The organism is Caballeronia sp. J97, from assembly GCF_905220305.1.
GTDB lineage: Bacteria > Pseudomonadota > Gammaproteobacteria > Burkholderiales > Burkholderiaceae > Caballeronia.
In genome coordinates this window covers 57672-112251 of record NZ_CAJMZL010000024.1, presented here as the reverse complement: position 1 = coordinate 112251, position 54580 = coordinate 57672, and the positions used below count along the sequence as shown (strand labels likewise).

Below are 54580 nucleotides of genomic sequence, written 5' to 3'. Positions count from 1 at the left end.
AGAACCGTCGTCTCCTTGATGCGTTCCAGCGAGAAGCTCGAACGCACATCGATCACCGACGGATGATGCAGCAACTCATCCTGCACGAAGCGCGAAAAGTCATCCATGTCGCGCACCTGCACACGCAGCAGAAAGTCCATCTCTCCGGTCATCGCATCACACGCGACGACCTCCGGCCACGAGCGCACCGCTTCGCGGAACAGGTCGCCGTGCGTCGGCGCTTTAGGCGTGCCTGCCGCGGCCTGCGTGCCGCCACGTTTTTCCAGGCGCACATTGATGTACGCGAGCAGGCCGAGCCCGAGCTTTTTGGCGTCGAGCAAGGCGACATAGCCGCGAATCACGCCCGTTTCCTCCAGCCGACGAATACGCCTCAAGCACGGACTCGGCGACAAATTCACGCGATCCGCGATCTCCTGATTCGACAGCCGCCCGTTCTCCTGAAGAATCGCGAGAATACGCAGGTCGATCGCATCGAGTTCTGGCTCGGCCATTTTCTAGCTCCAACATAGGTCGCTTTGGCAGCATCGTGCGCAATCTTATGAATTCGCGATTTGTTTCGCAAGTTTTTGCCAGTCTGACCTGACTACACTGTCTCCACGTCGCGCACACGCGCCGCACCTAATTCAGGAGACATGCATGACCGCAACGACTTGGGAAAACCCCGTCGGCACCGACGGCTTCGAGTTCATCGAGTACACCGCGCCGGATCCCGTCGCGCTCGGCAAACTGTTCGAGCAGATGGGCTTCACCGCGATCGCGAAGCACCGTCACAAGGACGTGACGCTTTATAGGCAGGGCGAGATCAACTTCATCGTCAACGCCGAGCCGGACTCCTTCGCTCAGCGCTTCGCGCGGCTGCACGGACCGTCGATCTGTGCAATCGCGTTCCGCGTCGCCGATGCCGCCAAGGCTTATCAGCGCGCGCTCGAACTCGGCGCCTGGGGCTTCGACAACAAGACCGGCCCGATGGAGCTGAACATTCCGGCGATCAAGGGCATCGGCGATTCGCTGATCTACTTCGTCGACCGCTGGCGTGGCAAAAACGGCGCGCAGCCGGGCAGCATCGGCGATATCAGCATCTACGACGTCGACTTCGAACCGATTCCGGGCGCGGAGCAGAATCCGGTCGGCCACGGCCTCACCTATATCGACCACCTGACGCACAACGTGCACCGCGGCCGCATGGTGGAGTGGGCGGAGTTCTACGAGCGGCTCTTCAACTTCCGCGAAGTCCGTTACTTCGATATCGAAGGTAAGGTGACGGCGGTGAAGTCGAAGGCGATGACCTCGCCGTGCGGCAAGATCCGCATCCCCATCAACGAAGAAGGTTCGGAGAACGCAGGCCAGATTCAGGAATACCTCGACGCCTATCACGGCGAGGGCATTCAGCACATCGCGCTCGGCGCGAGCGACATCTACGGCACGGTGGACGGCCTGCGCGGTGCGAATATCGCGCTGCTCGACACCATCGACACGTACTACGAGCTCGTCGACCGTCGCGTGCCGGGCCATTGTGAGTCGGTTGCGGAACTGAAGAAGCGCAAGATCCTGATCGACGGGACCAAGGACGAGATCCTGTTGCAGATTTTCACGGAGAACCAGATCGGGCCGATCTTCTTCGAGATCATCCAGCGCAAGGGCAATCAGGGCTTCGGCGAGGGCAACTTCAAGGCGCTGTTCGAATCGATCGAACTGGATCAAATGCGCCGCGGCGTGCTGAAGGACACCACCGCGGGCTGAGTCGCGAAAAACACGCGGACGTAAAAAAAGGACATGGACCGCGAGGGTTCATGTCCTTTTGTTCATTCAGCGGCCCGGTATGTCGTTCCGGACCGCGACGAGCGGGTCAGCCCGCCTTCTCGTCGTCGCTGCTCTCCGATTCACGGCGCTTCTCGACGCCCGCCTGAACCGATTGAACGCGCACTTGCGCGACCCGTGCAACCGACGACGCCCCGAACGGCGAGGCATTATTCGCCCGTGCGCCGCCCATCGGCGCGCTGATGGCGAAAAAGGCCGCCGAAACCATCAAGAAATTCTGGATGTGGCGTTGTTTCATCGTTATCTCCTTCTAACTTCGTGCATACAACCTGCTCTCGGAATTAAAAACGTGCACAAAAAAACAGCACGGGAATTCCGGAAGCGCCATTTTAGACAGAGATGAGCGGGAGGGTTCCGTGAGTCGGTCGAATTTACACGCTGTAACAAAACCCTCCTGACGACGGTCAAATCGTCAAGGATTTGACGCAATGGGCAGGTAAGTGAGGAATTTTTAACGGGTTTGCCCCACTGTCTGGAAAACCCTGAGAGCGGCAAACTGGAATCCCGGCCCGAGCGTTCACAAGACGCGAAGGCCCGAAACATGCTTTGGTGATCCCAAACCTCGGGTGGAGGAAGACACATAATGAACGCCCCGCTAGACGCAGAACAAAGAGCTTCCCTAGAAGCCGCGTTGAAATCCGTCACGCTAGACGACAAATACACGCTCGAACGCGGCCGCGCCTATATGAGCGGCATCCAGGCGCTGGTGCGCCTGCCGATGCTTCAGCAAGAGCGCGACAAGGCCGCCGGTCTGAATACCGCCGGATTCATCTCCGGTTATCGCGGTTCTCCCCTCGGTGGTCTCGACCAGTCGCTCTGGAAGGCGAAGAAGCATCTCGCCGCGCACCAGGTCGTGTTTCAGCCGGGCGTGAACGAAGATCTCGCCGCCACCGCCGTGTGGGGCTCGCAGCAAGTCAACCTGTACCCGAGCGCCAAATACGACGGCGTGTTTTCGATGTGGTACGGCAAGGGTCCGGGCGTCGACCGTTCGGGCGATGTCTTCAAGCACGGCAACTCCGCCGGGTCCGCCGCGCACGGCGGCGTTCTGGTGCTCGCCGGCGACGACCACGCCGCGAAGTCATCGACGCTCGCGCACCAGTCCGAGCACGTTTTCAAGGCATGCGGCTTGCCGGTGCTGTTCCCGTCGAACGTGCAGGAATATCTCGATTTCGGCCTGCACGGCTGGGCGATGTCCCGCTACTCCGGCCTGTGGGTCGCGATGAAATGCGTGACGGATGTCGTCGAGTCGTCGGCTTCGGTGGATATCGATCCGCATCGCACGAAAATTGTGCTCCCGACCGATTTTGCGATGCCCGACGGCGGCCTCAATATCCGCTGGCCGGACCCGCCGCTCGTGCAGGAAGCGCGTCTGCTCGACTACAAGTGGTACGCCGCCCTCGCCTATGTGCGCGCGAACAAACTCGATCGTGTGGAAATCGAATCGCCGCACGCCCGCTTCGGCATCATGACCGGCGGCAAGGCGTACCTCGACGTCCGCCAGGCGCTGACCGATCTCGGCCTCGACGATGCGACGTGTTCGCAGATCGGCATCCGTCTCTACAAGGTCGGCTGCGTGTGGCCGCTCGAAGCGCAAGGCGCGCAGGAGTTCGCGCGCGGGCTGGAAGAGATTCTCGTCGTCGAGGAAAAGCGCCAGATTCTCGAATACGCGATCAAGGAAGAACTGTACAACTGGCCGGATGCGCAACGTCCGCGCGTCTACGGCAAATTCGATGAGAAAGACGGCGCGGGCGGCGAATGGTCCGTGCCGATGGGCAACTGGCTTTTGCCCGCGCACTACGAACTCTCGCCCGCGATCATCGCGAAGGCGATCGCGACGCGTCTCGAAAAGTTCGACTTGCCCGCCGATGTGCGCGCACGCATCGCGACGCGCATCGCCGTGATCGAGGCGAAGGAAAAGTCGCTCGCGCGCCCGCGCGTCGAGGCCGAGCGCAAGCCGTGGTTCTGCTCGGGCTGTCCGCACAATACGTCGACGAACGTGCCTGAAGGCTCGCGCGCGATGGCGGGCATCGGCTGCCATTACATGACGGTCTGGATGGACCGCAACACGAGCACCTTCAGCCAGATGGGCGGCGAAGGCGTGGCGTGGGTCGGCCAGTCGCCGTTCTCGAACGACAAGCACGTCTTCGCGAATCTCGGCGACGGCACCTACTTCCACTCGGGCCTGCTCGCGATCCGCGCGGCGATCGCGGCGAAAGTGAACATCACGTACAAGATTCTCTACAACGACGCGGTCGCGATGACCGGCGGCCAGCCCGTCGACGGCGTGCTGACCGTGCCGCAGATCACGCATCAACTGGCGGCGGAAGGCGCGGCAAAGATCGTCATCGTCACGGATCAGCCGGAGAAATACACCGCGAGCGTCGGACTTGCGCCGGGCATCGACGTGCATCATCGCGACAAACTGGACGACATTCAACGCGAGTTGCGCGAAGTTCCGGGCACGTCGATTCTGATCTACGACCAGACCTGCGCCACCGAGAAGCGTCGCCGTCGCAAGCGCGGTGCGTTCCCCGACCCGGCGAAGCGCGTCGTCATCAACGAGGCCGTGTGCGAGGGTTGCGGCGATTGCTCGGTGAAGTCGAATTGCCTGTCGGTAGAGCCGCTGGAGACTGAATACGGCACGAAGCGGCAGATTAACCAGTCGACGTGCAACAAGGACTACTCGTGTCTGAACGGCTTCTGTCCGAGCTTCGTGACGGTGGAAGGCGGCCAGTTGAAGAAGCCGAAGGCGACGAGCGTTGCCGGCGATGCCATGCCTTCGGTGCCGACACCGGAGCTGCCGGAAATCGGCCGGCCGTACGGCGTGCTGGTGACGGGCGTCGGCGGAACGGGCGTCGTGACGATCGGCGCGCTGCTCGGCATGGCGGCGCATCTGGAGCAGAAAGGCGTTACCGTGCTCGACGTCACCGGTCTCGCGCAGAAAGGCGGCGCCGTGATGAGCCACGTGCAGATCGCGAACCGCCCGACCGATATCCACGCGACGCGCATCGCGATGGGCGAGGCGGATCTGGTCATCGGTTGCGATGCGATCGTGACCGCGAGCAACGAATGCGGCTCGCGGATGCAGCCGGATCACACGCGCGTCGTCGTGAACAGCGCGCAGACGCCGACGGCCGAGTTCATCAAGAACCCGAACTGGAGCTTTCCGGGCGCGAGCGCGGAGGCGGATATCCGCGCGGCGGCGGGCGAGCATGTCGCGCTCGTCGATGCGAACCGTTTCGCCGTCGCGCTGATGGGCGATGCGATCTATACGAATCCGTTCGTGCTCGGATTCGCGTGGCAGAAGGGTTGGGTGCCGCTGCGGCATGAATCGCTCGTGCGCGCGATCGAGCTGAATGCCGTGCAGGTCGAGAAGAATCTCGCGGCATTCGAGTGGGGCCGTCGCGCGGCGCACGATCTCCCAGCCGTTACGCGTCTCGCGCATGGCGCTCCGGACGCGGCGCCGGGCAAGATCATCTCGCTGCATACGCCGAAGGCGCTCGATGCGCTCATCGACAAGCGCCTCGACTATCTCGCGCGATATCAGAACACGGCTTACGCGGCGCGGTACGGGCGGCTGGTGGCGTCGGTTCGTGCGGCGGAGGCCGAGCTCGGCAGCGGCGATTATTCGTTGACCGAAGCCGTCGCGAGGAATCTGCACAAGCTGATGGCGTACAAGGACGAGTACGAAGTCGCGCGCCTTTATGCCGATCCGGCGTTCCTCGACAAGGTGAAAAACAGCTTCGAAGGCGACTGGAAGATCAAGGTCCATCTCGCGCCGCCGTCGCTTTCGCGCAAGGACGCGCATGGTCATCTGGTGAAGAAGCAATACGGCCCGTGGATGATGTCCGCGATGCGGATTCTGGCTCGATTCAAGTTCCTGCGCGGCACCGCGCTCGATCCGTTCGGGCGCACGGAAGAACGCAAGATGGAACGCGCGTTGATTTCCGAGTACGAGGCGCTGGTGCGTGAGCTGATCGGCGGATTGACCGCGCAGAAGCTGCCGCTCGCGATCGAACTGGCGAGTCTGCCGGATTCGATGCGCGGGTACGGGCACATCAAGGAAAACAACGTGAAGGCGGCGAAGGTGAAGTGGGAGAAGCTGCTGGCGCGGTGGCGCAATCCGCAGGGCAGCGAAGCAAGACAAGTGGCCTGACGCGCTGACTCAAAAAAACGGCGATCCGGTTTCCCGGATCGCCGTTTCTCATTGAAGCGTCGAATATTACTTCGCTACGCGCGCGTTCGCGCTCGCCACCGCCGTCATATTGATGATCCGGCGCACGGTCGCGGCCGGCGTCAGAATATGCACCGGCTTCGCCGCGCCCAGCAGGAACGGCCCGACGGTCACGCCCTCGCCGCTCACCATCTTGAGCAGGTTGTACGTGATGTTCGCCGCTTCGACATTCGGCATGATGAGCAGATTCGCCTCGCCATGCAGCGTCGTGCCGGGGAACGAAGCCTTGCGCACGGCTTCCGACAACGCCGCGTCACCGTGCATTTCACCGTCGATTTCGAGATCCGGCGCGCGCTCCGCGATCAGCTTGCGGGCTTCGGCCATCCGGCTCGCCGATGCGCTCGGCACACTGCCGAAATTCGAATTCGACAGCAGCGCGACCTTCGGCTGAACGCCGAATCGCTCGATCTCGCGCGCGGCGAGAATCGTCATGTCGGCGAGCTGCTCGGCCGTAGGCGTCTCGTTGACGTACGTATCGCTGATGAAGAGATTGCGCCCTTGCAGCATCAGCAGGTTCATCGCCGCGAAGTTGTTCGCGCCTTTTGCCTTGCCGAGCACCTGATCGATGAACTTCAGATGGTCCTGATACGTATCGATGAGACCGCAGATCATCCCGTCCGCGTCGCCGGTGTGAACCAGGATCGCGCCGATCAGCGTGTTGAACTTGCGCAGCGCGGCCTTCGCGCTTTCGGGCGTCACGCCCTGACGCGCGGCAATCTCGTGATATGCCTGCCAGCTTTTCTGATAGCGCGGATCGTCTTCCGGATTCACGACCTCGAAGTCGACGCCCGGCTTGAGCTTCGAGCCCATCTTCTTCAGACGCATTTCGACGACAGCCGGACGGCCGATGATGATCGGCTTCGCGATCTTTTCCAGCAGCACGAACTGCGCAGCGCGCAGCACGCGCTCGTCCTCGCCTTCCGCGAACGCGATGCGCGCGGGCGCCGCCTTGGCCGCCGCGAACACCGGGCGCATCACCATGCCCGTGCGATACACCGTCGCGCCGAGCGTCTCGCGATACGCGTCCATGTCCTTGATCGGACGCGTCGCGACGCCCGAATCCATCGCGGCTTGCGCGACGGCCGGCGCGATCTTGATGATCAGACGCGGATCGAACGGCTTCGGAATCAGATACTCCGGACCGAATTCCAGCGAATGCCCTTCGTACGCCTTTGCGACTTCATCGCCCTGATCGGTTTCTTCGGCCAGTTCCGCGATCGCGCGCACGCACGCGAGCTTCATCTCTTCGGTGATCGTCGTCGCGCCGACATCCAGCGCGCCGCGGAAGATGAACGGGAAGCACAGCACATTGTTGACCTGGTTCGGATAGTCCGAACGGCCCGTCGCGACGATACAGTCCGGACGCACGCGCTTCGCTTCTTCCGGGCGGATTTCCGGCTCCGGATTCGCCAGCGCGAGAATCAGCGGCTTGTCGGCCATCGTCTGGACCATTTCCGCCTTCAGCACGCCCGCGCTCGAGCAGCCGAGGAACACGTCGCAACCGTGCATCGCATCTGCAAGCGTGCGCGCGTCTGTCGACGCCTGATAGCGCTCCTTCGACGCGTCCAGATTGCCGCGGCCTTCGTAGATCACGCCCTTCGAATCGATCACGAGCGTGTTCGACTTCTTCAGGCCCAGGTGGACGAGCAAGTCCAGACAGGCGATCGCCGCCGCGCCCGCGCCGGAGCAGACGAGCTTCACTTCGTCGAGCTTCTTGCCGACCACCTTCAGGCCGTTGAGAATCGCCGCCGAAGCGATGATCGCCGTGCCGTGCTGATCGTCATGGAAAACGGGAATCTTCATGCGCTCGCGCAGCTTCTTTTCGATGTAGAAGCATTCCGGCGCCTTGATGTCTTCGAGGTTGATGCCGCCGAGCGTCGGTTCGAGCATCGCGATCGCATCGACGAGCTTGTCCGGATCGGTTTCTGCCAACTCGATGTCGAACACGTCGATGCCCGCGAACTTCTTGAAGAGACACCCTTTGCCCTCCATCACCGGCTTGGCCGCGAGCGGACCGATGTTGCCGAGGCCCAGCACGGCCGTGCCGTTCGTCACGACGCCGACGAGATTCGCACGCGACGTGTACTTTTGCGCGTCGAGCGGCTCATCGTAGATCGCCATGCACGCGGCCGCGACGCCCGGCGAATAGGCGAGCGAGAGGTCGAGCTGGTTGGAAAGCGGCTTCGTCGGGGTTACCGAAATCTTGCCGGGGCGGGGATTCTGGTGATACGCGAGGGCACTTTGCTTCAGTTGTTCGTCCATGATTTGACCTGAGACGTTTGGGAATTATTTGAACAGGGTTCACACTGCCGTCGACCGTGCTGCAATGAATGCGGGAATGTGAATCGATGGACCAAGCTTCATGTGCTCGGCGCGTCGGATAGACGCGGCGTGCCGCTCGCGAGGATGGCGCGAGCGGACGGAGCTTTTGGTTTTTTTTGGGACGTCCAGTGTACACCGCGCGCCTGAAATGACGCGATGCAACGTTTCAGCGCAATTTCGTCCGATGACTCCGCGCTCAGTCGAGCTCGACGCCGCGTTTTTCGGGAATGAGAAAGAGCGTCGCGACGATATCGAGCAGATAGATCGATGCGAGAAACGCGAGCGCGATCGCGAACGAGTAACGCGCCGCCAGCGCGCCGACCGCGACCGGCCCCAGACCGCCCACCGCGCGCCCGATATTGAACAGCACGTTCTGCGCGGTCGCCCGCGCTTCGGTCGGATAGATTTCGGAGATCAGCGCGCCGTAACCGCCGAGCATCCCGTTCACGAACACGCCCATTACCGCGCCGCCGATCAGGAGCGCCGACGGACTGGTCAGATTCGAATAGACGAAGACCATCGCGACCGCGCCGATCTGATAGACGAGAAACGCCGGTTTGCGCCCGAAGCGGTCCGCCGCGAGTCCGAACAGCCAGATGCCCGACGCCATGCCGACGACGGTCGCCGCGGTCCAGAGGCCCGATTTCGTCAGCGAGTAGCCGAACGTCTTCGAGAGATAGCTCGGCAGCCAGATCATCAGCCCGTAATAGCCGAAGTTCTGCACCGAGCACAATATGACGACGCCCAGGCTCGCGCGCGCGGTGCGGGCGTCGTCGACGAGACGGCTGAGCGGCAGCTTGCGGGCGGCGTCGGCTTTCACGGCCGCGCGGCGTTCGGTGAAGAGCGCGGGCTCTTCTACATGCCGCCGGACGAAAAACGACACGGCCGCCGGCAGCAGTCCGACCGCGAACATGCCGCGCCAGCCGATCACGGGCAGGAGCAGCGGCGTGATGAGCGCGGCGGCCAGCACGCCCAGTTGCCAGCCGATCCCGACGTACGACGACACCCGCGCCCGCAACCGCGCGGGCCACGCCTCGGCGACGAGCGCCATGCCGATGCCGAACTCGCCGCCCAGCCCGATCCCGGCGATCGTCCGATAGATCAGCAAGTCGCCGTAGCCCTGCGCGAGCGCGCACAGGCCGGTAAAGACGGCGAACACGAGGATCGTCCAGGTCAGCACGCGCACGCGGCCGAAGTAATCGGAGAGCACGCCGAATACGACGCCGCCCGCGACCGCCCCGGCGAGCGTCCAGGTCACGAGCGCGCCGGACTGCGCGGGCGTGAGATGCAGATCGGCGGCGATCGTGGGCAGCATGAAGCCGAGGATCAGCAGATCGAAGCCGTCCATCGCGTAGCCGAGAACGGACGCGATCAGCGCCTGCCGCGCGTGGCGAGTGGGCGCGGCGGCGGAGTCGTTTGTGGAGGAAACAGAGGTCATCGGACGAAGTGAAGTTACACGGCGGCGCCGCGAGTTTACGTGCAAAGCGCCGCGCCTTCACATCCCGCAAACAATTCGCCCCGATACGCGGCCTCGGGTAAAATGGCGGGCTAGCTGTGCATGGGACGGTCCTAAGGCGCTTCAAGCGCCAAGTCCCGTCGACACGCGCGCAGGGTACGCGAAAAAGCCATCCGAAAGGCATGCTCGTTTCGCGCCCAACCCATGCGCCAGGGCCCTTCGCGGCCACCTCCCCGCTTTTGCAAGCGCCACACAAGTCCAAGGATTCGCCCATGACAGGCTTCGATCGCCAGACGATCTCCGACACCACCGCCAAGATGCTGCTCGAAGTGCAGGCGGTGCACTTCAACGCGGAAAAACCGTACATCTTCACGTCCGGATGGGCGAGCCCGGTTTATATCGACTGCCGCAAGCTGATCTCCTACCCGCGCGTGCGACGCGGCCTGATGGAGATGGCCGAAGCAACGATTCTGCGCGATGTCGGCTACGAACAGATCGACGCGGTCGCCGGTGGCGAGACCGCGGGCATTCCGTTCGCGGCGTGGATCGCCGATCGCCTGATGGTGCCGATGCAATACGTTCGCAAGAAGCCGAAGGGTTTTGGCCGCAATGCGCAGATCGAAGGCTTGCTGACCGAAGGCCAGCGCGTGCTGCTGGTCGAAGACCTGACCACCGACAGCCGCAGCAAGATCAACTTCATCAACGCGCTGCGCACCGCGGGCGCGACGGTCAATCACTGCTTCGTGCTCTTTCACTACAACATCTTCAAGGAAAGCGTGTCGGTGTTGAAGGACATCGACGTCGATCTGCACGCGCTCGCCACGTGGTGGGACGTGCTGCGCGTCGCGAAGGAGCAAGGCTATTTCGAGACGAAGACGCTCGATGAAGTCGAGAAATTCCTGCACGCACCGGCCGAATGGTCGGCGGCGCACGGTGGCGCAACTGCTGCTCCGCAATAAGCAACCGTAGTCACGAAGCAAAATAAATAAAGAGCCGCTGACTCAAATCAGCGGCTCTTCTTATTTTGTCCGGGAAATTGCTTAGAGCGAATTCGAATTGGGAAGCGATGAATCGTCGAGCGAGCCGTCGCCGGAATACGCCGACAGATTCATTAACCCGTTGCTTTGTGCATATTGAAACAATTCGGAATCTCGCTCGATACCGAGTTTTCGCATCGCGGTGTTCTTTTGCGTGCTGATGGTCTTGATACTGCGCCGCAATTGCCCCGCGATTTCCGTGATCGTCATGCCTGACACAAAAAGACGCACAACTTCGAGTTCGCGCTTGGACAGGATGACGCTGCGCTGCTGCCCGTTCGCGCCGAGTCCCATGCTGTCGAGCGCCGTCTTCACGGACGGGCCGAGATACTCCTGCCCGCGCATGACATGCTGGATCGCCCAGCCGATATGGTTCATGTCGTCGGCCTTGTTGATGATCGACATCACGCCCACTTCACGCAACCGTTTGAGCAAGGCAGGATTTTCGAGCATCGTCAGCACGACGAGCTTCACCCGCGGAAATTGCCGGCCGATGTAACCGAGCAGAGGCATGCCGTCGCCGTACGAGCCGCCGGGCATGGCAAGATCCGTCACGAGGACATCGCACGGCGACTTTTGAAGCAACTGGATGAGTTCGGTCGACTGGCGCGCCTGACCGACGACATCGACCTCCGGAAATTTGTTCAGCGCCTGGGTCGCGCCAAACAGGATCACCGGGTGATCGTCTGCGATGATGACATTTATTCGCTGGCTCATTTACAACTCCTGTTTATCAGTCGATTTGCTGCCGCGCGAATCTGCGTCGAATTACTCATTTCTACGTTTAATAGAGTCAGAAGTCATCGCCGTCAAGGCGCTGCGCACTTACTACGTCCAACCGGCGTGCGCACGATGCGCCATCGGTTTAGTCCCAAGGAATCCAAGCTTTAATGCTTTGTTGCAATGTTAAACTGCAAGCTGGTACGAAGCGCATCACTGAGACAAAAAACATCGTTGCAGCCAGCGAAACACTGCTATAACGCGCGACGATACTGAACAGGAGTTCAGCCCATGCGCCTCACCGGCCGACGCGTGAGTTCGACTGGCCTTGTCGCATCAGTACTGTTCATCGCCCTGGCGGCGGCGGTTTGCTCGAATTCCCGCGAGGCCGCGGCCGATCCCGCTTTCACCGTCTTCAGCACGGACCTCCCGCCCGCGAGGACCATCGGGCGCGATCTGCTCTTCGATCAGTCCGAGTGCAAGGGAGGCAACCGCTCCCCGCAGATTTCCTGGCGCGGCGCGCCCGCAAAGACGCGCAGCTTCGCCGTGACGATCTTCGATCCCGACGCGCCCGGGCGAGGCTGGTGGCATTGGGCGGTCGCGGGCATTCCAGTCGGTACGGATCGACTGCCGAACAACGCGAGCGCGTCGGGCGCGCTACGCAAGATGGGCGCGATTGAGGCGCGCAACGACTGGGACACGGACGGCTACGGCGGCCCGTGCCCGCCGCCCGGCAAGCCGCATCGTTACGTCGTGACCGTCTACGCGCTCGACAGCACCGATCTGCGGCTGCGCCAGGGCACGCCCGCGCTGATGTTCGAGCACGAAATTCGCACGATGACCATCGCCAGCGCGCAGCTCACTTTCACATACAGCCGCTAACCTGGCGACGCGGACCGTGCGGTCGCGCGGTCGGTGAAAAATTGTCTTTGCTAGACTGACCCGGTCCGTCCGGAAGGTGCGCGAAGGCGTGCGCCGCGGCGCACGGAATGACTCGGGACAACCATGCCGAACATCATCATCGTTTATCACAGCGGCTACGGCCACACCAGAAAGGTCGCCGAAGCGGTGCTCGGCGGCGCAACCGACGCCGGCGCAACCGTGAAACTGATCGCCGTCAGCGAGCTCGACGACGCCGGCTGGGCCGAACTCGACGCCGCCGACGCCATTGTTTTCGGCGCGCCGACCTACATGGGCGGCCCGTCTGCCGACTTCAAGAAATTCGCCGACGCGAGTTCGAAGCCGTGGTTCGCCCAGAAATGGAAGGACAAGATCGCGGCCGGCTTCACCAATTCGGCGCACATGAACGGCGACAAATTCCTGACCATCTCGTATTTCGTCACGCTGGCGATGCAGCACGGCATGATCTGGGTCGGCACGGGCATGATGCCGTCGAACACGAAAGCGGCCACGCGCAACGACCTGAACTTCGTCGGCGGCTTCACGGGACTGCTCACGCAATCGCCCGCGGATGCGTCGCCGGAGGAAGCGCCGCCGCCCGGCGATCTGGAAACGGCGAAGCTTTTCGGCGCACGCATCGCCGAGGTGACGGCGCGCTGGATCGCCAATCGGGCCCGAGCTGGAAGCGGCGGACATCAACCTGCCCCGGAATCGCACTAAAATATCGGTTTTGCGGCGAGCGCCCGCACGAACCAGCGAGATCGAGATGACCACGAAAGTATTTGTCGACGGACAGGAAGGCACCACCGGCCTGAAGATTTTCGAATATCTGTCGCAGCGCCGTGACATCGAAGTGTTGCGAATCGAAGAAGCCAGGCGCAAGGACGTCGAGGAGCGCCGCCGGCTCATCAATGCGTCGGACGTGACCTTCCTGTGTCTGCCCGACGTCGCGTCGCGCGAATCGGTGTCGCTCGTCGACAAGGACAACGCGCGCACCGTGATGATCGACGCCAGCACGGCGTTCCGCACGCAGGACGACTGGGCGTACGGGCTGCCGGAGCTGTCGCGCGCGCAGCGTGAACGTCTGCGCACGTCGAAGCGCATTGCGGTGCCGGGCTGCCACGCATCGGCGTTCGTGCTGTCGGTGCAACCGCTCGTGGCCGGCGGCCTCGTGCCCGCCGATTTCGATGCCCACGCCTATTCGATCACGGGCTACAGCGGCGGCGGCAAGAAGATGATCGCGGAATACGAAGCGGGCGGCGACGAGAAACTCATGAGCCCGCGCCCCTACGCGCTCGGGCTGACTCACAAGCATCTGCCGGAAATGTCGGTGCGCACGGGCCTGAAGCGCGCGCCGATTTTTACGCCGATCGTCGGCTCGTTCCTGAAAGGCCTCGCCGTGACGACCTTTTTCTCGCCCGACCAGCTCGCGCGCCCCGCGAAGCCGCAGGACGTGCGCGACATGCTGGCCGAGTACTACAACAACGAGCCGTTCGTGCGCGTGATGCCGTTCGACGCCGAGAGCAACCTCGACGCCGGCTTTTTCGATGTTCAGGCGTGCAATGAAACGAATCGCGTCGATATTTTCGTCTTCGGTAACGACGAGCGCTTCGTGACCGTCGCGCGTCTCGACAATCTGGGCAAGGGCGCGTCGGGCGCGGCGATCCAGTGCATGAATCTCGCCATCGGCGCAGACGAGGAGACAGGTCTCGCCCGCTGAGCGCGCTCGAACTGCAATGAAAAAAGGCCGGTTCGCGTCGTCGCGAACCGGCCTTTTTCATCATTGCAAGTGCAGCGCAACATCGGAGTGTACAGACGAAAAAAAGCCCGCCAAGGCTGGCGGGCTGAATCCATATCAGTGGAGACATGGAGGAGACAGGAGTAAATATACCAAGAATATTGGTGCATCGCAACATCGCCGGTTTCGGTGACCTGACGCACGGTCGGCCGCACAAATCAGGGCTGCATCATCGAGAGGATGAACTGGAGCTGATCCGCTGAAATCGGTTTGACGAGATGCACGTCGAAACCGGCGTCGAGCGTCATTTCGCGATGCTGCGGCTGACCCCAGCCCGTCAGCGCGACGAGCATCGTCGTGTGGCCGTTCGGCAGACGGCGCAGCGCGCGCGCCGCCGCGAGGCCGTCGAGGATCGGCATGTCGAGATCGAGGATCACGACTTCGGGACCGAACTGAGCGGCGACTTCGACAGCCTGCGCGCCGTTCCCCGCGAGCGCGACTTCGTGGCCCATGCCGGTCAGCAGGTTCGCGAGGCCGGCGAGCGCGTCGTCGTCGTCATCGGCTATGAGGATGCGCTTGGTCATGATGGCCTCACCGGGAACCGTAGACTTCGAGTTTCAACTTGTTCGATCCCGCCTGCGCCGCAGTGATTTCGGGGCGCGCGCCGCGTGCGCCCAGATAGAAATGCTGGCGCCCGGGCGCATTCTGGTCATGCGTCGCGTCGGGCAGACACGACGCGATATCCGCCGCGACGCTCTGCAGCGCGTCGCCGCCAGAACCGCCGCGCGACGTCCACGTACAGCGATAGTTGGTCTGCGAAGCGGCGCATTTCGCGTCGTCGCCGTAGGGCAGCGCGACCGCGCGGCCGTCGAATGCGGAAAGCGATGAGAAATCCGGCGCGGCGGCGACGATGCGCTTGAGCGCATCGCAGGGGCTCGGCGTGTCGTCGGCGAGCGCGGAACTCGTCGCGAAGGCGCAGAAACAGAGCGGCAGGAGCGCGGCCAAAGATGCGCGTCGGCCCGTCGAATGCATGAGGCGCCTCCTTTTTTACTGTTCTTGTTTCGCCGCGAACCGCGACGTGCGCGACTATGCGCCCGTCGCTTGCGCAAGTATGTTCGAAAGCGAATGAAGCACTGCACCCCACTAGCAAGTCACGCACCCGTTCGTGCAGACGTTTGCCGTCTCAGTGACGCACGAGCGCCATCATTGCGCCGAAACCCACGAACACGCCGCCCGTCAGCCGGTTGAATGCCTGCGCGACGCTCGCGCTTTTCAGCTTGTCGCCGATGCGCGCGCCGAGTCCCGCGTACACGGCGTACCAGCTCACCTCGATGACGGCAAATGTCGACACGAGCACCGCGAATTGCGGCAGGACCGGCCGGCTGGCGTCGATGAATTGCGGCAGCAGCGCGGCCGCGAAAAGAATCGCCTTCGGATTGCTGCTCGCGACGAGAAAGCCGTTGCGAAAAAGCGTGAAGCGCCGGAACGCATGCGCGGCGCCGCTATCGTCGCGGACATCGATCGCGCTCGCTTTCGCGCGCCAGCTTTTCACGCCGAGCCAGACGAGATACGCCGCGCCGATCAGACGCAGCGTATCGAACAGACGCGGCCACGCGTCGAGAAACACACCCAGCCCCGCCGCCGATACCGACAACATGATGACAAGCGCCGAGAGACAACCGGCCATGGTCGCCGTCGAGCGCCTGAGTCCATGCCGCGCGCCGTGCGTCATGACGAGCAGCATATTGGGACCGGGAATAGCGGAAACGACGAAGACAGTGGCGACGAACAGCCACCAGAGATGCAGGCTCATTGCGGTGTGGCGTGGAAGAAAGCGGGATTCGCATTATGCCGTCCGTCCGGGCCGATCCGGGCACAACGGCGGGTTGGCCACACCGTGGAAATGGAATCAGCGACCGGCGCGGCGCGCCGCCACCTGACCGAGCACGGCGAAGTCCTTCTCGCCGTCGCCGTGAGCGAGCGCATCGACGAGGTTGTCGCGCACGACGCTCGCCACCGGCAGCGGCACGTTGACGGCATCGCCCGCGGCAATCGCGAGACGCACGTCCTTCAGTCCGAGACGCGCCTTGAAGAGCGCGGGCTCGTAGCGGCGTTCGGCGATCATCTTTCCGTAGCCCTGATACACCGGGCCTGGAAACAGCGAGTTCGTGATGACGTCGAGCAGCGTCTGCGATTCGATGCCGTGTCCGCTCACGAGCGCCGCCGCCTCGCCGAAGCTCTCGATCGCCGCGGCCAGCATGAAATTCGCCGCGAGCTTGAGCACGTTCGCGTGCTGCGGTTCGCTGCCGACGCGCCAGGTTTTCTGACCGAGCGCATCGAGCACGGGCTGCACGCGATCGATCGCGTCGCTCGCGCCGGCCGCGAGAATGTTGAGCTTGCCCGCCGCCGCGACGTCCGGCCGCCCGAGCACCGGCGCGGCGACATACGCGACGCCGTGCTGCGCGTGCAGTTCGGCGAGTTCGACGGCGAGCGCCGCCGAGATCGTTGCCATGTTGACGTGCACGAGTCCCTTCGGCGCGTGCTTGAGCAAACCGCCATCGACGAGCACGGTGCGCAGCGCGTGGTCGTCGGCGAGCATGGAGAACGCGGCGTCGCCGGCGAAAGCCTGCTCGGGCGTATCGACCACCGACGCGCCCTGATCCGCGAGCGCGCGTGTCTTGTCGCGCGAACGGTTCCAGACCCGCACCGTGTGGCCCGCCTTGAGCGCGCGCTCCGCCATCGCGCCGCCCATTTCCCCCAGTCCGATGAATCCGATGTCCATGCTCGTGTGCTCCTTTACCTGTGCACTTGCCGCGCGCCGGAAGCCGCGCGGATCGAGCGCCAGTAAAGCACATCGAGGGAAAGCGCGCAGCGGCGGGCGATGCGATACTGCTGCATGGTCAAGGCGCACTTTCACTTCCATTGCGAACTGAACGATTTCCTCGCTCGATCCCTGCGCGGGCACACGTTCGCGTGCGCGTGCGCGAAGTCTTCGTCGACCAAGCATATGATCGAGGCGCTCGGCGTGCCCCATACGGAGGTCGATCTGATCGTGAAGTCCGGGCGCGCCGTCGGCTTCGACGCGCAGATCGAGCCGGACGATCTCATCGAGGTCTATCCGGCGCGTCACGCGCCCGCCGGCATGGAGCGCGACGCGCTGCTGCTGCGGCCGCCGCTCGACGCCGGTGGTCTGCGTTTCATCGCCGATGCCCATCTCGGCGGGCTCGCGCAACTGCTGCGGCTCGCGGGCTTCGACACGCGCTACGACAACAATTTCCCCGACGATGAAATCGAGCAGCTCGCGCAGGACGAGTCGCGCATCGTGCTCACGCGCGACCGCGAGTTGCTCAAGCGCCGCACCGTGCTGCGCGGCTGCTATGTGCGCACGCTGCAAGCCGACGACCAGTTCCGCGAGGTCTCGGAACGCTTCGATCTCGGGCCGCACGTGCGCGCGTTCCGTCTGTGCCTGATGTGCAACGCGCCATTGCGTCCCGCCGCGCCCGGCGAGATCGATGGCCGCGTGCCCGATGGCGTGCGCGAGCGGCACGCACGCTTCGCGACCTGCGACGTATGTCGTCGCGTGTTCTGGGAAGGATCGCACTGGCGGCGCATGCGGGCGCGCATCGATGCGCTGGCGGAGGCGGGTCGCTAGTTTCGTACAATACGGGCCTTGCAATCAATCGTCGCCCCGGAGCATCGCGTGAACAAATTCGAACTGGAACAGAACAAGGCATTCAAACTCGCCAACGACCTCAAGCAGGGCGGCCGCGGACGCGCGGGCGTCGCGGACGCGCAGAAGGTCGACCGGCGCGAGCAGCGCAAGCTCGATCAGGCGAAAGGACTCGTGCCGTTCGCGTGCAAGCTCGATGAAAAGCTCGTCAAGCAGTTGAAGGAACGCGCCGAAGCGCATGAAGGCGGGATGACGGAAGCGCTGGCGGAATTGCTGGTGAAGGCCGGGCTGGAGCGCTGAGCTCGTCGGCCGTCTGTCGCGTCATTTGTCGCGTAGTAGGCGCGGCAGCGAACAATGAGAAGGTCGGCGTCCGATACCTCGTGGACAAAACAGTTCTCAAGCAGTCCGCGCGCCATCAGCCGGCCTGCTTTATCCGCTTCTTCGAGACGCACCGCCATTCGCTTCGGCGAGTCGGTGGAAATCACGACCAGCCCCGCCGAATCCAGAAGCGGCATCGCCCCCCGCTCGCTCAATCGCCCGCTTTGCCGCACTTCGGCATAATCCCGCTCGATTAATTCAACCATCCTAACCATTTTCCACCCTCGTACTGACCGCACGGCGGCAGGCAGATTACACGGCCGCCGCCGCCTTCGCGCCAGCGAGCCGAACAGCCAGGCGCCCGTCACACGCTCCCTTCCTTCTCGATCACCAGAATCCGCGCCTCGCCGACCGGCTCCGCGAAATGTTCGTCGCCCGCCTGGGCATGGAAGATATCGCCCGCACGCAGCGTCAACGTGCGTTCGCCGTCGTCGCCGCGCACATGCATCCGCACTTCGCCCTGCATCACGGCAAATACTTCCTCGCCGTCGTTCACGTGCCATTTGTACGGCTTGTCGGTCCAGTGCAGACGGCATGACGTGCCGTTCATCACGCAGATATCGAGCGCGCCCCAGGCGCGCTCGGCCGTGAATTTGCCGCTTTCGATCACTTTCATTTGCTTGCCGCCTAGCGGGAGAAGTCGCGTGCTTCGTCGACGTCCGCGTGACGCGTCGCGGGAATGCACGCCACCGCGATCAGCGAGAGCACGAGCCCGCCCATCACGTAGAAAGTAGGTGCGAGTTGCGATTCCGTGACGCGGATGAGCCACGTCACGATGAACTGCCCGAAGCCGCCGAAGATCATCACCGCGATGTTGTACGCGATGGAAAGCCCCGTCGAGCGCACGTGCGCCGGAAACAGCTCGGCGATGAGCGCGCCGAACGGCCCATAGTAGCCCGACAACGCAATCGACAGCAGCGCCTGCACGACGATGAGCCGCATCACGCTCGGTTCTGCCGCGAGCCACGCGAACAGCGGATAGATGATGACGAACGTGATCGCGAGCGACCACAGCGACAGTCCCTTGCGCCCGATGCGATCCGACCACGCGCCCGTGATCGGCGAGAGCACCGTCAACAGCAGATTGCCGACGATCAGCGCCGTGAACGACTGGCCGAACGGCAGCTTCAGTTGCTTGACGGCGAACGTCGGCAGATAGGCGATCAGCACATACACGCTCACCGTCAGCGCGATCACCGAGCCGAGCCCGCACAGCACTTCGCGGCTATGCGTGCGAAACACTTCGCCGAGCGTCGCGCGGCGCGCGGTCTTCTTCGCATGCAGGAACGCTTCGGTATCGGCCATGTTGCGGCGGATATACAGGCCGATCGGCCCGATCACGAGACCGAGGATGAACGGCACGCGCCAGCCCCAGGAATCGAGCGCTTCGGGCGAAAGTCCGCGCGAAATCGCCGAGCCGACGATCGCGCCGAGCAGCAGCGACGCCGCCTGGCTCGCCATCTGGAAGCTGCCGTAGAAGCCGCGCTTCGAGAACGGCGCCGCTTCGATCAGCAGCGCGGTCGAGCTGCCGAACTCGCCGCCCGCGGAAAATCCCTGCAACAGCCGCGCGAACACGATGACGAGCGGCGCGCCGATGCCGATGGCCGAATACGGCGGCGCTATCGCGAGCAGCAGAATGCCGAGCGTCATCAAGCCGATGACGAGCGTCAGCGCGGCCTTGCGCCCCGCGCGATCCGCATAGAGACCGAGCACGATGCCGCCGACGGGCCGCATCACGAACGCGACGCCGAAGGTCGCGGTGGTCAGAAGAATCGACGAGTAGTCGCTGCTGCCCGGAAAGAACAAACGGGCGATGACGACCGTCATGAAGCCGAACACGGTGAAGTCGTACCACTCCAGCGCGTTGCCGATGACCGCCGCCGTCACGGCGCGCGCGTTCAATGCTCTTCCTGGCATGCGATCCCCTTTGGTCATTGGGTGTCCGCGCTCTAAAAATGCGTACGCGCGGCTCTTTTTGCCTTGGCGAGTGTAAAGATGGTTTTTCTCCCGATCAAGCGAATTGCAAACGAAGAAAAGCGCGCCGGGCCTTTCGGCCGGGCGCGCTTTCGTACGGCGTCGCTCGCGTTTATGCCTTCTTCACATACGCGCTGCACCAGCCCTTCGATGCAACCTGCTTGTTGCTGAACATCGGGCACGGCGCGTAGGCGTCTGTCGGCTTGCCCTGATAGAACTGACAGTTGCCGCAGTCCTGACCGGCGGCGTATTTCGCGAACTTGGCCTTGTCGACCTTGCTCGCGTCTTCCTTGTAGCCGAGTGCCTGTGCGGTCGGATCGCTTTCGGCGACTTTCGGCGCGTCGGCGGCAAAGGCGGCCTTCGATCCGAGCGCGAACGTCGAGGCGACGCCCACGCTCGTGATGAGAAACGTGCGACGTGATGTCTTCATGGTGACTCACTCCATGTTGTATTGGGGGACAAGCGCCGTTCTTGGCGACGGCGATACCCGAGCATAACAATCCGGAAGCGAGTCGACGACGCCAAATGTTAGAGATAAGGGACGGTGGAAAGTCGCATGTAAGTCAGCGCGCCATGTCGGCGACGCGTTCGGCGATCGCGAGCGATGCCGTCAATCCCGGCGATTCGATGCCGAACAGGTTCACAAGCCCGGGCACGCCGTGCGCGGACTTGCCCTGAATCACGAAGTCCGCCGCCGCCTGGCCCGGGCCGGACAGCTTCGGCCGGATGCCCGCATAGGCGGGCTGCAACGCGTCGTCGGGCAAACCCGGCCAATAGGCGCGGATCGCGGCATAGAAAGAATCGGCGCGGCGCGGATCGACGTCGTAGTTGAGCGTCGGCACCCATTCGACGTCCGGGCCGAATTTCGCCTGCCCGCCAAGGTCGATCGTCAGATGCACGCCGAGGCCGGCTTCGTTGGGCATCGGATAGATGAGCCGCTCGAACGGCGCGCGCCCGCTCACGCTGAAGTAATTGCCCTTCGCGAAGTAAAGCGGCGGCACGTGGCGATCGTCCAGTCCGCGGATGCCGCGCGCAATCTCGTTCGCATGCAGCCCCGCGCTGTTGATGAGAAACGAAGCCCGGAAGCGCGCAGGCGATGCGCCGCCCGTCTCGACGATGAAGCAGCCCTCGCGCGCATCGATCGACGTGACCGGCGTATGGAACACGATATTCGCGCCATGGCTCTCGGCCTCGCCCTGCAGCGCGAGCATGTACTGATGACTGTCGACGATGCCCGTCAGCGGCGACCACACCGCCTCGACGCACTGCAACTGCGGCTCCATCTCCGCCGCCTGCGCGCCGCTGAGGCGCACGAGCCCCTTCACCCGATTCTCAATGCCCTTTTGCTCCAGCGCCGCCAGTTGCGGCACCTGATTGCGCGCCGTCGCGACGAGCAGTTTCCCGCATTGGCGGTGCGGCACGCCGTGCGCCTGACAGAACTCGTAAAGCATGTCACGCCCGCGCACGCACAACTCCGCCTTCAGCGATCCGCGCGGATAGTAGATGCCCGCGTGAATCACCTCGCTGTTGCGCGAGCTCGTGCCGATGCCGATGCCCTCGCCCGATTCCAGCACGATGACCTCGCGTCCGCGCTTGGCCAGGGCGCGGGCGATCGCCAGTCCGACGGCGCCCGCTCCGATTACCACACACTCGATCCGATCCATTTCTTTTTCCGCGGCAGAGTTGTCCCAACTATTTTACGTTCGGGACTATTGCGCGATACACAACAAACACACGTCGATTGCATCGTTTTCCGGTTCAATTCAGAAAAAGGCAAGAATCTGGCCGCCAGATGTCAAAAATGACAGGTTTTGGCGGCCTTTTTGGCAAATTCCAAAATTGCGCGCTTCAGAAACCGATCGCCTTTTTGCGCGAATTGCGGTCGATCTGGATGTCGCGCGCCTCCACATGATGCCTTCCGTCGATCCGCGCGTTGCCGAACGCGTTGAGCATCGCGCGCCGCATGCCGCGCGGCGACGCCTGCGTCAGCGCGTCGAGCGGCGCGTCGCCGAGCGTTTCCGGAAAACGCGCGCCCCATGCGTGAGCATTGCGGATTTCGGCGTAAATCGACTGCGCGATGCGCCGCGCACCGTCGCGGTCCGGCGCCGGGATCTCGTAGACGTTCATGCGATTGACGAGCGGCTCGGGAATCGCGCGCGCATCGTTGGCCGTCGCGATCCAGACGACATTGCCCGCGTTGATCGGCACCTCGGCGAATTCGTCGACGAAAGTCTGCGCCGTGTCGTGCTCCAGCAGCGCATAGAGCGCGCCGAGCGGATCGTACTGCGCGTCGCCGGTGGCCTTGTCGATTTCATCGACGGTGATGACGGGATTCGCGTAGCTGCCGTTCACGAGCGCGTCGAAAACCTTGCCGGGCTTCGCGTTGCGCCATTGCGACGACGCGCCCGACAGAATCCAGCCCGCCGTGAGCGAGCTCATCGCGACGTAGTGATTCGACGTGCCGAGCAGCCGCGCCAGCTGCTTCGCGAAATGCGTCTTGCCGATGCCCGGCTCGCCGAGCAGCAGCATCGGCATGAGTTCGAGGCGATCGTCGGTTTCGAGACACAGTGCGATCTGCTTGCGGATATCGGCGAGCGGCTCCTCGAAGTTCGGCAGATCGGCGGCCAGGTCGTCGACCGACGGCATGCGGTTCGGCTTCACGCAAAAGCGCAGATTGCCCACCTTGAGCATTTTTTCGTAGGTGGCGCGCAAGGCGTCGCTCGCGCCTTCGGACAGGTCGTTGAGCGCGGTTTCCACGTCGTCGAGACTGTAGACCTTGCTGAACGATGCCACCGCGAGTTCCTGTTTGACCACGGCTGTCGTCATGTCACACCCCGTCATTTTTTATGGTCGACGAGTTCAGTGTATCGACGCCAAAACCGCGTGCAAGCGAGCAGTCGAACGCGTGTGCTGCTAATTGGGACCCCGTTTCCAGCGACGAGACCGCGATCGGCGCGCGCTAGTATCATCGTCGTGATCGGCGCGGCAGCGGGTTCGAAATCTGCTCTCTCTCACAATAGTGTGTTTCGCGAGTCGGCTGAACCGGGTCCGCGCCGCCGTGTCACAAGGAAGTCGCCGAGGAACGCCGATCCCGCGGCCGCGCACGGCGCGCCGCCATCCGAACTCTCCGCGCGCAGGAGTCGCTTTCAATGCATAAAACGATACGCACCGTCTTTCTGAACGCCGCGCTCGTGACGGGCGCCGGCCTTGCCGCGTTCGGCGCGCACGCGCAAACCACGGCGTCGCAGCCGGTCAACTGGGAGTTGCAGGTCGTGCGCGACGGCCAGCAGATCGATTCGTTCTCGGGCACGACGAACGTCGGTCAGGCGCGCACCGACACGCATCACAACAAGGTGCAAAATCGCGTCGGTTGCGCGGATCAGGCAGCGGGCGACATCGACCTGCAGCGCACGATCACCATTTCGCCGACGCACGCGAGCGCCGACGACATCACGCTCGCCATCGACGCGCAGGAAACCTTGCAGGACGACAGCACGCGCGTTTCGCCGTCCGGCTGCAAGCTGCCGCCGGTGCCGCGCCAGGTAAGCGGATCGCATCCGGGGCTCGCTCTCAAGCCGGGCGAATGGGGACAATGGCAGATCGTCGACAGCAATCCGTCGCTCGCCTATCGGGTGCGCGCGAGCCTGGGCTCGTCGACGGCGGCGCAATGACAACCGCGGTGAGATAGCCTCGAGAGGCCGCCGCTCAAGACAAACAACGCATGCGAAACCCAGAACATCTTCCGCCAGGCCCGTCCGCTCATTCGGCCACGCCGGATTTCACGGCGGTCAGCTGGAATCTCCACAAGGGCCGCTCGCCGCTCGGCTTGCGGGCGTGGAACGCGATGCAGCGGTGGGTTCAGACCACCAACGCCGATGTCTACTTTCTTCAGGAAGCGATGGCGCGGCGCATGCCGCAGCCCGTGCTCGCGAGCGGCTTCGGCAATCCGCTCAATGCTCCGCTCGACGATGTCTGGCATTGCCAGGCGACCGAAATCGCCACGGCGCTCGAATTGCAGATCGCGCTCGGGCCGAACGTGTTCAAACCATCGTGGCGGCATGGCAACGCCATTCTTTCGCCGCATCCGCTCGATCTCTCCGGGCGCTGGGACATCTCGGCGCATCGCTTCGAAAAGCGCGGCTTGCTGGTCGCGCGGGCGACCTTCGCCGGCCAGGCGATCACCTTGCTCTGCGCGCATCTCGCGCTCACGCGTCAGGCGCGGCTGCGTCAGATGAACTGGATCGCGCACTGGATCGCGAAAGAAGCGCCTGAAGGCCCGCTCATGCTCGCGGGCGATTTCAACGACTGGCGCAACGACTCCGTGCCGCTGTTCGGCGAGCTCGGCATGAGCGAAGTCGCGACGATGCTCGGCGAATCGGGCCGCACGTTCCCGGCGTTCTCACCGGCGCTCGCGCTCGACAAGATGTTCGTGCGCGGCCTCAGGCCCGTCGAATGGCTTGTTCCGACGCAGGACACCGCGTGGCTGTCCGACCACCTGCCGTACATGGCGCGGCTGCGCGTGGAATAGAAAAGACTTACGCTCGCGGTCCCGCGAGCAGTGCTTCCAGATCGGCGATGGTGACGGGCTTCGTCAGATGATGATCGAAGCCAGCGTCGCGCGCGCTCTGACGATCGGCGTCGCTGCCCCAGCCGGTCAATGCGAGCAGCAGCGCGCTTCGGGTCGCCTCGCGCTTGCGCATTTCGCGCGCGACATCGAACCCGCTCATGCCCGGCAATCCGATATCGAGCACGACCACGTCCGGTTTGAAATGGTCGATCGATGCGAGCGCGCGCGGGCCGTCATGCTCGGTGCGCACTTCATGGCCGAGCGCTTCGAGCAGCATCGACATGGCAAGCGCCGCATCGACGCTGTCGTCGACGAGCAGGATGCGGCGGCCCTGCGCCGCGCCGCCGCTTGCTTCGGCGGTGATGTTCATGCGATTCCCCGTGAGTCGTCGCCGCGCGAAACAGGTGTTCCGACCCTCGCACGACGTTATTGAGATGACTCGGGGAATGTAGCACAGCGTCCCGGCGCTCAAGCGAATGAGCCAGCAATCACAGCGCGCGACGGCTCTGCTATCGTGAATGTTTCATCCGCCGCCGTTCCCGCGTCACCGCCATGTTCGATCTCTTCGACGACATCCCCAAGCCCGACATCGTGTGGCATCCGGACTGGATCGGCGCCGACGAAGGCTCCGATCTGATGGGCGCGCTGATCGCGGAAGTCGGCTGGCAACAGGACACGATGACCACGCCCGGCGGCCGCGTGCCGTTGCCGCGCCTGACCGCGTGGCAAGGCGAGCCGGACGCGGTCTATGTCTATTCGGGCATTCGCAACGTGCCGCAGCCGTGGACGCCCGCCGTCGCGCAACTGCGCGAGCGTGCCGAGGCCGCCTGCAACGCGCGCTTCAACAGCGTGCTGCTGAACCGCTATCGCAGCGGGCTCGACAGCATGGGCTGGCATGCGGACAAGGAACGCGAACTCGGGCCGGAGCCGGTGATCGCATCGGTGAGTCTCGGCGCGACGCGGACGTTCGAGTTCCGGCACGCGCGCACGCATGCGACGCACACGCTCGCGCTCACGCACGGAAGCCTGCTCGTGATGCGCGGGCGCACGCAACTCGAATGGGTGCATCGCGTGCCGAAGGAGCCGGGGGCGCGCGGCGAGCGCATCAATCTCACTTTCCGCCAGATCGATGCGTCGAAGCGCAAATGAGCGCGCTCAGGGGCGTCTGGCGATGAAATCGATCTCCACGAGCGCATCGCGCGCAAGCCCGGTCACGCCGACGCACGTGCGCGCCGGCAGCGGCTTCGGCAGAAAGTACGCGCGATACACCGCGTTCATCGCGTCGTAGTCGCGCTTGAACTCGGTCAGGAAGATGCGCGCGCTGACCACGTTGTCGAGCGTCAGGCCGACGCCGCTCAGCACGAGAATCAGGTTGTCCATCACGCGACGCGTCTGCGCCGCGACGCCTTCGGGCAGCGGCGCGCCGTCGTCGTTCGGGTCGGTTGGCATCTGGCCGGTGAGAAACACCCAGCCGTCGGCTTCGGCCGCGTGCGAGAAAGGACCGACGGGCGTCGGCGCGGCATCGACCATCGTGAATTTCGGCAGCTGGCTCACTTCGTCTCCCCGTTGTGCGTTCGATATGGACCGGAACCGGCACGTTAGCGCGCCAAAATTGCGCGCGTGCCCGCGCCTCGTGCGAAGATGGTCTCGCTCACGATCACCTTCCCGACACGCGATGCTTCCCTATCCCATTCTCGTCGACGCCGTGTTGCGCATGCTGACCGCGATGCTGATCGGCTGCATCATCGGCATCGATCGCGATCTGCACGGCAAACCCACCGGCATGAAAACGCTGGGGCTCGTGTCGCTCGGCGCGTGCATCGCGACGATGTGCGCGCAAGGCTTCTCGATGACGCTCTCGAACGACGCCGACGTGTCGCGCGTCGTGCAGGGCATCGTGACGGGCGTCGGCTTTCTCGGCGCGGGCGTGATCCTGCAGAATCCGCGCGAAAACCGCGTGCGCGGGCTGACCACGGCGGCCTCGATCTGGGTGACAGCGGCCGTCGGCATCGTCTGCGGTCTGGGTGTGTGGAGCGTCGCGTTCATCGCGATGATCCTGATGATCGCGTTGCTCACGATCGGGCGCACCGTCGAAAAACACCTGTTGCGGCGCTGGATGAGCAAGCCCGAAGACGAGCGCCGGAAGTACGGCGACGTCGAGGAAGCCTAGACGACTGCGTCCGCGGCGGGCGCCTTCACGCGATTGCGGCCCGCGACCTTCGCGGCATAGAGCAGTCCGTCGGCGCGCGCCATCAGCGACGCCAGCGGCTCGCGTCCGTCCCACACGGCGATACCCGCGCTGAAGGTGTAATGCAGCACGCCGCCGGGCACGGCGCACGGGGACGCCTCGACCGTCTTGCGCAGACGCTCGACGAGCGCGGTGACTTCGTCGATGCGCTCGGCCGTGCAGAAAAGACAAAACTCTTCGCCGCCGATGCGCCCGAACGCATCGCTTTCCCGAATGCGCGCTCGCACGATCGACGCGAAATGACGCAGCACGTCGTCGCCCGCCGCGTGGCCGTAGCGATCGTTCACGCTCTTGAAATGGTCGACGTCGACGACCGCGACATACTCGCGCTGGCCTTCGCGAGGCGCTCGCGCGAGACGTTCGGCCGCGCTGGCCAGGAGCGCCTTGCGCGAAAGCGCACCGGTGAGATCGTCGAAGCGCGCAAGGCGTTCGAGCCGCTGCGCGAGCCGGTCGTGCGCCATCATCACGAGACCGATGCACAGCGACGGCAGCACGAGAATGCCGAGCGCGAGAAACGTGATCTGCATCACGCCCGGCTGCAGCAGCGCCGTTTGCGCGGGCGGCTTCACGACATAGATCGCGCCACGCACCGTATGGCCGAGCGCGCCGAGCGCCGCCGCACCGGCGACGAACAGATAGTTATAGCGCGGCCGTTCCTTCGGACGCTCGATCAGCACGCGCCCGGCGATCGCGACATCGCACGCCGCATGAAACGCGGACACGATCACCACGCGCATGTTCACATCGGGCACGACATAGGTGAAGTACACGATGCCCGCCATCACGCCGAGCCACATCAGCCAGCCGGTCCAGCGCTGCGCGGGACGCATGGGCACGTCGAAGAATTCGTTGCAGCCTTCGTAGATGAGCAGAATCGTCGTGGCGAGCAACTGATTCGCCACGACGATGCCGAGCCACGCCGGGGCCACGTTCTGCACGGCGAAAAGCACGAGCGAAACGATTGCCAGCACATTCGCCCAAAGCCAGCGCGGCACGCCGCCGATCGCGTGCGAGAGCAGCGAAATCAGCACCAGTATCGAGAGAATGCTCGATAGCGCGGTAACGGCGAGAATGCTGACGGGACTGAACATCGCTGAAAGTGGGCGGAATATCGCTCGTGCTCGAGGAAGACGACGCCGGTTATCCGACGCGTTCGAACTGCGCGGCGCAGCGAGATGATTCGCTGAAAGGGATTCGCGGCGACAGAGGCACGAGTATCCGACATCACCCACGTGTTTACGGCACGAAAGCGCGCGGCTTGAACCAGTCGATATGCGGCATGGCGTCGCATGACGCACACGAGAAAACGCGGCGCAGCCTTTCGGCCCGCCGCGTTCGAGTGCGCGATTCTCTACGATTTACCAGTCATGACGCTCGCGCCAGCGTTCCTCGCGGCGCATCTCATGATGCCAGCGGCGCTCGCGCCACTCGTGACGGCGCCATTCGCGCTCACGCCAGCGCTCGTCGCGATCGCCGTAGCCGTATCCGTAATAGCCCACCGGCACCGCGGGCTGGGCGTACACCGGCACGCCGACGCCCACGGCCACATCGACGTGCGCATTCGCCGTCGCCGATATTGCAAGTGCCGCGATCCCCGCCAGCCCGATAGCCGTCCCGAGAAGTTTCTTCTTCATGTCGCTTTCTCCTTGCACCGAGTGCTCTGTGAGTGAGTGCAGTCTAAAAAGCGATGCCGGATACAGGTGCAACGGGTCTGCCAGAAAGGTAACGTCAGGTAACAGTCAGCCAAAGCAAAGGTGCGTTAGCGCACGCGCTTCCCGGACGAATCGATGACGACTTCGCCGTCCTCTTTCGTGAACGGTCCTTTCTGCGCTTCGGGCAGGATATCGAGCACGAGCTCCGACGGACGGCACAGACGCGCGCCCTTCGGCGTGTCGACGAACGGACGATTGATCAGGATCGGATGCGCGAGCATCGCGTCGACGAGTTGATCGTCGGTGAGGCCTGGATCGTCGAGGCCGAGCTCGGCGTAGGGCGTGCCTTTTTCGCGCAGCGCCTCGCGGACCGAAATACCCGCCCGCGCGATCAGCGCGACGAGCGTCTCGCGGCTCGGCGGATGCGTCAGGTATTCGATCACCGTCGGCTCGATGCCAGCGTTGCGGATCAGCGCGAGCGTATTGCGCGAGGTTCCGCACTTCGGATTGTGGTAGATGGTGACGGTCATGTTCGCGATGTCCCTGCGTTCGTGAGTGAGCGGATTGAAGCGGAATTGCACGCCTCGCATTCTAGAACCGAAGCCACGCTGACGCGACCGACAGCCTTGCGCCACACGCGCGACCGTATGCGCGATACACGTTCAAATGTGCTGTTCATTCGAACATCCACGGCCTATAACGAAGTGTGCAGCGCGGCATGCGTCTTCTGCGGACCCGCGGGTCCCATTCGCCGGCAAGCGCACCGGCGCTCCGTCTGCATCGCATCGGCGAGATGCCGTGCGCGAATCGCATTCGAACAAGTTCGGCAAACCGGCGCGGCACACGCAGCCACGGCGGAAACCGGCGCCGATGTCCGTCCGGCCGGCGCGCCACTCATGGCACAGGCAACTACGTGGCACGTTCCGTGCGGAAACTCGATCCGAATCAGCGAACAGCGTTACGCGGCGTTCACGCGAGCGCGCCTTCCGATCAAGGAGTCAACATGAAATCACGTATCGCCATGGCGGCGCTCGCCGCCTCGCTACTCGTTACGGCGGGTCTTGCCTCGGCTCAGCAGACCTACTATCGCACCGCGCAGGTGCCGGGACAGGCCACCGCCGATACCTGGACCGATCCCGGCGCGCCTGCCCAGAGCGCCATGCAGAGCCAGTCCACCGACATGTCCTACGGCGGCTCTCCGATGACGCGCGGCGCTGCGGGCGCGACGACGATGGGCGGCACGGCCTCCACGCCCTGCACGCGCGGGCCGCAATGCAACATCTTCTTCGGCAACTGAGCGGGCGACGAAGCCGGTTCGACTGTAATAGCGAAAGTGCATGACCCGGCGCGTCCGCACGATGAGCGCGGACGCGCTTGCCCTCTTCCACGACATTCCACGACAACGTCCGACATGCACCGCGACGAATTTCTCGCAATTCTTTCCAGCGAAGGTTTCGACGAAGTCGTCACGGTGACGCGCGAGCCGCACGGTTCACTCGATATCCACACGCATCCGTTCGAAGCCAAGGCGCTGATCCTCGAAGGCGACGTCACGATCCGCATCGGCGGCGATTCGGATACTTATCGCCTGGGCGACGTCTTCCATCTCGCCGCGAACATCGAGCATGCGGAGCAGTACGGACCGCAGGGCGTGAGCTACCTCGTCGGCCGCAAGTAGCGCTGCGATGGCCACCTCCGGAGCGAAGAGCGCGCGCATTCGTGTCGGCATCGGCGGATGGACGTTCGAGCCCTGGCGCGGCACGTTCTATCCCGAAGGTCTCGCGCAGAAGCGCGAACTCGAATATGCGAGCCGCGCGCTGACCTCCATCGAAGTGAACGGCACGTTTTACGGCTCGCAGAAGCCCGCGACGTTCATCAAGTGGCATGACGAGACACCCATTGATTTCGTGTTCTCGCTGAAAGCGCCGCGCTACGCGACGAATCGCCGTGTACTCGCCGAAGCGGGCGATACGATCGAGCGGTTTTTCGGCAGCGGCGTGCTCGAGCTCAAGGACAAGCTCGGTCCGATCAACTGGCAATTCGCGCCGACCAAGAAGTTCGATCCCGACGACTTCGAGCGCTTTCTCGAACTGCTGCCCGCGAAGGTCGAAGGACGCGCGATTCGTCACGCGATCGAAGTGCGGCACGAGAGTTTTTGCGATGCGGCGTTCGTCGCGCTCGCACGAAAATATCGCGTCGCGGTCGTGATCGCCGGGGATTCGAAGTATCCGCAAATCGCGGATGTGACCGCGCCTTTCGTCTATGCCCGCATCATGGGCACGACCGAAAAGCAGGCGAAGGGCTATGCGAAAGCTGGGCTCGATCGCTGGGCCGCGCGCGCGAAAACGTGGGCGGCGGGCGGCTCGCCGGACGACTTGCAGACCTTCGGCCGTGCTGCGCCGAAGGCCGCTTCGCGCGACGTGTTTCTCTACGTCATCAGCGGGTTCAAGGAGCGCAATCCCGCGGCGGGCATCGCGCTCATCGAACGTTTGAAAAGCTAGAAACGTCTCAGCGCACGAGACAGGGCTTCTTGTTGTCGAACTTCCAGTTCGGAATCAGGAATTGCATCGCGACGCCGTCATCGCGCGCGCCGAGGCCGTGCTGCTGATACAGCGCGTGCGCCTTCTCCACTTCGTCCATATCCAGTTCGACGCCCAGGCCCGGCGTCTCCGGCACCTTCACCTTGCCGCCGACGATCTTGAGCGGATCGCGCGTCAGATGCTGGCCGTCCTGCCAGATCCAGTGCGTGTCGATTGCGGTGATCTTGCCCGGCGCGGCAGCGGCGACGTGCGTGAACATCGCGAGCGACACGTCGAAGTGATTGTTCGAATGCGAGCCCCACGTGAGGCCCCAGTCGTTGCACATCTGCGCGACGCGCACCGAACCCTGCATCGTCCAGAAATGCGGATCGGCGAGCGGAATATCGACCGATTGCAACTGGATCGCGTGGCCCATCTGGCGCCAGTCGGTCGCAATCATGTTGGTGGCCGTCGGCAGGCCGGTGGCGCGGCGGAATTCGGCCATCACTTCGCGGCCCGAATAGCCATTTTCCGCGCCGCACGGATCTTCCGCGTAGGCCAGCACGTCGTGTTTGTCGCGGCACAGGCGGATCGCTTCGGCCAATGACCACGCGCCGTTCGGATCGAGCGTCACGCGCGCATCCGGGAAACGCTCGGCGAGCGCGGTGACGGCTTCGATTTCGGCATCGCCCGCGAGCACGCCGCCCTTGAGCTTGAAATCGTTGAAGCCGTAGCGCGCCTGCGCGGCTTCGGCGAGGCGTACGACCGCTTCGGGCGTCAGCGCGACTTCGGTGCGCACGCGCTCCCAGTCGTCCTTGCCATCCGCGCCGGATGCGTACGGCAGATCCGTCTTGTTGCGGTCGCCGACGTAGAACAGATAGCCGAGCATTTCGACTTCATCGCGCTGCTGGCCTTCTCCGAGCAAGGCCGCGACGGGCACGCCGAGATGCTTGCCGAGCAGATCGAGCAGCGCCGCTTCGAGCGCAGTGACGGCGTGGATCGTCGTGCGCAGATCGAAGGTCTGCAGGCCGCGGCCGCCCGCGTCGCGATCGGCGAACTTCGTGCGGACCTGATTCAGCACCGAATGCAGATTGCCGATCGACTGACCGACGACGAGCGAACGCGCGTCGTCGATGGTCTTGCGGATGTTCTCGCCGCCCGGCACCTCGCCGACGCCCGTGTTGCCCGCGCTGTCCGTCAGGATCACGAGATTGCGCGTGAAGAAAGGGCCGTGCGCGCCGGACAGATTCATGAGCATGCTGTCGCGGCCCGCGACCGGCACGACGCGCAATTCGGTGACTTTCGGGGTGGCGTTCGGTTTGACTGCATTCGTCGACATGAGCGTGATCCTCAGATGGTGGTGCGTTGTCTGATGACATTGTATGCCCGCCGTCCGAAATAGCCAATCGCGCGTTTACCCTTTGATCACAAATCGCTTATATATCAATGATATCGCGCTTTTTTTGTCTGCCGCGACGGCTCTGCCCATCTATCAAACCGAGACGTCTGATGACTTCGCGGCGAGGTTCGGAAACGACAAAGCCGGCTCGCGCCGGCTTTGTTGTCCTGTCTGAGGATCGGCCGTTACTTCGCTTCCTGACCGATCTCGTGATTCGCCATGATCTCGAGCGCGCGCACCATGCCCGAGTGATCCCACGCCTTGCCGCCGTGCGCGGCGCACGCGTTGAAGAGCTGCATGCAAGTCGATGTGTTCGGCAGCGCGACGCCGAGCGCCTGCGCGGTCGCGAGCGCGAGATTCAAATCTTTCTGGTGCAGTTCGATGCGAAAGCCCGGATTGAACGTGCGCTTGGTCATGCGCTCGCCATGCACTTCGAGGATGCGCGACGACGCGAAGCCGCCCATTAGCGCCGTGCGGACTTTCTCGGCGTCGACGCCGGCCTTCGACGCGAGCAGCAGCGCCTCGCCGACCGCTTCGATGGTCGCCGCGACGATCACCTGATTGGCGACCTTGCATACCTGCCCCGCGCCCACTTCGCCGATCAGCGAGATGTTCTTGCCCATCATGTCGAAGAGCGGCTTGACCTTGTCGAAGGTGGCCTGCGCGCCGCCGACCATGATCGTGAGCGACGCCGCCTTCGCGCCGACTTCGCCGCCGGAGACGGGCGCGTCGAGATAGTCCGCGCCCTTCTCGCGCACCTTCGCCGCGAACTCGCGCGTGGCGATCGGCGAAATGGAGCTCATGTCCACCACGATCTGCCCGCTCTTCAGCTTGCTCGCGACACCGTTCTCGCCGAACAGCACTCTTTCGACGTCAGGCGTGTCCGGCACCATGATGAAGATGACTTCGGCCTTCTCGGCGACGGCCGCGGGCGAATCGCATGCCGTGGCGCCCGCGCCGGTGAGCTCCGCGGACACGCCGCTGCGCGTGAAAGCCGCGAGCTGAACGCCGTTCTTGAGAAGATTGGCCGCCATGGGATTGCCCATGATGCCCAGTCCGATGAAGCCTGCCTTTTGCATGAATCGCTCCTTGATGTCGATTTTCGGTGTCGGCCCGGTCGCGTGACGCGTGTCGCGCTTACTCGGGGATGAAGTGTTGTCTGACGGCCTGCGCGGCGTTCCTGAGCATGCCGAGGTCGGCGCCTACGGCGACGAGCGTGCCGCCCATCGCCAGATAGCGCTCGGCGTCTTCCTGCACGGGCGCGAGAATGCCGCTCGACTTGCCCGCCGCGTGCGCGCGTTCGAATACATGTGCGATGACCGCCTGCACCTCTGGATGGTTCGCGTTGCCGAGGTGTCCGTACGCGGCGGCGAGATCCGACGGGCCGACGAAGAGCGCATCGACGCCGTCGACCGCGATGATTTCGTCGATCGCCTCGACCGCCGCGCGGCTTTCGATCTGCACCGACACGCTGATATTGTCGTTCGCGACCTGGAAGTAATTCGGAACCGTGCCATAGCGATTGCCGCGATGCCCGACCGACACGCCGCGGATGCCCAGAGGAGGATAACGCGTCGCGGCGACGGCGCGCTCGGCGTCGGCGGCGCTGTCGACAAACGGAATCAGGAAATTGACGAAGCCGCTATCGAGCAGCTTCTTGATCACGACGGGATCGTTCGCCTGCGGTCGCACGACGGGCGCGCTCGGGCTGTCTTTCAGCGCCATCAACTGCGGGATGAGCGTGAGCGCGTCGTTCGGCGCGTGCTCCGCGTCGAGCAGCATCCAGTCGAAGCCGATCACGCCGACGAGCTCGGTGACGATCGGGCTCGCGAGCGACATCCAGCAGCCGATCAGCCGCTTGCGCTCGCGCAGCGACGTTCGGAATGTATTGGGCAGCGGCTGATACGGTGACGAAGACGGCATGTTGCCTCCCTGTGATGACAGCGATCTGGTTGGAAACCGGCACGTCCGAGGCGCTTAGTTATCAGACGTCTTAACACAGAGTACCGCCAGACCGACATCAAACGACAGCGGCGTAAACCCTGATTTCGTTGATTTTATGACATTTTCTCTGATAATTGTCAGCGCTATCTTATGTGATGTCTTATATCTAGACGCCGTCCGTGAGCGCGGCTCGCCGAATTGACGAAACTATCCATCGGCAGGAAGATGCGTTGTCGGACATCTGTATCGGGTTGCCTCGCGGTCCGTGCTGCTTCACCGATCCTAAGCGACTCGAGGTCGTCCGACAACAAGCATGACCGCCGATCCACTCACAACACCCTGTCAGTCACGAATCGCCATGGCCAGTCTCACCGATAAAGTCTTCGCCACCTTGTTCGAGGATATCGAACGCGGCGTTCTGCGTCCCGGCGACAAGATCCCGACAGAAGTCGAACTGATGAAACGGCTGTCGGTGAGCCGCTCGGTCGTGCGCGAGGCGGTGTCGCGTCTGCAAGCGGCGAACGTGGTGGAAACGCGGCACGGTGTCGGCACGTTCATTCGGGCGCCGGAGGAGCGTCAGTCAGTGCGTCTGGCGGACGCGGATCTGTCGAACCTGCTCGACATCATGGCGATCATCGAATTTCGCATCGATCTGGAAGGCGCGGCCGCCGCGCTCGCCGCCGGCCGGCGCACGGATGGGCATCTCAAGCAGATTGCCGCGGCGCTCAAGCGCTTCGAGGAGCAACTGGCGAGCGGGAGCACGGATGTGTTGCAACATGACGTCGAGTTTCACTTGCAGATCGCGCGGGCGAGCGGCAATCGCTATTTCTATGACGTGCTCAGTCAGATGGGACGCGGCGTCAGTCCGCGCACGCGATTGGGCAAGGCGGAGATCGCGGAGCTGGATCAGATCGAGCGCTTGCGCAGCGTGCTCAGCGAGCACAAGGCGATCTATCAGGCGATCGTGCGTCAGGACCCCGACGATGCCCGCGCCGCGATGCGCATTCATTTGAGCAACAGCCGTGAACGGTTGAGGCATGTGCATGGCGCAGCGGCGGCCTGAAGATTTGCGGGGCGATTGAGCGCCGCGGTTTTGATCAATGCGGCCACGTTGTCTAAGTAAACAAAAGAGTTCGTATGTATACGTGGTAGTAGTTAACAAGCTCGCCGCAAATCAGTGGATAACCGGCGATGCGTGTTTTACGTCAGAGGTTTACGCAACCAATAAGTCCGGTATGGCGCGTCTGGTTTCGAATTGAAGCCGGGACAACTTTCGCGTCCTGGCGATGAACGCCGAGTTGTTCAGAAAGCGCCAACAGTAAATACATCGGCGTGCCCACAAGGTTGTCCACAGAGCGGCGGCTCGCGACCGGCGTTCAACGTCGAAGGTTTCTCTGCTCGAATCGTCCGTCGGCGCGTGGAAATAAAAAAGGTCCGCGACATGCGCGGACCCTCCGGACGATCACAACACAACAACGCTCGCCGGCTTTACTCCACCGTCACCGACTTGGCCAGATTTCTCGGCTTGTCGACATCCGTCCCGCGCGCACACGCCGTGTGATACGCGAGCAACTGCAACGGCACGACGTGCAAAATCGGCGACAACGCTCCGTAGTGTTCCGGCATGCGGATCACATGGATGCCGTCCTCGCTGACGATGCGCGTATCGGCATCCGCGAACACGTACAGCTCGCCGCCGCGCGCGCGCACTTCCTGCATGTTCGACTTCAGCTTCTCGAGCAGCGCGTCGTTCGGCGCGACGGTCACGACCGGCATGGCCTCGGTCACGAGCGCGAGCGGCCCGTGCTTCAGTTCGCCCGCGGGATACGCCTCGGCGTGGATATACGAGATTTCCTTGAGCTTCAACGCGCCTTCCAGCGCGATCGGATAGTGCAAGCCGCGGCCGAGGAACAGCGCATTTTCCTTGCGCGCGAACTCTTCCGACCACGCGATGATTTGCGGCTCAAGCGCGAGCACGCTGTTCAGCGCCGCCGGCAAGTGCCGCAATTGCGTGAAGTACGCGGCTTCCTGCTTCGCGTTCACATGACCGCGCAACTTCGCGAGCGTCACCGCAAGCACGAACAAGGCGGCCAGTTGCGTCGTGAACGCCTTCGTCGATGCCACGCCGATCTCCGTGCCCGCGTGCGTCAGGAACGCGAGTTCGGTCTGGCGCACCATCGCGCTCGTCGCGACGTTGCACACCGCGAGCGTGTGCTTGTGGCCGAGCGACTGCGCGTGCTTCAACGCGGCCAGCGTATCGGCGGTTTCGCCCGATTGCGAGATCACGACGACGAGCGCCTTCGGATTCGGCACCGACTCGCGATAGCGATACTCGCTCGCGATCTCGACCTGCGTCGGAATCTTCGCGATCGATTCCAGCCAGTATTTCGCCGTCACGCCCGAGTAGTAGCTCGTGCCGCACGCGAGAATCAGAATGCTGTCGACCTGCGAGAACGCATCGCGCGCGGCATCGCCGAAAAGGCTCGGGCTGAATTCATCGGCTTGCGGAATCGTGTCGGTGATCGCGCGCGGCTGCTCGAAGATTTCCTTCTGCATGAAGTGGCGATACGGGCCGAGCTCGACCGCGCCGCCGTATGCCGTCACCACGCGCACTTCGCGCTCGGCGGGCACGCCTTCACGATCGACGATCTTCACGCCTTCGAGACTGATCTCCACGACGTCGCCTTCTTCCAGGAACGCGAAGCGGTCCGTACTGCCGGCGAGCGCGAGCGCGTCCGACGCGAGGAAGTTCTCGCCCTCGCCCACGCCGACCACGAGCGGCGACCCCTGGCGAGCGCCCACGACGGTATGCGGCTGATTCCTGTGCATCACCGCGATCGCATACGCGCCGTGCAACTGCTTCACTGCTTCGCGCACGGTCTGGAACAGATCGCCGCGGTACATGCTGTGAATCAGATGCGCGATGACTTCCGTGTCCGTCTGCGACACGAACTCGTAGCCCTTGCCTTTCAGCATTTCACGCAGCGACTCGTAGTTCTCGATGATGCCGTTGTGCACGAGCGCAACGGTATCGCGCGAGAAAATCGGGTGCGCGTTGTCGGTGACGGGCGCGCCGTGCGTGGCCCAGCGCGTGTGGGCGATGCCGGTCATGCCGCCGAGATTCGTGTCGCGCACTTGCGCGTCGAGATCGGATACGCGCGCGACGCTGCGCGCGCGGCGCGGCTCGCCGTTGCTCAGAACGGCCACGCCGCACGAGTCGTAGCCGCGATATTCGAGCCGGCGCAGACCCTCGACCAGCACCGAGACGATGTTACGTTGCGCTACCGCGCCGACAATTCCGCACATGGACGTTCTTCCTTTGAAACTTGCATTCGAAAGCGCGGTGCACGAAGCGCCGCACGTTGGGCTGAATCTCTCGACAGCCTTACGACTTCTTCTTCACCGGGCGCTTGTAGCCCGTCTTGCTCACCTGCGTCTTCTCGTTGAGCACCAGCTCACCTTCCCCGACGTCCTTCCACACCGTCGTGCCCGCCGCGATCGTCACGCCGCGGCCCACGCGCACCGGCGCGACCAGTTGCGTATCCGAACCGACGAACACGTCGTCTTCGATCACGGTGCGATGCTTGTTCGCGCCGTCGTAATTGCAGGTGATCGTGCCCGCGCCGATGTTCACGCGCGCGCCGATATCCGAATCGCCGACATAGCTGAGATGGTTCGCCTTCGAGCCGTGCCCGAGCACCGCGTTCTTCACTTCGACGAAGTTGCCGACGTGCGCCTCATCGCCGAGCGTCGCGCCCGGACGCAACCGCGCGTACGGACCGAGCACGACGTTCGCGCCGGTCGTGCCGCCTTCGATATGCGTGTACGCATCGACGCGCGTGCCCGCGCCGATCTTCGCATCGCGGATCACGCAGTTCGGACCGATCGTCACGTTGTCGGCGAGCGTCACGCGCCCCTCGAACACGCAGTTCACGTCGATCGACACATCCGCGCCGCATTCGAGCGTGCCGCGCACGTCGATGCGCGCGGGGTCCATCAGCGTCACGCCGGCATCGAGCAACGCGGTCGCGACGTTGCGCTGATGGATGCGTTCCAGCTCGGCGAGCTGAATCTTGCTGTTCACGCCGAGCGTTTCCCATTCGGCATCCGGCTGCGCGGTGACGACTTCGACACCCGCTTCGATCGCGCGCTCGACGACGTCCGTCAGATAGAACTCGCCCTGCGCGTTGTTGTTCTTCAGCGACGCGAGCCATGTTTCGAGCGTGCGCGTCGGCGTGATGACGATGCCGGTGTTGATTTCCGCGATGCGCCGCTCGTCCTCGCTCGCGTCCTTCTGCTCGACGATCTTCCGCACCTTGCCGCCCGCGTCGCGCACGATGCGCCCGTAGCCGGTCGGATCGCTCACGCTGACCGTGAGGACGCCGTAGCGCTCGGCGCCCGCGGCATCGATCAGGCGCTCGAGCGTGCTCGCGCGCGTGAGGGGCACGTCGCCGTACAGCACGAGCGTCGGAACCGAGGGATCGAGCAGCGGCAGCGCCTGCTGCACGGCATGCCCCGTGCCGAGTTGCCTGTCTTGCAGCGCGAACTGAACGTCCGGCGCGCCGACGGCTTCGCGAACCTTGTCCGCGCCGTGCCCGACGACGACCACGAGACGCGTCGGCGACAGCGTCCGGGCCGTGTCGATGACGTGCGCGAGCAATGGCTTGCCCGCCAGTGAGTGGAGTACTTTCGGCAGGGCGGAGCGCATGCGCTTGCCCATGCCGGCAGCCAGAATCACGATGTTCATCGCTGGAGCCTTGCAGGGTATGACGAGCCGCCAATTTATCATGCGGCTCTTTGGCGCAATGCGGCGAAACCCACGCTGCGCCTTATTGGATAAAGGTTACAGGTCGTCGAACTGCACAATTGAAACCGCGCCGGACGATCCTGACGGTTCGGTTGCACACGGTTCCTCGTCGAACGCGATATCGCCTTGCGGATCGGCCTCGCCCGTCGCGCGCAGCCCGGCGAACGGAAACAGTTTGCTGTCCATCAGATGCGATGGCACCACGTTCGACAAGGCATTGAACATGTTCTCCACGCGCCCCGGAAAACGCTTGTCCCATTCGCGGACCAGCGCCTTCATTTCCGCGCGCTTCAGGTTCGGCTGGCTGCCGCACAGATTGCACGGAATGATCGGGAATTCGCGCAGTTCCGCGTATTTCTCGAGATCGACTTCCTTCACGTAAGCGAGCGGCCGGATCACGACGTTTTTGCCGTCGTCGGATTGCAGCTTGGGCGGCATGCCCTTCAGCTTGCCGCCGTAGAACATGTTGAGCAGCAGCGTCTGCAGGATGTCGTCGCGATGATGGCCGAGCGCGATTTTGGTCGCGCCGAGCTCGCCCGCGACGCGGTACAGAATGCCGCGGCGCAGTCGCGAACAGAGCGAGCACGTGGTCTTGCCTTCCGGCACGAGCCGCTTGACGATGCTGTACGTGTCCTGATTCTCGATGTGGAACGGAATATCGAGCTTGCTCAGGTATTCCGGAAGCACGTGCTCCGGAAAGCCCGGCTGCTTCTGGTCGAGATTGACGGCGACGATATCGAAGTTGATCGGCGCGCGCTCGCGCAGGCGCATCAGGATTTCGAGCATCGCGTAGCTGTCCTTGCCGCCCGACAGGCACACCATGACCTTGTCGCCTTCTTCGATCATGTTGAAGTCGCCGATCGCCTGCCCGACCTGGCGCACGATGCGCTTGAACAGCTTGTTGTTCTCGTACGCTTCCTTCTGCTCACGCTTCGTGAGCGCTTCGCGCGCGGGCTTGTGCGCCTCTGCGGCTTCCATCGTGTCGCGCGCGTTCATGCTCGCTCCTCTTTGATGCGGAAGACTTCGACGCCGACCGCGTCGCAATCGGGATAGACGTCGGGCTTTTCCGTCGATACGGCCACCGCGCGCACGTTCGGATGCGCGAGCAAGGCAGCGGCGACGTCGTCGCACAGCGTTTCCTGCAAATGAATGTGGCCGCGCTTCACGCGCGCGGCGATGGTCGATCGCATGAAGTCGTAGTCGACGACTTCGGCCAGCTTGTCCGCGACGGGCGTCGACAGCGCGAGCGGCACGTACAGCTCGACGTTGATCACGACGCGTTGCTCGCCGCGCTTCTCGAAGTCATGCACACCGATGTTGATGCGCACTTCGTAGTTGCGCAGAAAAAGCCGCCGGCAATCGGTCAGCCGGGGATGCGAAAGTGCGGCAAGCATGTTGGTTCCAATATTCAGTAGGCGCGGTTCAAGGCTTTCGCGCGCCGATCATGTACATCACGTCACGCGGGCTCGGCACGAGGTGCTGGCCGCCGTCGACGACGAGCGTCGTGCCGGTCACGCCGCGCGCGTTCGCGAGATAGCACGCGGCTTGCGCGACGTCCTCGACCGTCGATGCGCGGTTGAGCGGCGTCACGCGATGCGCCGACTCGAACGACGCGGGCGTCTGTCCGGCGGAAATCAGCGTGAGGCCGGGCGCGAGGCCGACGACCCGCAGTTTCGGACCCAGCGCCTGCGCGAGCGCGACGGTGGCGTTTTCGAGCGCCGCCTTCGTCAGCGTGTACGACAGGTAATCGGGATTCATGTTGTACAGCTTCTGGTCCAGCACATTGATGACGACGCCGCGTTGCGGATCGTCTTGGCCGCCGGCCTCGGGCGTGATCTCGTGCAGCATGCGCGCGAGCGTGAGCGGTGCGGCGACGTTGACGGCGGTCATTTCCAGCAGCTTCGCGTAGCCGAAGTCCGTCGCCGTGTCTTCGTCGAAACGCGACGCGCAGTTCACGACGCAATGCAGGCCGCCGAACGTTTCGGCGCACGCCGGCACGAGCCGCGCGACTTCCGCCTCGACGGCCAGGTCCGCCTTGAGCGCGACCGCACGCCGCCCGAGCGCCTCGATGTCCGCGACGGTTTCACGCGCATCATGCTCCGAGTTGCCGTAGTGGACGGCCACATCCCAGCCTTGCCGGGCGAATTCCAGCGCAATGCCGCGCCCGATGCGCTTCGCCGCGCCGGTCACGAGCACCGCGCGAGAACGCGGAACGGAACCGGAAGACAGCGAGTTGGCGGAAGAAAACGGCGTGGAAGCGCTCATTTACAATACCGGGATGAACCCAAATGCCAGACAAACCGACAGTTTACCTGCTCCGGGCCCCGACGCGCTCGCGCAGTCCGAAGCGCTGACCGATCTGATCCGCGGACGCGTCGCCGCGGCGGGCGGCTGGCTGCCGTTCGACCGCTATATGGACCTCGCGCTATACGCGCCTGGCCTCGGCTACTACGGCGGCGGAGCGATGAAATTCGGGCGTCGCGCGGACGATGGCAGCGATTTCGTCACCGCACCCGAACTGTCCCCGCTTTTCGCGACGACGCTCGCGCGGCCGGTCGCACGGGCGTTGCATCAAAGCGACACTCGGCAGTTGATGGAATTCGGCGCTGGCACCGGCAAGCTCGCGGCGGGCCTGCTGACCGCGCTCGCCGATCTCGATGTGACGTTCGACAGCTACGCGATCGTCGATCTGTCGGGCGAGTTGCGCGCGCGCCAGCGCGAGACCATCGAGAAGCAGGCGGGCGCGTTCGCCGCGAAAGTGAAGTGGCTCGACGCGCTGCCGGAGCGCTTCGAAGGCGTCGTGATCGGTAATGAAGTGCTCGACGCAATGCCCGTGCGCCTCGTCGTGCGCAAGCTCGGTGCGTGGCACGAGCGCGGCGTCGCGGTGCTGAACGACCGCCTGGCCTTCGACGACCGGCCGATCACGCCGGATGCGCAAGTCAAACTGATCGATTCCGCCATCGACGAAGCCAACGACGAGCCTTTCGCCGAGTACGTGACGGAGACGCACGAAGCCGCGCTCGCGTTCACGAAGACCGTCTGCACGATGCTCACGCGCGGCGCGGCGTTTTTCATCGACTATGGCTTTCCGCGGCGCGAGTTCTATCACGCGCAGCGCGCTACCGGCACGCTGATGTGTCACTACCGGCATCGGGCGCATCCGGACCCGCTTCTGTATCCGGGATTGCAGGACATCACCGCGCACGTGGAATTCACGGGCATCGCGGAAGCGGGCGTGGAAACGGGCGCCGATCTGCTCGGCTTCACGTCGCAGGCGCGGTTTCTGATGAATGCCGGCATCACCGATGTGCTCAGCGATCTCGATCCGGCGGATGTGAAGCGCTTCCTGCCCGCGGCGAACGCGGTGCAAAAGCTGCTTTCGGAAGCGGAGATGGGCGAGCTTTTCAAGGTGATCGCGTTTTCGCGCGGCATTCCCGGCACGCTCGACGCATTCGCGACGGGCGATCGTTCTCATACGCTATGAGTGCGCGATCATGATTCGCTGGCTTCTCACGACTTTCATCGCGCTCGCGATTCTTTCGGGGTCGCTGCCGTGGCTGAAGAAGATCGGCATCGGGCGGTTGCCGGGGGATTTCACGCTACGGATATTCGGGCGGGAATACTCGTTTCCGTTCATGTCGACGCTTTTGTTGTCGTTGTTGTTGTCGTTTGTTGCGCGGGCGCTTTGAGGTTTTTTTCGCCCGATCCCGGTGAAAACCAAAAGCATCACCCCCCCAACGCCCCCTTCACCGCCGCAACCCTGGCATCATGCACGGCATCCTTGATCCTGGAAGGCTGCGAAGCCATCGCCTGCGCCACCGCGCCCGCATCCACCGCCCGCGCCGCGACCAGCGCCTCCCGCAACCGCTCTGCCTGCGGATAAGCCTGCTGCTCCAACCCCAGCCTGCCGCGCGCATCGGCGAGACAAGCCTGTAGCGCCTCGGCAAACCGCGCCGGCTTGCGCAACGCATCCGAGCGTTCGAACAACCTGACGAGCGCCGCCGCGCCCATCTCCATCACGCGATGAATATTGCCGTGCTCACGCGCGACGAGCATCGCCAGATCGCGGCACTCGTTCGGCACGCGCAAGCGCTCGCACAACGGTCGCAGCAGATCCACACTGCGCCCCTCATGACCGATGTGACGCGGCAGGATGTCCTCGGGCGTCGTCGCCTTGCCGAGATCGTGCGTGAGCGCCGCGAAGCGCACCGGCAGCGCGAATCCCTGCGACGCCGCATAGTCGAGCACCATCATCACATGCACGCCGGTATCCACTTCCGGGTGATAGTCGGCGCGCTGCGGCACGCCCCATAGCGCATCGACTTCGGGAAGAATCCGCGCGAGCGCGCCGCATCCGCGCAACGCCTCGAACATGCGCGACGGCTTCTTTTCCATCAATCCACGCGACACTTCCTGCCACACGCGCTCGGGAACGAGCGCATCGACTTCGCCGGCCGCAACCATCTTCCTCATCAACTCGGCAGTCTCGGGCGCGACATCGAAATCCGCGAAACGCGCCGCGAATCGCGCAAGCCGCAGAATGCGCACCGGATCTTCGATGAAGGCATCGCCGACATGCCGAAACAACTTGTGCTTCAGGTCGCTCTGCCCGCCGAACGGATCGATGACCGGGCCGGTGAGGTCGCCCGCCGGCGTCACTTCGCGGGCCATCGCGTTGATCGTGAGATCGCGCCGCGCGAGATCCTCCTCGAGCGTCACATCAGGCGAATAGTAAAACTGGAAGCCGTGATAGCCGGCCGCCGTCTTGCGCTCGGTGCGCGCGAGCGCGTATTCCTCGTGGGTTTCGGGATGCAGGAATACCGGAAAATCCTTGCCTACCGGCCGATAACCCTGCGCCACCATCTGTTCGGGCGTCGCGCCCACGACGACATAATCGCGGTCCACCACCGGCACGCCGAGCAACGCGTCGCGAATCGCGCCGCCGACTGCGTAGATGTTCATCGCGCTTCCTCGCGCGCACCCTCGATCCACGCCGCGACCGCCGGCAGCGCGGTAATGCGCTTCGCATAGTCGAGCGACGTCGCGCTCAGTTCAGGCGCGTAAGTGTTGAAGCGCATGACGACCGGCGCGAACATCGCGTCCGCGATGCCGAAATCGCCGAACAGGAACGGACCGCCCGACCTAGCCAGACTCTCCGCCCAGATCGCCTCGATGCGCGCGATGTTCGCCAGCGCGCCCGGCGTCGCGCCCGTGCCCGGCGCGCGCGCGGTGATTTCCATCGGCATGTTCTCGCGCAAGTCCGCGAAGCCCGCGTGCATCTCCGCGCTGACGCTGCGGGCGCGGGCGCGCAGGGCTGCGTCGCGCGGCCACATTGCGTGTTCGGGATGCATCTCGGCGATCGTTTCGACGATCGCGAGCGATTCCCATACTGAATCGCCCGCATCGGTGATGAGGCACGGCACCTTGCCGGACGGCGAGACTTCGAGAATTTTCGCTTTCGTGTCGGGCTGGCCGAGGCGAATCAGCGTCTCTTCGAACGGGATGCCGAAATGTTCGAGCAGCACCCACGGACGCATCGACCAGGAAGAATTGAACTTGTCACCGATAACGAGTTTCATGCGATCAGAAAAATAAGATTAACGATGCGCGGTCGCGCGAAAAGCGTTGAAGCGCGAGCGCGACGAATTGCCCGTGAGATACAGCGGCGCGATGGTCTCGATGCTCGCGGGCTCGTCGATGCCCAGTTCCGGCGCGAGCGGCCCGCTCGCGATGCTCGGCGTCTTCATCGAATCGAGATTGTCGCGCGAGATGACGGGCTGGCCGGGGGCCATTTCCATCGTCATCGCCTGAAGACGGCCGAGGCCCTCCGGCAGCTTGATGATGCGCGAATGCTTGCCGATGGTCGCGCCCGCGAAACGCACGAGTTCGGCGAGCGTATAGACGCCCGGGCCCGCGAGCTCGTAGACGTGGCCGTTGGCGGCGTCGAGATCGAGCACGTTGACGATAGCCTTCGCCACGTCGCCGACGAACACCGGCTGGAACTGCGCGTCCGCGCAGGCGAGCGGAATCACCGGGAACACGCGCTCCAGAAATGCAAACTGGTTGAGCAGATTGTCCTCGGGGCCGAACACGACGGAACTGCGAAAGATGGTCCAGTCCAGTCCCGATTCACGGACGATCTTCTCGCCGTCGCCCTTCGAGCGCAGATACATGCTCGGGCCCGCCGGATCAGCACCGATCGCGCTCATATGCAGCAGCCTGCGCACGCCCTTCGCCTCGCACGCGGCGGCGATCTTGTGCGGCAGCTCGACATGCGCCTTCGCGAACTCCGGCCCATACGGGTCGTCGCGCCGCCCTTGAAGCACGCCGACGAGATTGATCACCGCATCGGTCTGATCGATGAAGGCCGCGAGCTTCACGGGATCGTGCACATCGGTTTCGATGACATCGACGGGCAACAGCGTGAGATGCGCGGCGTGCGCGCGCCGCCGCGTCGCGATGCGCACGGTCTTGCCGAGATCGACGAGCGCATTGACGAGATGGCTGCCGATGAAACCCGAACCGCCGATCAGCGCTACATGTTGGTGTCGCATAGTTCGCCTCTTGAGTCGCGGCCTGACGAATGCAGCTTCGCTCGGAACGGTGCGCCGAAAACGAAAACGCCCGCGCGTCCTGTCGTTCGACGCGCGGGCGTGAGGTTTCGCTTCGGGTCGGTCAGGGAGCGATATACCCCAGACGCGCCTTCAACGACTGCGGACGGCCTTCGAACAGCGCCGCGTAGTACACGGTGTTCGACAGCACGTTCTTCACGTAATCGCGAGTCTCGGTGAAAGGGATCGTTTCAGCAAAAACCGCGCCCTCCACGGGTGCGCGCAAATCCTGACGCCACTGTTTCGGCCGGCCCGGCCCTGCGTTGTAGCCGGCGGTGGCGAGCACGGGCGAGTTGTCGAATTGATTGTAGATCATCGACAGGTAATTCGTGCCGAGCAGGATGTTGGTGTTGATGTCGTTCATCTGCGCGCGCGATACCGGACCGAGACCGATCTTCTTCGCGACGAGTTGCGCGGTGCCGGGCATCAGCTGCATCAGGCCGCCCGCGCCGACTTCCGAACGCGCGTTGATGATGAAGCGCGACTCCTGGCGAATCAGGCCGTACGCCCATTCGATGTCGAGACCGGTGTTCTGCGCATCGCGCTCGACGATCTCGCGGAACGGCGACAGATAGCGCAGTGTGAAATCGTGCTCGGCCTTGGTCTTGTCCGCCGTGTTCACGGTGCGGTCGAACATCTCGATGCGCTTCGCGTACTGCGCGGCGGCGAGCAACTGGCGGTCCGTCATCGTGCGCAGCGGCCAGTTCCATTCACGGTTGCCTTCGAGCCGCATGTTCAGCGCGTAGAAACGCTGCGACAGCGCGAATCCCGGCACCGATTGCATCTGCGCGATCTCGGCATCCGAGACCGTGGTACGCGGCGGCACCGTGATCTTCTGACCGAGCTCCTCGAGCGCGAGCTGGCCGTAGAAGTTGTATTGATCCGCGATGGACTGGAATTCCTGGCTCGCCGTGGCCGTGTCTCCGGCCTGCTTCACGGCGCGTGCGTGCCAATACACCCACGACGGCTGGGCGCGCAACGCAGGCGGCATCTGCTCGATGGACCAGCGCACCATGTTCCAGTCGCCGGCGAGCAGCGCGCTGCGCGTGCGCCACTCGTACGCCGGGTTCGACAATTGCGCGTTCGCCGACAGCCGGTACCAGTCCGCCGCCGACGGCATGCGCTTGATCGCCGCCTGATAGCCGATCGTGCCCCAGCCGGTCGCGCGCTCCGCCGGCGTCAGGCTCGGCGCCACCGAGCTGAACGTGGCGGCCGCCATCGCCGGATCGTTGCGGGCCATGCGTGTGATCGCGAGCAGCGTGAGCTGATGCGCCGGCGTGTTGGGCATCACGCCGCGCGCGAGATAGAGCGGCGGCTTGTTGACGGCGTCGTCGAGCAGCGAGTCCTTCGGCTTTTCCTGGCCGAGCGCCTCGACGATGTTCGAGCCGGTCGACGTGTAGTTCTGCTCGTAGGCGAGACGGATCTGCTGCCAGACGTCGTCGCTCGTGAACTGGCCCGACTGCGCGAGCGCGCCGATCAGGTCGACGCAGCCGTCGCCGTACCATTTCGGCTCGACGAGCAGCGCGCGCGCGGCTTCCGCGACGTTCTCGCCGCGCGACAGGCGCGCTTCGAGCGCGTAGCACTTGACCTGCGTGTCGTCGTTGAGAACGAAACGGGGATATTGCTGCTCGAAGTTCTTCCAGTCGTGCCGGCTGCCGAGCACGACGAGATAGTCGTTGCGCATGCGATCGGCGATCGCCTGGCCGTCGTAGCGCTGCAGGAACGACTGCACCGGCGCGTCGGGCGCGTCGATGCGCGCGTGGCCTTGCGAATCGAAGAGCTGCGGCTTGATCGTGAAGTATTCGACATAGCCCGGCGCCGGATAATCCGGAATCTGCGCGGCGAGCAGCGCCGCCTTGCCCGCATCGTTCGCGCGCGCGGCATCGCGCAACTGCATGAAGATGCGGTCGTCGGAGGTGGGCGAGAAGTCGGCGTCGGGACGAACGGCGGAAGCCGTGCCGCAGGCGACGAGCGTCGCGGCGGCAAGGGCCGCGCCGACCGCAAGATATACTCGGTTGAAGCGTTTTGACATCTTTATTTCTGGAGCGCGAATGGTCTTGAACCAGGTCCTGAGATCGGAGGAAAGCATAGCACGCAACGTTTGCGATCAGCCCAAGAGCGAGCCTAAAAGCGCCTTGCGCGCAACGCTTCTCGCGACGCGCGAGGCGCAAAGCGAGCAAGCCGGCCAGCCCGCGAGAAACGAGGCGCTCGCACGGCGCATCCAGGAAGTGCTCGCGCGCCACGATGCGCAAAGCGTCGGGTTCTACTGGCCGGTCGCGGGCGAGTTCGACGCGCGCGCCGTGGTCGCGCGCTGGCTCGCCGCCGACGAGACGCGCGGCGCGGCGCTGCCGGTCGTCGTCAGGCCGCACGCACCGATGGTATTCCACGCCTGGCGCGCCGACTCGCCGATGAAGGAAGGCCGCTACCGTATTCCGGTGCCCGCCGAGGAAAAAATCGCGGTGCCGGAACTGTTGCTGATTCCGTGCGTCGGTTTCGATATGGATCGTTATCGGCTGGGCTACGGCGGCGGCTATTACGACCGCACGCTCGCCGCGTGGCCCGAAGGCGTGCGGCCAGTGAGGATCGGCATCGCGTACGAATCGGGCAAATGCCGCGCGTTGCCACACGAGACGCACGACATGCCGCTCGACGCGATCGTCACCGAAGCCGCGATTTACTAGGCGCGGCGGCTAGAGCGATGCCGCCGCGCGCGCGGCGGTATCGTAGAGGCCGGATGCATTGCGCATCAGTTGCGCGGCCTCGCCGATCTGTTCGTTGGTGAGGCCGCTTTCGCGCAGCGTCTCGATAAGGCACGCCTCGCGCACTTCGCGATACTTGCCGCACAGTTCGCGCCCCGCCGGGGTCGCGGAGAAGAACACTTCCTTGCCGGTTTTCTCGCTCTGCACATAGCCGCGAGCGACGAGTTTTTTCAGTGCATACGTGGCAACGTGCGTGTCCTCGATGTTCAGCACGAAGCAGATGTCGGCGAGCTTCTTCTTGCGGTCGCGATGACTCACATGGTGCAGCAGCGACACTTCCACCGCCGTCATGTCTTTCGCGCCCGCCGCGGACATGCAGCGCACCATCCAGCGATTGAACGCGTTGCCCGCCATGATGAGGCCGTACTCGAACTCCGACAGTTCCGCGCTGGCTTCGGAGACGAGATGCTCGGAAGAGACGATCTTGGTGGGATGACGCGGCATGGCGGTGACCGTTTTGAAGTGCGTTGGAGTGTAACGCAACGCCATTTCTGCGAACGACGATGCATCTCGGCGAAAACGCGAATTGATAATTTCTTGATAATTTATTGACAATGTAACATTCTGCGACGACGCGAAGTTCATCGGATCGGACGAATTTCGCGTTTCGCAAAGGCAAATTCGAGGCATGACAAGACCACGTATTCATTCGCTCGGCGACACAGCGCTCGTGTGCGAAGCCGCGCCGCCCGCCACGCTCGACTGCCAGCGCCGCATCTGGGCGCTGGCGGAGCATGCGCGCCTCATGCCGCACGTCGTCGAGGTGGTGCCGGGCATGAACAATCTGACCATTGTGTTCGATCCGCTGGAAGCGGATTACGAATCGCTCGCCGCTCAACTGGAGGGCGGCTGGGACGCCGCCGGGCCGAGCGACATGGACAGCACGGAAATCGAGATTCCGGTGCGCTACGGCGGCGCCGACGGCCCGGATCTCGCCGCGCTGGCGAAGCACACAGGCCTTTCCGTCGACGAAGTGGTGAAGCGTCATACGCAGGCCGAATACGTCGTGTTCTTTCTCGGCTTCCAGCCGGGCTTCGCCTATCTCGGCGGGCTCGATCCCGCGCTCGCGATGCCGCGCCGCGCCGAGCCGCGTCTGGAAGTGCCGGCGGGATCGGTCGGGATCGGCGGGGCGCAGACGGGCATCTATCCGGCGGCGTCGCCGGGCGGCTGGCAGTTGCTCGGGCGCACCGAGCTGAAGCTATTCGACCCGGCCCGACAGCCGCCGACGCTCATGCAGCCCGGCGACCGCGTGCGCTTCACGGCGCTGGAGGTGCGCGCATGATCGACGTGATTCGCGCGGGCGTGCTCACTTCCGTCCAGGATCTCGGCCGGCGCGGCTACCGGCATCTCGGCGTCAGTTCTGGTGGCGCGCTGGATGCGCTGTCGCTGGAAATCGGCAATCGCATCGTAGGGAACAGGCCGGACGCGGCGGGCATCGAGGTCACGTTCGGGCCGACGGTGCTGCGCTTCAAGCACGCGACGCGCATCGCCATCACCGGAACCGATTTCGGCGCGACGCTCGACGACAAGCCCGTCTACTCGTGGTGGAGCCTGCCCGTGCGTCCCGGTCAGGAGCTGACGCTGCGCGCGGCGAAGCGCGGCATGCGCTGCTACGTGGCGATTGCGGGCGGCATCGATGTCCTGCCGATGCTCGGCTCGCGCTCGACCGATCTCGCCGCGTGCTTCGGCGGCCTCGGCGGGCGCGCGCTGCGCGACGGCGACCGCTTGCCGGTCGGCGTTCCGCAGCCGCATAAAGGCATCGCGTTTTCGCCGGAAGAACCCGCGTTCGGCGTGAAAGCGCCCGCGTGGTGCAAGTTCGTGCTCGTCGACGAACCCGTGCGGCGCGGACGCCATTCGCCGAGCCTCGCGTGGGCGGTGCCGATTCGCGTGCTGCGCGGCCCGGAATACGCGAGTTTCAGCGATGCTGCGCAGCAAAGTTTCTGGAGCGACGAATGGACGATCACGCCGAACAGCAACCGCATGGGCTTTCGTCTCGCGGGCACGGCGCTCGAGCGGCGCGAGAAGATCGAGTTGCTGTCGCATGCGGTGTTGCCCGGCACGATCCAGGTGCCGCCGAACGGCCAGCCGATCATCCTGATGGGCGACGCGCAGACCACCGGCGGCTATCCGAAGATCGGCGCGGTGATCAAGGCGGATTTGTGGAAGCTCGCGCAAGTGAAGCTGAACGGCGGCGTGCGTTTCGTCGAAACGTCGGTGGAAGAAGCGCGTCACGCGCTCGCCGACGAACGGCAATACGTGAGCCAGGTGGAAACGGCCATCGCGATGCACGAGGAACGCGTCGCGCGCGCCGGCTCTTGAATCGCAAGCTGCGCGGAAGACGCGGCGCATCACACTCAACATCCAACGTAACGACTGCGAAAACATCATGGAAATCGATCTCAATGCCGATCTCGGCGAAGGCTGCGGCTCCGACGAAGCGCTGCTCGATCTCGTGAGTTCCGCGAACATCGCGTGTGGCTGGCACGCGGGCGGCGCCACCGCGATGCGCGACTGCGTGCGCTGGGCCGTCGAGAAGGGCGTCGCCATCGGCGCGCATCCGAGCTTCAACGATCCCGAGAACTTCGGTCGCAAGGAGATGGATCTGCCGCCTGGGGAAATCTACGCCGGCGTGCTGTATCAACTCGGCGCGCTGTCGGCGATCGCGCAGGCGGAAGGCGGCCGCATCGCGCATGTGAAGCCGCACGGCGCGCTGTATAACCAGGCGGCGAGAAGCACGGCCATCGCCGATGCCATCGTCTCCGCCGTGCACGACTTCGATCCGTCTCTGCTCGTGTTCGGGCTCGCCAACAGCGGGCTCGTCGAAGCGGCGCGGCGCGCGGGGCTGATCGCGATCGAAGAAGTATTCGCGGATCGCGGCTATCGCGCGGACGGCTCGCTCGTGCCGCGCAAGGAGCCGGGCGCCCTGCTCGACGACGAAAATCTCGTGCTCGACCGCACCCTCGCGATGGTGCGCGAGCAGCGCGTGCGGGCCGTTTCGGGCGAATGGGTGCCGCTCAACGCACAGACGATCTGCCTGCACGGCGACGGCGCGCACGCGCTCGAATTCGCGCGGCGCATTCGTGACGCGCTGGCGGACGCGGGCATCGAAGTACGCGCCGCGCACGCCGCCGCATAGCACGTTTTCAACAGCAGATTGAACGCCCCGTCGAAAACCGGGGCGTTTTAGCAAGCGGCCAGGCAGGTCGAAGAGCCGCAAGTGGTGAAACCACACGCCCGGTACGAGGCGTGATGTTCATATCGTTTGGAGAACACATGGCAACCCCTGTCAACCTGTGGCCGCTCATCGGCGTGGCCGTCATCATCGCGGGCTTCGTGCTGCGCTTCAATCCGATGTTGATCGTCGCGGCCGCCGCGATCATCACCGGCTTCGCGGCGCACTTTCCCATCGAGAAAATCCTGACCGCGATCGGCACCGGCTTTCTCAAGACACGCAACATTCCGCTCATCATCCTGTTGCCGCTCGCGGTGATCGGCCTGCTCGAACGGCACGGCCTGCGCGAGCGGGCGCAGATGTGGATTTCGAGCATCAAGGCCGCGACGGCCGGGCGCTTGCTGATCGTCTATCTGTTCGTGCGCGAGATCACGGCGGCGGTCGGCCTGACGGGTCTCGGCGGCCATCCGCAGATGGTGCGCCCGCTGCTCGCGCCGATGGCCGAAGGTGCCACCGAAGCGCGCTACGGCAAGCTCTCCGACGCGACGCGCCAAAAGCTGCGCGCGTACTCGGCGGCGACCGACAACGTGGGCCTGTTCTTCGGCGAGGACATTTTCGTCGCATTCGGCGCGATCGTGCTGATGGTCACGTTCCTGAAGGAAGCGGGCATCGTCGTGGAGCCGATGCACGTCGCCGTGTGGGGCATTCCCACCGCGATCTGCGCATTCCTGATCCACGGCTTCCGGCTGTGGCTGCTCGATCGCAGGCTCGCACGGGAACTCGACGCGCTCACGCGCAACGTCGCGGGAGAAAAAGCATGACGCTCACGATCAACTACCTGTTCTATCTCGTCGGCATCATCCTGCTGGTGGTCGGCGGCATGATCCTCACGGACAAGTCGCATCCGCGGCGTCTGACTGCCGGCGGTTTCTGGCTGATCTACGCGCTGATCTTTCTCGTCGGCGACTGGATTCCGGTGACGGTGGTCGGCGTGCTCGTCGTGGCGATGGCGTTGATCGCGGGCTTCGGCGGCGTCACGGGCGCGAAGCCGAAAATGCTCTCGGAAGAGACGCGCCGCCAGAGCGCGGTGCGGCTCGGCAACAAGCTCTTCGTGCCCGCGCTGACGATTCCCGTCGTCACCGTGATTCTCACGCTCGGCGCGAAGTATCTCGTGTTCGGCGGCGTGCCGCTGATCGAGTTGAAGAACGTGACGCTGATCGGCTTCGGCATCGGTTGCGTGATCGCGCTCGCCATTGCGTGCGTGATGACGCGCGACACCGTCGGCCAGTCGATGCGCGAAACGCGGCGTCTCATCGATGCGCTCTCGTGGGCGGCCGTGCTGCCGCAGATGCTCGGCATGCTCGGGCTCGTGTTCTCGGATGCGGGTGTGGGCAAGGCGGTCGCGCACGTGACGACGGCCTACGTCAACATGGACTACCGGCTGGTCGCGGTGGCGGTGTATGTCGTCGGCATGGCGCTCTTCACGATGGTCATGGGCAACGGTTTCGCCGCGTTCCCAGTGATGACGGGCGGCGTCGGCGTGCCGATTCTGGTCGGCGTGTTCCACGGCAATCCCGCGACGATGGCCGCGATCGGCATGTTCTCCGGCTACTGCGGCACGCTGATGACGCCGATGGCCGCGAACTTCAACATCGTGCCGGCGGCGCTGCTGGAGCTGCCAGACAAGAATGCGGTTATCAAAGTTCAGGTGCCGACGGCGGTGACGTTGTTGGTAGTCAATATTTTTCTGTTGAACTGGCTGATGTTCATCTGATTCCGCCAGTCCCGATCGATGCGCTGCGGCGTGCTCAGAAGGCGCATCCGCGATCGGTCGCGGCCGGATCGGGCGTGCCTCGATCCGGCTGTATCGAGGCATTGCCGTGAGCGCGCGCCCGAAGCGATTGAAGGTTCGCGATTTCCTGCCAGGCGGGCTTGGCGCTGAGGTCGGAAAAATGGAGCAAGCCGAAGTTGGCCTCCTTGTCCGCCGGATTGTTCGCGTCATCGACGAGGTCGTACCACCAGATGCCCTTGATGTAAGGTCGATCGGCGGCGAGCGCGAAGAAGCGTCTCAACATCTCGGCCTGCATCGATTCGGTCACGCCGAATTTGCCCTGGTTGGTGGGCCATCCCACTTCCGTGACGTACACGGGCAGCCGGATGTCGAACCGGGCGCTCAGGACCGACTCCAATGAGTCGAGCCAGCCTATCGCGTGTTCCGGAGCGCAGACCGGCGATTCATGGTAGCCGTACGGATGCACCGACAGGCCATCGGCGTACCGGAGCGCGCCGAGTTGCGCCAATCGTTCGTACCAGCCATTGTTCAGGCCTTTTTCGGTGACCCCGCCGACCAGTACGATCGAGTCGGGCCTGATTTTCTTGATGGCGGGATAGGCCGCTTTGACCAGCGCCGCGTAATCGTCCACGCGGCCCGGCTCGGTGCCGCCCAGCCCGTTGTCCCATTCGTTCCAGATTTCGTAGTAGCGAATCTTGTCGCCGAAGTGACGAACGAGCGCCTCCGCGTAGCGTGCGTAGCCCTGCACGGCTTCCGGCGACACCGGCTTTCGGCCATCGTCATACGAGGGATTGCCGTAGTCGAGGATCATCAGCGGCTCAAGGCCCAGTTCACGGGCCAGGCGGACGGTCTGATCGATGCTT

Annotated in this window: 57 protein-coding genes (2 of these 57 only partly in view); 24 read left to right on the top strand and 33 right to left on the bottom strand. The window is 64.0% G+C overall.

Features of this window, described 5'->3' with window-relative positions:
* Positions 1 to 491, bottom strand: partial view of an Lrp/AsnC family transcriptional regulator gene (locus U4Y90_RS25980; RefSeq protein WP_321798894.1) — the 5' portion only. It extends 13 nt beyond the left edge of the window; 491 of the gene's 504 nt are visible here — the first part of the coding sequence; its start codon is at positions 489 to 491; its stop codon lies off the left edge, out of view.
* A 145-nt stretch (positions 492 to 636) separates the two neighbouring features.
* Between U4Y90_RS25980 and hppD the strand changes: the two genes are divergently transcribed.
* Positions 637 to 1740 carry a 4-hydroxyphenylpyruvate dioxygenase gene (hppD, locus tag U4Y90_RS25975; protein WP_321798893.1) on the top strand — a complete coding sequence of 368 codons (1104 nt, stop codon included), beginning with the start codon at positions 637 to 639 and terminating at the stop codon, positions 1738 to 1740.
* 106 nt (positions 1741 to 1846) lie between these two features.
* On the opposite strand, the gene U4Y90_RS25970 is transcribed toward hppD, so the two are convergent.
* Complete coding sequence (locus tag U4Y90_RS25970; RefSeq protein WP_321798891.1) at positions 1847 to 2056, bottom strand: hypothetical protein; 210 nt, start codon at positions 2054 to 2056, stop codon at positions 1847 to 1849.
* A 345-nt stretch (positions 2057 to 2401) separates the two neighbouring features.
* Here U4Y90_RS25970 and U4Y90_RS25965 point away from each other — a divergent pair, with 345 nt between their 5' ends.
* On the top strand, positions 2402 to 5974 hold the full coding sequence (locus U4Y90_RS25965; protein ID WP_321798889.1) for an indolepyruvate ferredoxin oxidoreductase family protein: 3573 nt from the start codon (positions 2402 to 2404) through the stop codon (positions 5972 to 5974).
* A 66-nt stretch (positions 5975 to 6040) separates the two neighbouring features.
* Here the strand turns inward: U4Y90_RS25965 and U4Y90_RS25960 are convergent, their stop codons facing one another.
* Positions 6041 to 8314 carry an NADP-dependent malic enzyme gene (locus tag U4Y90_RS25960; RefSeq protein WP_321798888.1) on the bottom strand — a complete coding sequence of 758 codons (2274 nt, stop codon included), beginning with the start codon at positions 8312 to 8314 and terminating at the stop codon, positions 6041 to 6043.
* A 256-nt stretch (positions 8315 to 8570) separates the two neighbouring features.
* Positions 8571 to 9812, bottom strand: a complete 1242-nt coding sequence (locus tag U4Y90_RS25955; protein ID WP_321798886.1) for an MFS transporter — start codon at positions 9810 to 9812, stop codon at positions 8571 to 8573.
* A gap of 290 nt (positions 9813 to 10102) precedes the next feature.
* Here U4Y90_RS25955 and U4Y90_RS25950 point away from each other — a divergent pair, with 290 nt between their 5' ends.
* Positions 10103 to 10789: an orotate phosphoribosyltransferase gene (locus tag U4Y90_RS25950; protein WP_008352701.1), complete on the top strand. Its 687-nt coding sequence runs from the start codon at positions 10103 to 10105 to the stop codon at positions 10787 to 10789.
* Positions 10790 to 10870: 81 nt separating this feature from the next.
* Here the strand turns inward: U4Y90_RS25950 and U4Y90_RS25945 are convergent, their stop codons facing one another.
* Positions 10871 to 11584, bottom strand: a complete 714-nt coding sequence (locus U4Y90_RS25945) for a response regulator (RefSeq protein ID WP_321798883.1) — start codon at positions 11582 to 11584, stop codon at positions 10871 to 10873.
* 294 nt (positions 11585 to 11878) lie between these two features.
* On the opposite strand from U4Y90_RS25945, the gene U4Y90_RS25940 reads away from it, so the two are divergent.
* The 3 genes from U4Y90_RS25940 to argC all read left to right on the top strand — a co-directional run bounded on the left by U4Y90_RS25940 (position 11879) and on the right by argC (position 14207).
* A complete protein-coding gene (locus U4Y90_RS25940) occupies positions 11879 to 12469 on the top strand; it encodes a YbhB/YbcL family Raf kinase inhibitor-like protein (protein WP_321798881.1) in 591 nt (196 codons plus the stop codon).
* Positions 12470 to 12592: 123 nt separating this feature from the next.
* On the top strand, positions 12593 to 13207 hold the full coding sequence (locus U4Y90_RS25935) for a flavodoxin family protein (protein ID WP_321798879.1): 615 nt from the start codon (positions 12593 to 12595) through the stop codon (positions 13205 to 13207).
* 46 nt (positions 13208 to 13253) lie between these two features.
* The gene (gene argC, locus U4Y90_RS25930) at positions 13254 to 14207 is read left to right on the top strand and encodes an N-acetyl-gamma-glutamyl-phosphate reductase (protein WP_321798877.1); all 954 of its coding nucleotides are present in this window, start codon (positions 13254 to 13256) and stop codon (positions 14205 to 14207) included.
* Positions 14208 to 14443: 236 nt separating this feature from the next.
* Here the strand turns inward: argC and U4Y90_RS25925 are convergent, their stop codons facing one another.
* The 4 genes from U4Y90_RS25925 to U4Y90_RS25910 form a co-directional block, all read right to left on the bottom strand.
* Positions 14444 to 14809, bottom strand: coding sequence for a response regulator (locus U4Y90_RS25925; protein WP_321798875.1), 366 nt, complete (start codon positions 14807 to 14809; stop codon positions 14444 to 14446).
* Between the two features lie 7 nt (positions 14810 to 14816).
* The gene (locus U4Y90_RS25920; protein WP_321798873.1) at positions 14817 to 15257 is read right to left on the bottom strand and encodes a hypothetical protein; all 441 of its coding nucleotides are present in this window, start codon (positions 15255 to 15257) and stop codon (positions 14817 to 14819) included.
* Between the two features lie 151 nt (positions 15258 to 15408).
* Positions 15409 to 16038 (bottom strand): LysE family translocator, encoded by a 630-nt coding sequence (locus U4Y90_RS25915; RefSeq protein WP_321798871.1) that lies wholly within the window; start codon positions 16036 to 16038, stop codon positions 15409 to 15411.
* A gap of 96 nt (positions 16039 to 16134) precedes the next feature.
* Positions 16135 to 17148, bottom strand: a complete 1014-nt coding sequence (locus U4Y90_RS25910) for an NAD(P)-dependent oxidoreductase (RefSeq protein WP_321798869.1) — start codon at positions 17146 to 17148, stop codon at positions 16135 to 16137.
* On the opposite strand from U4Y90_RS25910, the gene U4Y90_RS25905 reads away from it, so the two are divergent.
* Both U4Y90_RS25905 and U4Y90_RS25900 read left to right on the top strand, forming a co-directional pair.
* Positions 17122 to 17877, top strand: coding sequence for a Mut7-C RNAse domain-containing protein (locus tag U4Y90_RS25905; RefSeq protein WP_321798867.1), 756 nt, complete (start codon positions 17122 to 17124; stop codon positions 17875 to 17877). The two genes, U4Y90_RS25910 and U4Y90_RS25905, sit on opposite strands and share 27 nt — an antisense overlap.
* Positions 17878 to 17925: 48 nt before the next feature.
* Positions 17926 to 18195, top strand: a complete 270-nt coding sequence (locus tag U4Y90_RS25900) for a hypothetical protein (RefSeq protein WP_321798865.1) — start codon at positions 17926 to 17928, stop codon at positions 18193 to 18195.
* Positions 18196 to 18577: 382 nt separating this feature from the next.
* Here the strand turns inward: U4Y90_RS25900 and U4Y90_RS25895 are convergent, their stop codons facing one another.
* The 5 genes from U4Y90_RS25895 to U4Y90_RS25875 all read right to left on the bottom strand — a co-directional run bounded on the left by U4Y90_RS25895 (position 18578) and on the right by U4Y90_RS25875 (position 23073).
* Positions 18578 to 18889, bottom strand: coding sequence for a cupin domain-containing protein (locus U4Y90_RS25895; RefSeq protein WP_321798863.1), 312 nt, complete (start codon positions 18887 to 18889; stop codon positions 18578 to 18580).
* A gap of 11 nt (positions 18890 to 18900) precedes the next feature.
* Complete coding sequence (locus U4Y90_RS25890; protein ID WP_321798861.1) at positions 18901 to 20190, bottom strand: MFS transporter; 1290 nt, start codon at positions 20188 to 20190, stop codon at positions 18901 to 18903.
* Positions 20191 to 20359: 169 nt separating this feature from the next.
* Positions 20360 to 20677, bottom strand: a complete 318-nt coding sequence (locus tag U4Y90_RS25885) for a high-potential iron-sulfur protein (protein WP_321798859.1) — start codon at positions 20675 to 20677, stop codon at positions 20360 to 20362.
* Positions 20678 to 20810: 133 nt separating this feature from the next.
* The gene (locus tag U4Y90_RS25880; RefSeq protein WP_321798857.1) at positions 20811 to 21911 is read right to left on the bottom strand and encodes an NAD(P)/FAD-dependent oxidoreductase; all 1101 of its coding nucleotides are present in this window, start codon (positions 21909 to 21911) and stop codon (positions 20811 to 20813) included.
* A gap of 184 nt (positions 21912 to 22095) precedes the next feature.
* On the bottom strand, positions 22096 to 23073 hold the full coding sequence (locus tag U4Y90_RS25875) for an AAA family ATPase (protein ID WP_321798855.1): 978 nt from the start codon (positions 23071 to 23073) through the stop codon (positions 22096 to 22098).
* Positions 23074 to 23396: 323 nt separating this feature from the next.
* Between U4Y90_RS25875 and U4Y90_RS25870 the strand changes: the two genes are divergently transcribed.
* Positions 23397 to 23918 carry a hypothetical protein gene (locus U4Y90_RS25870; RefSeq protein ID WP_321798853.1) on the top strand — a complete coding sequence of 174 codons (522 nt, stop codon included), beginning with the start codon at positions 23397 to 23399 and terminating at the stop codon, positions 23916 to 23918.
* A gap of 50 nt (positions 23919 to 23968) precedes the next feature.
* A complete protein-coding gene (locus tag U4Y90_RS25865) occupies positions 23969 to 24775 on the top strand; it encodes an endonuclease/exonuclease/phosphatase family protein (protein ID WP_321798851.1) in 807 nt (268 codons plus the stop codon).
* A gap of 7 nt (positions 24776 to 24782) precedes the next feature.
* Here U4Y90_RS25865 and U4Y90_RS25860 read toward each other — a convergent pair whose 3' ends face one another.
* Positions 24783 to 25184: a response regulator gene (locus tag U4Y90_RS25860; RefSeq protein ID WP_321798850.1), complete on the bottom strand. Its 402-nt coding sequence runs from the start codon at positions 25182 to 25184 to the stop codon at positions 24783 to 24785.
* A gap of 182 nt (positions 25185 to 25366) precedes the next feature.
* Here U4Y90_RS25860 and U4Y90_RS25855 point away from each other — a divergent pair, with 182 nt between their 5' ends.
* The gene (locus tag U4Y90_RS25855; protein WP_321798849.1) at positions 25367 to 25963 is read left to right on the top strand and encodes an alpha-ketoglutarate-dependent dioxygenase AlkB; all 597 of its coding nucleotides are present in this window, start codon (positions 25367 to 25369) and stop codon (positions 25961 to 25963) included.
* Between the two features lie 6 nt (positions 25964 to 25969).
* Here the strand turns inward: U4Y90_RS25855 and U4Y90_RS25850 are convergent, their stop codons facing one another.
* The gene (locus U4Y90_RS25850; protein ID WP_321798847.1) at positions 25970 to 26368 is read right to left on the bottom strand and encodes a RidA family protein; all 399 of its coding nucleotides are present in this window, start codon (positions 26366 to 26368) and stop codon (positions 25970 to 25972) included.
* A gap of 121 nt (positions 26369 to 26489) precedes the next feature.
* Here U4Y90_RS25850 and U4Y90_RS25845 point away from each other — a divergent pair, with 121 nt between their 5' ends.
* Positions 26490 to 26984 (top strand): MgtC/SapB family protein, encoded by a 495-nt coding sequence (locus U4Y90_RS25845; protein ID WP_321798845.1) that lies wholly within the window; start codon positions 26490 to 26492, stop codon positions 26982 to 26984.
* Here U4Y90_RS25845 and U4Y90_RS25840 read toward each other — a convergent pair.
* The 3 genes from U4Y90_RS25840 to arsC all read right to left on the bottom strand — a co-directional run bounded on the left by U4Y90_RS25840 (position 26981) and on the right by arsC (position 29244).
* Positions 26981 to 28153: a GGDEF domain-containing protein gene (locus tag U4Y90_RS25840; RefSeq protein WP_321798843.1), complete on the bottom strand. Its 1173-nt coding sequence runs from the start codon at positions 28151 to 28153 to the stop codon at positions 26981 to 26983. The two genes, U4Y90_RS25845 and U4Y90_RS25840, sit on opposite strands and share 4 nt — an antisense overlap.
* Positions 28154 to 28420: 267 nt before the next feature.
* Positions 28421 to 28696 carry a hypothetical protein gene (locus U4Y90_RS25835; protein ID WP_321798841.1) on the bottom strand — a complete coding sequence of 92 codons (276 nt, stop codon included), beginning with the start codon at positions 28694 to 28696 and terminating at the stop codon, positions 28421 to 28423.
* 125 nt (positions 28697 to 28821) lie between these two features.
* Positions 28822 to 29244, bottom strand: coding sequence for an arsenate reductase (glutaredoxin) (arsC, locus tag U4Y90_RS25830; protein ID WP_321798840.1), 423 nt, complete (start codon positions 29242 to 29244; stop codon positions 28822 to 28824).
* Positions 29245 to 29717: 473 nt separating this feature from the next.
* Here arsC and U4Y90_RS25825 point away from each other — a divergent pair, with 473 nt between their 5' ends.
* The 3 genes from U4Y90_RS25825 to U4Y90_RS25815 all read left to right on the top strand — a co-directional run bounded on the left by U4Y90_RS25825 (position 29718) and on the right by U4Y90_RS25815 (position 31215).
* A complete protein-coding gene (locus U4Y90_RS25825; protein WP_321798839.1) occupies positions 29718 to 30011 on the top strand; it encodes a hypothetical protein in 294 nt (97 codons plus the stop codon).
* Positions 30012 to 30125: 114 nt separating this feature from the next.
* Positions 30126 to 30392, top strand: a complete 267-nt coding sequence (locus U4Y90_RS25820; protein WP_321798837.1) for a cupin — start codon at positions 30126 to 30128, stop codon at positions 30390 to 30392.
* A 7-nt stretch (positions 30393 to 30399) separates the two neighbouring features.
* Positions 30400 to 31215 carry a DUF72 domain-containing protein gene (locus tag U4Y90_RS25815; protein ID WP_321798835.1) on the top strand — a complete coding sequence of 272 codons (816 nt, stop codon included), beginning with the start codon at positions 30400 to 30402 and terminating at the stop codon, positions 31213 to 31215.
* A gap of 7 nt (positions 31216 to 31222) precedes the next feature.
* Here U4Y90_RS25815 and gudD read toward each other — a convergent pair whose 3' ends face one another.
* From gudD to garL, 3 genes are all read right to left on the bottom strand, one after another.
* Entirely contained in the window at positions 31223 to 32572 is a 1350-nt protein-coding gene (gene gudD, locus U4Y90_RS25810) for a glucarate dehydratase (RefSeq protein WP_321798834.1), read from the bottom strand.
* A gap of 245 nt (positions 32573 to 32817) precedes the next feature.
* Positions 32818 to 33726 carry a 2-hydroxy-3-oxopropionate reductase gene (locus tag U4Y90_RS25805; RefSeq protein ID WP_415749414.1) on the bottom strand — a complete coding sequence of 303 codons (909 nt, stop codon included), beginning with the start codon at positions 33724 to 33726 and terminating at the stop codon, positions 32818 to 32820.
* 43 nt (positions 33727 to 33769) lie between these two features.
* On the bottom strand, positions 33770 to 34555 hold the full coding sequence (gene garL / locus U4Y90_RS25800; protein WP_321798831.1) for a 2-dehydro-3-deoxyglucarate aldolase: 786 nt from the start codon (positions 34553 to 34555) through the stop codon (positions 33770 to 33772).
* Positions 34556 to 34934: 379 nt separating this feature from the next.
* Between garL and U4Y90_RS25795 the strand changes: the two genes are divergently transcribed.
* Positions 34935 to 35639: a FadR/GntR family transcriptional regulator gene (locus tag U4Y90_RS25795; protein WP_321798829.1), complete on the top strand. Its 705-nt coding sequence runs from the start codon at positions 34935 to 34937 to the stop codon at positions 35637 to 35639.
* 425 nt (positions 35640 to 36064) lie between these two features.
* Here U4Y90_RS25795 and glmS read toward each other — a convergent pair whose 3' ends face one another.
* The 5 genes from glmS to U4Y90_RS25770 all read right to left on the bottom strand — a co-directional run bounded on the left by glmS (position 36065) and on the right by U4Y90_RS25770 (position 41648).
* On the bottom strand, positions 36065 to 37882 hold the full coding sequence (gene glmS / locus U4Y90_RS25790; protein ID WP_321798828.1) for a glutamine--fructose-6-phosphate transaminase (isomerizing): 1818 nt from the start codon (positions 37880 to 37882) through the stop codon (positions 36065 to 36067).
* A gap of 79 nt (positions 37883 to 37961) precedes the next feature.
* On the bottom strand, positions 37962 to 39323 hold the full coding sequence (gene glmU, locus U4Y90_RS25785) for a bifunctional UDP-N-acetylglucosamine diphosphorylase/glucosamine-1-phosphate N-acetyltransferase GlmU (protein WP_321798827.1): 1362 nt from the start codon (positions 39321 to 39323) through the stop codon (positions 37962 to 37964).
* Between the two features lie 96 nt (positions 39324 to 39419).
* Positions 39420 to 40379, bottom strand: coding sequence for a tRNA 2-thiocytidine(32) synthetase TtcA (ttcA, locus tag U4Y90_RS25780; RefSeq protein ID WP_321798825.1), 960 nt, complete (start codon positions 40377 to 40379; stop codon positions 39420 to 39422).
* Complete coding sequence (locus tag U4Y90_RS25775) at positions 40376 to 40777, bottom strand: dihydroneopterin aldolase (protein ID WP_321798823.1); 402 nt, start codon at positions 40775 to 40777, stop codon at positions 40376 to 40378. The genes ttcA and U4Y90_RS25775 overlap by 4 nt, the downstream gene beginning before the upstream one ends.
* Positions 40778 to 40805: 28 nt before the next feature.
* Complete coding sequence (locus tag U4Y90_RS25770) at positions 40806 to 41648, bottom strand: SDR family oxidoreductase (protein ID WP_321798821.1); 843 nt, start codon at positions 41646 to 41648, stop codon at positions 40806 to 40808.
* 13 nt (positions 41649 to 41661) lie between these two features.
* Between U4Y90_RS25770 and U4Y90_RS25765 the strand changes: the two genes are divergently transcribed.
* Together U4Y90_RS25765 and U4Y90_RS25760 are read left to right on the top strand one after the other, a co-directional pair.
* On the top strand, positions 41662 to 42867 hold the full coding sequence (locus U4Y90_RS25765; protein ID WP_321798819.1) for a class I SAM-dependent methyltransferase: 1206 nt from the start codon (positions 41662 to 41664) through the stop codon (positions 42865 to 42867).
* Positions 42868 to 42877: 10 nt separating this feature from the next.
* Positions 42878 to 43072, top strand: a complete 195-nt coding sequence (locus U4Y90_RS25760) for a DUF2905 domain-containing protein (RefSeq protein WP_321798818.1) — start codon at positions 42878 to 42880, stop codon at positions 43070 to 43072.
* A 37-nt stretch (positions 43073 to 43109) separates the two neighbouring features.
* Here U4Y90_RS25760 and U4Y90_RS25755 read toward each other — a convergent pair whose 3' ends face one another.
* From U4Y90_RS25755 to U4Y90_RS25740, 4 genes are all read right to left on the bottom strand, one after another.
* Positions 43110 to 44345: a multifunctional CCA addition/repair protein gene (locus tag U4Y90_RS25755; RefSeq protein WP_321798817.1), complete on the bottom strand. Its 1236-nt coding sequence runs from the start codon at positions 44343 to 44345 to the stop codon at positions 43110 to 43112.
* Entirely contained in the window at positions 44342 to 44962 is a 621-nt protein-coding gene (locus U4Y90_RS25750; RefSeq protein WP_321798815.1) for a glutathione S-transferase family protein, read from the bottom strand. Before U4Y90_RS25750 ends, U4Y90_RS25755 begins: the two co-directional genes overlap by 4 nt.
* Positions 44963 to 44980: 18 nt before the next feature.
* Positions 44981 to 45937 (bottom strand): complex I NDUFA9 subunit family protein, encoded by a 957-nt coding sequence (locus U4Y90_RS25745; protein ID WP_321798813.1) that lies wholly within the window; start codon positions 45935 to 45937, stop codon positions 44981 to 44983.
* Positions 45938 to 46058: 121 nt separating this feature from the next.
* Positions 46059 to 48026: a lytic transglycosylase domain-containing protein gene (locus U4Y90_RS25740; protein ID WP_321798811.1), complete on the bottom strand. Its 1968-nt coding sequence runs from the start codon at positions 48024 to 48026 to the stop codon at positions 46059 to 46061.
* 19 nt (positions 48027 to 48045) lie between these two features.
* Between U4Y90_RS25740 and U4Y90_RS25735 the strand changes: the two genes are divergently transcribed.
* Complete coding sequence (locus U4Y90_RS25735) at positions 48046 to 48675, top strand: 5-formyltetrahydrofolate cyclo-ligase (RefSeq protein ID WP_415749411.1); 630 nt, start codon at positions 48046 to 48048, stop codon at positions 48673 to 48675.
* Between the two features lie 9 nt (positions 48676 to 48684).
* Here the strand turns inward: U4Y90_RS25735 and U4Y90_RS25730 are convergent, their stop codons facing one another.
* Positions 48685 to 49197 carry a winged helix DNA-binding protein gene (locus tag U4Y90_RS25730; protein WP_321798809.1) on the bottom strand — a complete coding sequence of 171 codons (513 nt, stop codon included), beginning with the start codon at positions 49195 to 49197 and terminating at the stop codon, positions 48685 to 48687.
* A 184-nt stretch (positions 49198 to 49381) separates the two neighbouring features.
* Between U4Y90_RS25730 and pxpB the strand changes: the two genes are divergently transcribed.
* From pxpB to U4Y90_RS25705, 5 genes are all read left to right on the top strand, one after another.
* On the top strand, positions 49382 to 50035 hold the full coding sequence (pxpB, locus tag U4Y90_RS25725) for a 5-oxoprolinase subunit PxpB (protein WP_321798807.1): 654 nt from the start codon (positions 49382 to 49384) through the stop codon (positions 50033 to 50035).
* A complete protein-coding gene (locus U4Y90_RS25720; protein WP_321798805.1) occupies positions 50032 to 51072 on the top strand; it encodes a biotin-dependent carboxyltransferase family protein in 1041 nt (346 codons plus the stop codon). The genes pxpB and U4Y90_RS25720 overlap by 4 nt, the downstream gene beginning before the upstream one ends.
* A 67-nt stretch (positions 51073 to 51139) precedes the next feature.
* Entirely contained in the window at positions 51140 to 51889 is a 750-nt protein-coding gene (pxpA, locus tag U4Y90_RS25715; RefSeq protein WP_321798804.1) for a 5-oxoprolinase subunit PxpA, read from the top strand.
* A 137-nt stretch (positions 51890 to 52026) separates the two neighbouring features.
* Positions 52027 to 52746 carry a DUF969 domain-containing protein gene (locus U4Y90_RS25710; RefSeq protein ID WP_321798802.1) on the top strand — a complete coding sequence of 240 codons (720 nt, stop codon included), beginning with the start codon at positions 52027 to 52029 and terminating at the stop codon, positions 52744 to 52746.
* Entirely contained in the window at positions 52743 to 53699 is a 957-nt protein-coding gene (locus U4Y90_RS25705; protein ID WP_321798800.1) for a DUF979 domain-containing protein, read from the top strand. Before U4Y90_RS25710 ends, U4Y90_RS25705 begins: the two co-directional genes overlap by 4 nt.
* A 34-nt stretch (positions 53700 to 53733) precedes the next feature.
* Here the strand turns inward: U4Y90_RS25705 and U4Y90_RS25700 are convergent, their stop codons facing one another.
* On the bottom strand, positions 53734 to 54580 hold the 3' portion of the coding sequence (locus U4Y90_RS25700) for a cellulase family glycosylhydrolase (RefSeq protein ID WP_321798798.1). Its footprint extends 152 nt past the window's final position; the window shows 847 of its 999 coding nt (coding positions 153-999); the start codon falls outside the window, past its right edge; the stop codon is at positions 53734 to 53736.

Bases quoted from the DNA above. Each gene is read 5' to 3' on its own strand.
- hppD (WP_321798893.1), top strand. From the start codon at position 637: ATGACCGCAACGACTTGGGAAAACCCCGTCGGCACCGACGGCTTCGAG.
- U4Y90_RS25970 (WP_321798891.1), bottom strand. From the start codon at position 2,056: ATGAAACAACGCCACATCCAGAATTTCTTGATGGTTTCGGCGGCCTTT.
- U4Y90_RS25965 (WP_321798889.1), top strand. From the start codon at position 2,402: ATGAACGCCCCGCTAGACGCAGAACAAAGAGCTTCCCTAGAAGCCGCG.
- U4Y90_RS25960 (WP_321798888.1), bottom strand. From the start codon at position 8,314: ATGGACGAACAACTGAAGCAAAGTGCCCTCGCGTATCACCAGAATCCC.
- U4Y90_RS25955 (WP_321798886.1), bottom strand. From the start codon at position 9,812: ATGACCTCTGTTTCCTCCACAAACGACTCCGCCGCCGCGCCCACTCGC.
- U4Y90_RS25950 (WP_008352701.1), top strand. From the start codon at position 10,103: ATGACAGGCTTCGATCGCCAGACGATCTCCGACACCACCGCCAAGATG.
- U4Y90_RS25945 (WP_321798883.1), bottom strand. From the start codon at position 11,584: ATGAGCCAGCGAATAAATGTCATCATCGCAGACGATCACCCGGTGATC.
- U4Y90_RS25940 (WP_321798881.1), top strand. From the start codon at position 11,879: ATGCGCCTCACCGGCCGACGCGTGAGTTCGACTGGCCTTGTCGCATCA.
- U4Y90_RS25935 (WP_321798879.1), top strand. From the start codon at position 12,593: ATGCCGAACATCATCATCGTTTATCACAGCGGCTACGGCCACACCAGA.
- argC (WP_321798877.1), top strand. From the start codon at position 13,254: ATGACCACGAAAGTATTTGTCGACGGACAGGAAGGCACCACCGGCCTG.
- U4Y90_RS25925 (WP_321798875.1), bottom strand. From the start codon at position 14,809: ATGACCAAGCGCATCCTCATAGCCGATGACGACGACGACGCGCTCGCC.
- U4Y90_RS25920 (WP_321798873.1), bottom strand. From the start codon at position 15,257: ATGCATTCGACGGGCCGACGCGCATCTTTGGCCGCGCTCCTGCCGCTC.
- U4Y90_RS25915 (WP_321798871.1), bottom strand. From the start codon at position 16,038: ATGAGCCTGCATCTCTGGTGGCTGTTCGTCGCCACTGTCTTCGTCGTT.
- U4Y90_RS25905 (WP_321798867.1), top strand. From the start codon at position 17,122: ATGGTCAAGGCGCACTTTCACTTCCATTGCGAACTGAACGATTTCCTC.
- U4Y90_RS25910 (WP_321798869.1), bottom strand. From the start codon at position 17,148: ATGGAAGTGAAAGTGCGCCTTGACCATGCAGCAGTATCGCATCGCCCG.
- U4Y90_RS25895 (WP_321798863.1), bottom strand. From the start codon at position 18,889: ATGAAAGTGATCGAAAGCGGCAAATTCACGGCCGAGCGCGCCTGGGGC.
- U4Y90_RS25890 (WP_321798861.1), bottom strand. From the start codon at position 20,190: ATGCCAGGAAGAGCATTGAACGCGCGCGCCGTGACGGCGGCGGTCATC.
- U4Y90_RS25885 (WP_321798859.1), bottom strand. From the start codon at position 20,677: ATGAAGACATCACGTCGCACGTTTCTCATCACGAGCGTGGGCGTCGCC.
- U4Y90_RS25880 (WP_321798857.1), bottom strand. From the start codon at position 21,911: ATGGATCGGATCGAGTGTGTGGTAATCGGAGCGGGCGCCGTCGGACTG.
- U4Y90_RS25875 (WP_321798855.1), bottom strand. From the start codon at position 23,073: ATGACGACAGCCGTGGTCAAACAGGAACTCGCGGTGGCATCGTTCAGC.
- U4Y90_RS25870 (WP_321798853.1), top strand. From the start codon at position 23,397: ATGCATAAAACGATACGCACCGTCTTTCTGAACGCCGCGCTCGTGACG.
- U4Y90_RS25865 (WP_321798851.1), top strand. From the start codon at position 23,969: ATGCGAAACCCAGAACATCTTCCGCCAGGCCCGTCCGCTCATTCGGCC.
- U4Y90_RS25860 (WP_321798850.1), bottom strand. From the start codon at position 25,184: ATGAACATCACCGCCGAAGCAAGCGGCGGCGCGGCGCAGGGCCGCCGC.
- U4Y90_RS25855 (WP_321798849.1), top strand. From the start codon at position 25,367: ATGTTCGATCTCTTCGACGACATCCCCAAGCCCGACATCGTGTGGCAT.
- U4Y90_RS25845 (WP_321798845.1), top strand. From the start codon at position 26,490: ATGCTTCCCTATCCCATTCTCGTCGACGCCGTGTTGCGCATGCTGACC.
- U4Y90_RS25840 (WP_321798843.1), bottom strand. From the start codon at position 28,153: ATGTTCAGTCCCGTCAGCATTCTCGCCGTTACCGCGCTATCGAGCATT.
- U4Y90_RS25835 (WP_321798841.1), bottom strand. From the start codon at position 28,696: ATGAAGAAGAAACTTCTCGGGACGGCTATCGGGCTGGCGGGGATCGCG.
- arsC (WP_321798840.1), bottom strand. From the start codon at position 29,244: ATGACCGTCACCATCTACCACAATCCGAAGTGCGGAACCTCGCGCAAT.
- U4Y90_RS25825 (WP_321798839.1), top strand. From the start codon at position 29,718: ATGAAATCACGTATCGCCATGGCGGCGCTCGCCGCCTCGCTACTCGTT.
- U4Y90_RS25820 (WP_321798837.1), top strand. From the start codon at position 30,126: ATGCACCGCGACGAATTTCTCGCAATTCTTTCCAGCGAAGGTTTCGAC.
- U4Y90_RS25815 (WP_321798835.1), top strand. From the start codon at position 30,400: ATGGCCACCTCCGGAGCGAAGAGCGCGCGCATTCGTGTCGGCATCGGC.
- gudD (WP_321798834.1), bottom strand. From the start codon at position 32,572: ATGTCGACGAATGCAGTCAAACCGAACGCCACCCCGAAAGTCACCGAA.
- garL (WP_321798831.1), bottom strand. From the start codon at position 34,555: ATGCCGTCTTCGTCACCGTATCAGCCGCTGCCCAATACATTCCGAACG.
- U4Y90_RS25795 (WP_321798829.1), top strand. From the start codon at position 34,935: ATGGCCAGTCTCACCGATAAAGTCTTCGCCACCTTGTTCGAGGATATC.
- glmS (WP_321798828.1), bottom strand. From the start codon at position 37,882: ATGTGCGGAATTGTCGGCGCGGTAGCGCAACGTAACATCGTCTCGGTG.
- glmU (WP_321798827.1), bottom strand. From the start codon at position 39,323: ATGAACATCGTGATTCTGGCTGCCGGCATGGGCAAGCGCATGCGCTCC.
- ttcA (WP_321798825.1), bottom strand. From the start codon at position 40,379: ATGAACGCGCGCGACACGATGGAAGCCGCAGAGGCGCACAAGCCCGCG.
- U4Y90_RS25775 (WP_321798823.1), bottom strand. From the start codon at position 40,777: ATGCTTGCCGCACTTTCGCATCCCCGGCTGACCGATTGCCGGCGGCTT.
- U4Y90_RS25770 (WP_321798821.1), bottom strand. From the start codon at position 41,648: ATGAGCGCTTCCACGCCGTTTTCTTCCGCCAACTCGCTGTCTTCCGGT.
- U4Y90_RS25765 (WP_321798819.1), top strand. From the start codon at position 41,662: ATGAACCCAAATGCCAGACAAACCGACAGTTTACCTGCTCCGGGCCCC.
- U4Y90_RS25760 (WP_321798818.1), top strand. From the start codon at position 42,878: ATGATTCGCTGGCTTCTCACGACTTTCATCGCGCTCGCGATTCTTTCG.
- U4Y90_RS25755 (WP_321798817.1), bottom strand. From the start codon at position 44,345: ATGAACATCTACGCAGTCGGCGGCGCGATTCGCGACGCGTTGCTCGGC.
- U4Y90_RS25750 (WP_321798815.1), bottom strand. From the start codon at position 44,962: ATGAAACTCGTTATCGGTGACAAGTTCAATTCTTCCTGGTCGATGCGT.
- U4Y90_RS25745 (WP_321798813.1), bottom strand. From the start codon at position 45,937: ATGCGACACCAACATGTAGCGCTGATCGGCGGTTCGGGTTTCATCGGC.
- U4Y90_RS25740 (WP_321798811.1), bottom strand. From the start codon at position 48,026: ATGTCAAAACGCTTCAACCGAGTATATCTTGCGGTCGGCGCGGCCCTT.
- U4Y90_RS25735 (WP_415749411.1), top strand. From the start codon at position 48,046: ATGGTCTTGAACCAGGTCCTGAGATCGGAGGAAAGCATAGCACGCAAC.
- U4Y90_RS25730 (WP_321798809.1), bottom strand. From the start codon at position 49,197: ATGCCGCGTCATCCCACCAAGATCGTCTCTTCCGAGCATCTCGTCTCC.
- pxpB (WP_321798807.1), top strand. From the start codon at position 49,382: ATGACAAGACCACGTATTCATTCGCTCGGCGACACAGCGCTCGTGTGC.
- U4Y90_RS25720 (WP_321798805.1), top strand. From the start codon at position 50,032: ATGATCGACGTGATTCGCGCGGGCGTGCTCACTTCCGTCCAGGATCTC.
- pxpA (WP_321798804.1), top strand. From the start codon at position 51,140: ATGGAAATCGATCTCAATGCCGATCTCGGCGAAGGCTGCGGCTCCGAC.
- U4Y90_RS25710 (WP_321798802.1), top strand. From the start codon at position 52,027: ATGGCAACCCCTGTCAACCTGTGGCCGCTCATCGGCGTGGCCGTCATC.
- U4Y90_RS25705 (WP_321798800.1), top strand. From the start codon at position 52,743: ATGACGCTCACGATCAACTACCTGTTCTATCTCGTCGGCATCATCCTG.